The following is a 43,210-nucleotide window of genomic DNA, read 5'->3' as shown; positions in this document are numbered from 1 at the left end:
CAGGATCATCCGCAGCGGCAGGGCATCCACCGCCCGCGCCTCCTCCCCCGCCGCCAGCGACGCCGCGAACGCGTCGAGCCCGGCGGGATACGCCTCGAGCATCGACCGCTCCAACAGCACCCGGTAGCGGACCCCGCGCGCCACCAACTCATCCTCGATGTCGTTCTGATCAGCCGCGGTGACCGCCACCGGGTACTGCACGAACGCGCACACCTCACGCACCGCGCCCGCCTGCACCCGGGCGAACCACTCGGCGACCGTGTCGGCGCCGCGCACCACCTGCACGATGTCGTCGGCACCACCCTCCATCGACACCGTGCGGTACATCTCCTCGAGCCGGTCGAGTTCGGCGCGTGCGCGGGCGACGACGTCCTCTTGTTCGGCCACCGCGGTCCCGAGGGCGATCGAGGGCGGCACGGCGGTGTACCGCTGACGGCCACCGTCGTCGGCCAGCGCGGAGGCGAAACCCTGAGTGACCAGCTCTTCCAACAGCTCTGCGGCGGCCTCGACGGTGACGTCGACAGCGGCCGCCAGCGTGGCGTCATCCGTCGATGACGTCGCGACCACGGCACGATAGGCGCGCAGCGCCTCAGGGCTCAGCGACGCGGCGAGCACACCCGCGAACGGTTCATCTGTCGGGCTGGCCGATGCCCCGTCCATCACGGCCCCTCTCGTCGTGCGGATACGCGCCATGTCGTCTACCCGCCAGTGGATTCCATTGTCCCGCGCTCGCCGCCCTTGAAAGAGTGACTCGTCACGCTCCGCACCCCAGGAAGAGGAATCAGCATGCATCCACCGGCACGCTCCGGGCTCGCCGCCATCGCGGCCGGCCTCGTGCTCGCGACGGGGGCGATCAGTCCTGCTGTCGCCCAGACCGCCCCGGCCGATCCGTCGGAGAGCGCCGTGCCCGCCGCTGCGGGTTCAGCCGATCTCACGGTCACGCTCGTCACCGGCGACGTCGTGCACGTCACCTCCCCCGGCACGGACCACGAGACGATCACCGTCGATGCCGTCTCGGGCACCCCCGACTCGATCCAGACCATGCAGATCGGCGACGACACGTATGTGCTCCCCGACGTCGCCACCCCCTACGTGACGTCAGGAGCGCTCGACGAGGAGCTCTTCAACGTCAGCGACCTCATCGACTACGGCTACGACGACCAGAGCTCCGGTGGTATCCCCGTCATCGCGCAGTACGACAGCGGGCTGCGCGCACAGCCGAAGGCGCTTCCGGGCAGTGCGAAGGTGCGGACCCTCGCGTCGGTCGGGGGCGCTGCCCTGAAGACCGACCACCAGAAGTCCTCGGCATTCTGGACAGCCCTCACCGCCGCAGGCAGGACCCGCACGACACCGGGCGATCTCGGCGGCGGCATCGACAGGCTGTGGCTGGACGGGCGCGTCACCCCGACGCTGGACGTCAGCGTTCCGCTCGTCGGCGCGCCGGATGCCTGGGCCGCCGGCTTCGACGGCACTGGCGCGACCGTCGCCGTCCTTGACACCGGCATCGATGCACAGCACCCGGACGTCGACGACGCCCTGCGCACCAGCGTGTCCTTCGTGCCGGGCGAGGAGGTCACCGATCGTGACGGGCACGGCACGCATGTGGCCTCCACGATCGTCGGCAGCGGCGAGGCCAGCGACGGCACTCATGTCGGGGTCGCGCCCGGCGCCGACCTGGTTGTCGGCAAGGTGCTCGCCGACGAAGGCTATGGCCAGGACTCCTGGATCATCGCCGGCATGGAATGGGCGGCGACCGAGGCGGATGCCGACGTCGTGAACATGAGTCTGGGAGACGACGAACGCACGGATGCCGAGAACATCCTCTCCATCTCACTCGACGCGCTGAGCAAGAAGCACGACACCCTGTTCGTCGTCGCGGCAGGAAACTCCGGCGGCGTAGGCACGATCGGAGCGCCCGGCACCGCGGAGTCGGCGCTGACCGTCGCCGCCACCGACGACGCCGACGGGCTGGCGCCGTTCTCGTCGCGCGGCCCGCGCGGCCTGGACGACGGTCTCAAGCCCGATCTCGCCGCCCCCGGCGTGGGCATCACCGCCGCCCGCTCGCAGTACTCCTCGGGTTCCGGTGCGCTGCGCACCCTCAGCGGCACATCCATGGCCACACCGCACGTCGCCGGAGCTGCGGCGATCCTTGCCGCGCAGCATCCGGATTGGAGCGCGGTGCACCTCAAGGATGCCCTGATGTCCTCCACGGTCGAACTGGACTACTCCCCCTACGAGGTCGGCTCTGGTCGCCTCGACATTCCCGCCGCGATGGATGCGATCGACGCGACCGGTTCGGTCTACTTCGGCAAGGCGCTGTGGGGAGAAGCCGATCCGAAGCCGGCCACCCGCAACATCGTCTACCGCAACACCTCGGATGCCGCTGTGGAGCTCACCCTCACGGGGAGCACGACCGGCCCCGACGGCGCTGTCGACCTCGTGCAGCTGTCGGCTCAGACGGTCACGGTGCCGGCCGACGGCGAGGTCAGCGTCGAGGCGACGGCCTCGTTCGCCGACGCCCGCATGGTGGGTCACTACCTCGGTCAGGTCGTCGCGACGACCGCGGACGGAACCGTCGTCGCCAGGACGACGACCGGGCTCACCCGTGAAGACGAGCGCTACGACCTCGATGTGACCGTGCTCGGCACGAAGGGCCAGCCGATCGAGGCTCAGGTCACGAAGTACCGCTACGGCTCCACCGCCTTCACCGGCGGGCTGAGCGACCCCGAGACAGGCGCGGTCAAGACCGAGCGGGTTGCGCCTGGCGTGTACGCCGCGTGGGTCAAGATTCGCCTCGGATCCACCGACGGCACCGACCGCACCTACTGGATCAACCAGCCGCACATCGTGGTCGACAAGAACACCGAGGTCGTGCTCGACCTGCGCGAGGCCACCCCGGTGCGCCTGGAGACCCCGCGCCCGAGCGACCCGTTCTACCAGCGCGTGGAGTGGTGGCACGACGCGGGCCTCGACATCGGCCTCGACACGTTCTACTCCGCGCTGCCGGCAGGTCCCGCGACCGAGGTCTGGGTCAACCCGCTGCAGAAGGTCGCCGGTGATGGGTTCAACGTCACCGCCAGGTGGGCGCGCACGCAGCCGCTGCTGGACCTCTCCGTGCGCCGTGCGGATGACACGGTGGATGCCGTTCCGCTCGCGCCGCTGTACCAGTCGGGCAGTCGGCGTCTGGACGGCAAGGTCGACCTGCCGGTCGTGGTGGCCGGCACCGGTACCCCGGAGGAGATCGCGGTGGTCGATGCCGAAGGCAAGGCGCTGATCGTGACCCAGGATGCGTCAGTGAGCCAGATCGAGCGTTCCGCCGCGGCCGCGGAGGCCGGTGCGGCGCTGCTCGTCGTGATCAACGACGGGGCGGGAACGCTCTACGACATCGCCGCCGGGACGGTGCCGGTGATCGCGGTCAGCGCGGAGGAGGGCGAGCACCTTCTCGCCGATCCCGCCGCCACGCGGATCACCGGCAAGGCGATCGCGCTGCCGGCATACGAGTACGACTATGCGCACACCTGGCAGGGCTCCGTTCCGGCTGACCTCACGCTCAAGCCGGGCAAGGGCGATGTCGTCGCGGTGACCGATCGCTTCGCCGACCCGACTCCGCGGACCGTGCAGGTCACCCGCTACGACTGCCCGTCGTACCTCACCCGGTGCCTCGGGTCCACGCGCCTGTGGGAGAGCGGAACCGACCACGTCACCTACCTGAGCCCCGGCCAGGAGGGTATCGCGGCGCCCTGGGTGGCGGATGTCTCCGTGCCCTCGGTCGGTCTGGATCTGCGCGACGTGAAGCGCAGCCATGCCGCCGGAAGTGAGATCGTGCTCGACTGGTTCGGCGTGCAGGCCCCACGCCAGGGAGACGGGTTCTGGCGCTCGGAGCACCGCAAGGAGCGCATCCGCGTGAATATGCCGCTCGCGAGCACCACCGACGGCATCACCGCCACGTGGGGACGCACCGCCACCGTCTCCAGCAAGCTCTATCAGGGCGACACGCTCCTGGCCTCAAGCTCTTCGCAGTCGGTCACGGGCACCGCGACCGGCGCGGGTCATCAGCAGTACCGGCTCGAGACGAGCGTGACGGTGCCGCAGGAGACCTGGTCGACGTCGAACCGCACGACCTCAACGTGGGTCTTCGGGATGGATGCTGCAGAGACCGGCAACCTGCCGCTGATCGGCCTGACCTATGACGTCCCCGTCGACGGTGATCGGGCGGTGTCGGCGAACGGCTGGACGGAGCTGTCGGTGATCGCCGCGCACGACCCCGGCGCGCTGCGGGCGGGCGAGGTCACGGAGCTCTCGCTGGAACTCTCCTACGACGAGGGGAAGACCTGGCAGGCGGTCGAGGTGACGCACGACGGTGACCGCTGGGATGCGCGGGTGAAGCTCCCGAAGGGCACCGACGCGGTGTCGCTGCGCACCTCGGCGAAGGATGATGCGGGCAATTCCGTCACCCAGGAGGTGAACCGCGCCTTCGACGTCCGGTGACCCGGCATACGACTCCGCGCCGTCCCTCGGGGCGGCGCGGAGTCGTGCACGGGGATCCCGCCGTCGTCACGCGCGGAGTTGTGCGCTTCGCGCGGATGCATCCGCCGTATCCGTCCGCGCGAAGCGCACAATCCCGCGCGAAGCGCACGGGCTCACGCCGGCATGGATGCCCCGCTCACACCCGCTCGCGCACCCGCAACCACCAGAACCCATGCGCGGGGATCTTCAGCCCTGCTTCCAGTGAGCCGGTCTCACCGCTCATCAGGTCGACGGCATCCGGCATCCACCCCGACAGGGTCAGCGCATCGATCCACACGGGGTCGTCGCCGACATTCGCGAGCACGAGCACGTGCGTGCCGCCCGTGCCAGGACGCGTGAAGCCGACGACCGAGTCCACATGCGCGTGGAACGCCCACAGCTCGTTGCCGGCGAACTCGGGTGTCGCCTGCCGCACCGCGATGAGTTCGGTCAGCCGCGCGAACACGCGGCCCGCGGGGGTGTCCGCAGAGAACCGCGCAGCGTAGTTCGCCTCGGGACGCCGCGGGCGGTGCACCCAGCGACTGTCGCCGGCCTCATCGGGATTGTCGGCATACGAGTAGTCATTCAGCTGCGCGACCTCGTCGCCGAGATACAGCAGAGGGATACCGCCGGTCGACATCGCCAGCGCGTGCGCGAGCACGACCCGATCCTCTCCCCCGGCATCCCCGGCCTCGATGCCCGCGAGCGATGCCGTCGTGCCGGTCACGCGGGCATCCCCCGTCTTGGGGTTCTCCTGGAAGGGCACCCCGCGCGCGAATGTTCCCTCGGCGCGGCCCACATAGAACGCGTTGAGGAACCGGCGGCGCCCGAACGCGTCGATGCCGAGCTCGGCGGCATCCTCGTCGGCGAAAGTCCACCCGATGTCATCATGGCTGCGCACATAGTTCACCCACGCCGTGTGCGGCGGCAGCGCGTGCCGTCGCTCGAGGGCCTGCTGCAGCAGCCGACCGTCGCGCGTGGCGAGGGCCTCCCAGGTCAACGCCATCTGCAGCGGGTTGTACGAGAGCTCACATTCCTCAGGCGATATATATTCGATGACCTCGTCGGGATGCACGATCGCCTCCGACTTGAACAGCAGGCTCGGCGCCGCCATCCGCAGCACCGCATTGAACGCCTGAAGCAGCAGGTGCGCTTCGGGCAGCGACTCGCAGGTCGTGCCCAGGCGCTTCCAGATGAACGCCACGGCATCCATCCGCAGAATCTCCACACCCTGGTTCGCGAGGAACAGCATCTCGCCCGCCATCGCCTGGAATACCGCCGGATTGGCATAGTTCAGATCCCACTGGAAGTGGTAGAACGTCGCCCACACCCAGCGCCCGTCGTCGAGCTGCACGAACGAGCCGGGGTGGTCGTCGGGGAAGATCTCGCGGGTCGTCTGCTCATAGGCATCCGGCATCTCACGGTCGGGGAAGATCAGGTAGTAGTCGCTGAACTCCGGCTCCCCCGCGATGGCCTTCTGCGCCCACTCGTGCTCGTTGCTGGTGTGGTTGAAGATGAAGTCGACCACCAGCGAGATACCCGCTTCGCGCAGTTCGGCACCGAGCTCCTTGAGCTCGTCCATCGTGCCGAGCGCCGGGTTCACGCGCCGGTAGCTCGACACCGCGTATCCGCCGTCGCTGTTGCCCTCCGGTGCTTCGAACAGCGGCATGAGGTGCAGGTACGTCAGCCCCAGCTCGCGGAAGTACGGAATCTGACGACGGATGCCGTCGAGCCCGCCCCCGAACCGGTCGACGTAACAGACACCCCCCAGCATCCGCTCGGACTCGAACCACGTCGGATCCGCCTCACGGCGCGCGTCGAGCGCCTTCAGGTCGGCGGGGCGGGCGGCCGATGCGGATGCCGCAAGCAGCACGACATCTTCTAGGCGGTCGACCCAGTCGGCGCGCTCGCCGTAGAGGTGCTGGAAGAGGGCGCGCAGCCGCGGCAGGTGCTGCGCGACGCGGTCCTGGAAGGCGATGTCGACGCCGGGAACCCGGCGGACGGCTTCCAGGATGCGTGCGAGGGAGTCGTCAATCACACGCATACTCTGTCGCAGCGGCGCAATCGGGGCAAGAAAATCTCCGCGGCGTGACGGCGGGCGTGTCGGAGAGCGCCCGAGGGGGGGGGATCGTGGCGTGATGCGCCGGTACGGAGCGGGTCTCCGTACCGGAACGGGGCGGGTACTCCCTCGCAACACGACCGGCGACGCCTCCCTGTGGTGCGACGACGAGGAAGCGTCACTGATGAGACGCCGAAACAGCCCGTTCATTATGCGAACCGGAGCAGATTCTTTCGACCAAGAGTGGTCGGGAGCGACCGCCGGTGGCGCCCGTGCCCCTGGGCGCCGAGTCGCCACCGCTCCGAGTGCACGGGTCCTACAAGAATCGCCAGGGGCACCGGGGATGCAGCAAGATCAACGAATCGACACCCCGTGCCCCCAAACGGCGTCGACGGTTGCTGTCGCTCGCATCCGCGGCAGTCGCTCCCTGCGTCCATCCTGCGCGCCATCTGCGGGAGTCACCATACGCAGATCGACCCATCCGCGGGATCGGATGCCGACTATCCCCGGCGGGTTCGGGCAGTCGACGTCCACAGGGCGGCCGCCTCAGCGCGATTACCCGCACCGAGGGTCTGCAGAATCGTCTCCATGTGCTTGCGCACGGTGCCTTCGGCAATGCCGAGTTCGAAAGCGATCCGTGCGTTCGTGTGACCCCGGGCGACGAGCGCCAACACGTCATGCTGCCTGTCGGTCAGGATCAGCACCCGACCCGTGGCGGGATGGCCTGCGGCATCGGGCACGACCTCGCCCGACGCCGGTTCGATCGACACGACGATGCGTGGTCCGCCATCCGGTGTGGGCAGCGCGGCCGCCCGCACCACCACCCATGCGCCGCTCGGGAGCCGGGTGTGCGCGAAGGTGGGCACCGCATGCCCTGCCGCCGCCTGGCGAGCCGCGGTCATGGGCCAGTAGATGGGGGTCGGAAGGTGACCCCGGCCATCCCACCCGAGGTCGGTGAGGCGCGCCGTGCCGGCCGCGGTTGCCTGCACGATCCGCCCGGATTCGTCGACCAACAGTACGGCGGGGCCTGCCGTAGTGAGCGACCCCGGATTGTCGGGCGGGCACAGCAGCGTCGAGTGCACCCCGAACGAGACGGCCTCTTCGAGGGCGGCGAGGGTGGCGGCCTCATCGGCGGTGAATCCTCGCCGGCCCTGGCCTCGGTACAGGGCGACGGTGGCCCACATCTGTCCGCGCACGCGCACCACGCCGCGCATCTCGTGCGCGAGATCGTAGTGCGGCAGGAGGTCACGAACGCGCGCGTTGCGCCGCGGATCGCCGGTGAGATGGTCAGCGAGGATGCCGACGCCGTCGTGCGTGCGGGCGAGCGTGGTGAGGGTGATCGGATCGGGCTGGGTGAGCTCGATGTGTATGAACAGGTCGTCGTGGGCGTCGTCGATGCCGGTACGGGTGAGGTTCGTCATCAGGCCGCTGTGCGGATCGATGCTGCTGATGACGATCGCGTCGACGGGAATCAGTGCGGTGTAGATCTCCAGCAAAGCGGCAGCGAAGTCGCGCCAGCCCAGCCCATCGGACGCATGACCGACGATCTGCCGTCTGGCTTCGTGGACGGCCCACCCCGAAGTGACCCCCATGCCGAAAATTTTACGCGCCGGTGCGCCGGGGCGGGAGGGATTCGGGGCGGGTGAGCGACCCTCCCCTCAGGGCTTGTTGCCGCTCACGGCCAGCCCCACGCCGAGCCCCACGATGAGGGCGCCGCCCGACGCGCGGATGCCGGCCATCCGCCGCGGGGAGCGGGCGAACCACTGCCGTGCCGTGCCGGAAAGCAGTGCCCAGATCGCGTCGCAGAGGAAACCGATCGTGACGGCGAGAAGGCCGAGCAGCATCATCTGCACGGGGATGTTCCCCGCGGAGAAGTTCACGAACTGCGGCAGCACGGCCACGAAGAAGACGATCGTCTTCGGGTTGGTGATGCCGACGATGAAGCCTTGGCGCAGCATCACGCTGGTTCGCAGGCTGCGGTGGGCCGATGCTCCGGCATCCGTCACGTTCCCGTCGCCCCGGTGCCGGATCGCCTGGATGCCGAGATAGACGAGATATGCCGCGCCGAGCATCTTGATGACGGTGAACAGCACCGCCGACTGCGCCACGATCGTTCCTACCCCGAGCGCGACGGCCGCGACCAGTGGCAGCGTGCCGAGCCCGTTGCCGAGCACACTCAGCAGTCCGCCGCGCCGGCCGTAGGCCAGGGATCGGCCGATCACGAACAACACGCTCGGGCCGGGGATCACGATGAGGATGATCGCCGCGAGAGCGAAAGCGGCGAGGGCATCCGGCGTCGGCATGCCGTCATGCTATCGGCGCGGGCCGAATCGCGCGATGATCGCCGTCCTGGCACGGGTGAGGAGTACCCTCTGCCTCATGACGACACCCATCGACAAGCCCGCCATCCGTCGCCGACTCCTGGCCGTGTTGCAGGGAGGCGTGGGCGCCGCCGCCGACCAGGCCCGCACCGAGCAGACGGGGGCCGAGATCGACCCGGGCACCGCGTACAACATCGACGACCTCGGGCAGTCCGATCAGGATGGCGAGTTCCGCGCCGAGATGCAGGGCGTCGCCGCCGGTGCCCGTGAGGCGATCAACCGACTGAAGAAGATCGATGTCACCCCGGCCGACACCGTGCGTCCCGGCGCCGTCGTCTCCTTCGGCGGCGACAACTATTTCATCGGAGTGGCCGCCTCCGAGTTCACGGCAGACGGCCGCACTTTCACCGGCGTCGCGACCGATGCGCCGATCTACGAAACGATCGCCGGGCTGCGCCGCGGTGATCGGTTCACGTTCCGCGACACCGAATACCTCATCGACGACGTCGTCTGAGCGCTCGGCGGGCCTGGATCGCGTCGGTCACGCCCAGGGGCGACGCCGCAGCGCATCGAGGTCGCCGTCGAGCAGTTCCCGCACCATACCGAGCAGGTCATCACGCGAGGGAGTGCGGATGCTGCCGACGACACTCCCGCCCGGTTCCACGTTCTCGAACGACACCACGTCGGGGTAGATCTCGAGGTTCCATCCGTCTTCATCGCTCGCGGACAGGCTGCCGTGCTCGGGGTCACTTCCGTCGAACGAATCGAGCAGCGTCGCGAACCGTTCGATCGTCACATCGTCGGTGATGCTGGCGCCGTTGGTGTCGACGAACCACACGGCGCGATCGTCAGTGGTGGGCATGGTTCCTCCCGCGAGTCGAGGGCGATCGTGTCTTCATCCTCGTCGTCGGTGCTCTCGACCGCCACCCCGAGTGTGCCGCCTCAGGAACCCGACGCGGACTTCACGAACTCGACCACGCCGTGCAGGGTGAGCTCGACGCCGATCGCGAGGATGAGGAATCCCATGATCCGGGTCAGCGCACCGATGCCGGTGGGGCCGAGCTTGTCTACCAGGGGCGTTCCGTACCGCAGCAGCAGCGCGACGGCGGCCGCGATCACGATGCAGGCAAGCACGACACCGAGACTGCTCTGCCACGACGCATGCCGTGCCGACATCGCGATGACCACACCGATCGCCCCAGGGCCGGCCACCAGCGGCAGTGCCATCGGCGAGAAGCTCACGTCGGTCTGTGTCACCGCACCGGCCTTCTCGGGCTCGGACAGCTGCGGCTTCGCCGAGATCATGCCAAAACCGGAATGCATCACGACCAGACCTCCGGCAACCTGCAACGCGGGCAGGCCGATGCCGAGGAACGACAGCAAAACCGTGCCGACCACGGCGAACACCACAAGGATGCCGCCGACGTACATGCCCGTCTTCCACGCCTGTGCGTGCGCCGCCTTCGGATCCATCGACGAGGTCAGTCCGGCGAAAGCCGCCACCGCGCCGAACGGGTTCGTGATCGGGATGAGCGCAGCGATCGCCGCGAGAAAGACCGGGATCACGCAGACTGCCCCGCCCGCATGAAGTCCTGCGCCGCACTCACCTGATCGTCGGAGGGCCGGATGCCGGTGTACAGCACGAACTGCTCCAGCGCCTGCAGCGTCGCCACCTCGGCGCCGGTGATCACGGTCTTGCCGGCGACCCGTCCTGCCGAGATCAGTGGTGTCTCGGCCGGCAGCGCGACCACGTCGAAGACCACTCGTGCGGCGGCGATCGCTTCCTCAGAGAACGACAGCGCGTGCTCCTCGATCCCTCCGGCCATGCCGATCGGGGTCACGTTCACCAGCACGTCGGCGGTGCTATCCCCCGGCTCGGCGATCCAGGCGAAGTCGTACAGATCGGCGAGAGCGCGGCCGCGTTCCTGGCTGCGGGCGATGATCGTCACATCACGGAATCCGGCATCGCGGAAGGCCGCCGCGGTCGCCTTCGCCATGCCGCCTGACCCGCGGAGCAGCACGCTCGCGGCCGGATCGATGCCGTGCGAGGCGATCAGCTGGGCGATCGCGGCGTAGTCGGTGTTGTACGCGGTGAGCACGCCGTCATCGTTGACGATCGTGTTGACCGAGTCGATGGCGGATGCTGAGGCATCCATGCGATCGACGAGGGCGATGACCTCTTCCTTGTACGGCATCGAGATGGCGCATCCACGAATCCCGAGGCCGCGGACGCCCGCGATCGCCTGGGCCAGGTCGGTCGGCGCGAACGCTTTGTACACCCAGTTCAGCCCCAACTCCTCGTAGAGGAAGTTGTGAAAGCGCGTGCCGTTGTTGCTCGGCCGCGCCGACAGCGAGATGCACAGAGTCGTGTCCTTATTGAGCATTGCCACGGCATCAGGCTACCGAGCGGGTCGCCCGAGCGGGCGTCGGAGTCGGCGGATAGGGCTCCGCTGGCGTGGGAGCCTCCGATCCGTGATCCAGGCAGCCACCGCGACGACCGCGAAGACGCCGGCGACCAGCAGCGACCCGTCGATGAGGGCATCCTCGACCCCCGCGAGCGGATTCGACATCCAGCCCATCCGGTCGATGATCCAGCATCCGGCTGCGATGAGTGCCACTGTGGCGAGGCCGACCCGCACCGACCGCTCCCACCGCGTGCGGGAGAGCAGGTAAAGGCTCGGGAAGATGAGGGTGATCGTGAGCAGCTGCGCAAGCTCGACCCCCACATTGAAGGCCAGCAGTGTCAGCAGCGACAGCCCGCCATCGAACCCCAGATCGGACAGGATGCCGGCGAAGGCCAGTCCATGCACGAGGCCGAACGCCCCGGCGATGATCACCTCTCCGCGAAGAGCCAACGGGCGGATGGCGTGCACGGCGGCGACGGCGACCGATCCGGCGACCAAGACCTCCACGAACGCCGTCGGCAGGGAGATCCACCCCAGTGCCGTGGCGATGAGGGTGAGTGAGTGCCCGACGGCAAAGGCCGTCGCGACGATGACCACGCTGCGAAGCGCCGGGGCGAAGCCTCGACCCGGCGCCCAGCGGCGCGCGGCGTTGACGACGAGCGGGGCGACGAGCAGCAGGGTGATGAGGAACAGCAGGTGGTCGGCGCCCTCCAGCACGTGGTGGAAGCCGTAGCCGATCATGTCGAGCAGTCCGGGTTGCACGGCTTCGCCGATGGTGAGCGTCGGGTCGGAGGCAGTGATGACGCCGGCCGTCGAGATGTCCCCTGCCGCATCGGTGAGCACGACGACCGCTTCGTGCGCGCTGTCGGACGCGGTGACGGCGTCGTAGTCGATGGAGAAGTTCGCGGGGTCGGCGCCGGCGGTGTCGAACGCGACATCCACGCTGAACGACTGGATGCCTTCGACCGACTCCACCGCCGCGTTCGTGTAGCTCTCCGCCCAGGCCGCGCCGTCAGAACCCGTCACGCTGAGGTGCTCGTCGATGTAGGCGACGATGGCCTGAAGGTCGCTCTCCGACAACGTCTCCGCGGTCGCGTAGGACGTGCCGAGCACCCGGTCGACGGTCTCGAGCGCCACCGAGACCGTGGCCTCGGCGGTGTCTTAAGTGAGCCGCATCGCGATCGTGCTGCTGTCGAGACTGTGCGCGGAGGCGGTGGTCACAGGCAGCAGGATCAGCACTGTCGCGAGTGCGGCAGAGGCGGCCATTCCCCATCGGCGAAAGATTTCCATGACGGCAGAATCCTGGGGTTTTCTATGTATGACCTATGCCCCGCTGCGGGGTTCACCGAGAGAGCCGCACTCCCCGCCGAAGTCATTGGTCACGCATAGGAAACAAATAGACATGACCCGCAGAGTGCTTCTCATCATCACTCACACCGGCACCTCGAAGGGGTCCATCATGAACATCAAGCACACGGTCGTCGCACTCGGTCTCGCTGGCATCCTGGGTCTCGCGGGCTGCACGGCGGTCGCCGACACCACTTCCACGGACTCGTCGTCGAGCAGCACCTCCGACACCTCCACCACGGACTCGACGACGGACTCGTCGACGAACACCGATCGCGGGCCCGGCAGCAACGGCGGCGGTCCTGGCGGCGTGGACGTCTCGAGCGTCAGCACCGAAGAGCAGCTCGTCGAGCTGATCCAGGAGGCCTACGGCGATGCCTCCCTCGACCTGCACCGCGGGCACCAGCCGGTGCAGGACGTACTCGACGAGGTACTGGGCATCTCGCACGACGAACTTCACGTGCGCATGGAGGCGGGCCAGAACCTCTCGGAGGTCGCAGAGGATCTCGGTGTCGGTACCGACGCGCTGGTTGCCGCCCTGGTCGAGTCGTGGAGCCCCGCAGTCGACAACCTGCTCGAGGCGGGCACCATCACCCAGTCCGAAGCGGATGCCTACCTCGCGGCGCTCGAAGAGGCCTTCACGTTCCGCGTGACGTGGGACGGCTCGGCCGAGACTCCCACCTTCAGCGGCCTGGATGCTTGAGCGGCGAGGCCTCAGCGAGGCGGTTCAGCGCGTGGCGATCCACGCCTGCCATGCCGCCTCGCTGAAGCGTTCGTCCCCGACGATCCCGACCAGGTCCGGCTCACTGGCGTCGATGCCGTCGATGGCCAACTGCCACGGGTCTCCCCAGGTGTCGGCGAGGAAGGCGAAGTAGGAGCCCGCCGCGACATAGCCGATCCAGGCATCCTCGTCGCGCAGGTTCTCGTCTGAGAAGGTGGCGATGCCCTCGCGGGCGATCGCGTCTGTGACCTCGGGGTAGCCGAACATCTCGCGAGGAGCCACGCCCGAGGCGACCTCGGCGTACACCGCGAAACCCTCGAAGACGGCGGTCGGCGGTTGAGCGTGACTCGGCAGCGGTGCGGCGGCGAAGTGCAACCCGTGGGCGAACTCGTGCAGGAAGGTCTCCAGGCGCTGGTCCGCGCTCAAGGGCCCCAGCATCATCAGCACCGCCGAGGTTTCATCGCCGGTCGCGATGTCGTCCTCGAGGAAGTCCGAACGCGCAGGCGGACGCAGCGCCGGCTGCGCGTAGCCCGCCACCTCCATCTCCCACTCCGCACCGCCATCACCATATTCCCAACGGTGCATACGTTCTGCGTCGTCGGTGATACCCGAGACGAAACCGACCATCGGGGTCTCGCCGCCGACGTCGGTGATCGTCGCGAGGGCGAGTCGGGCCGCCTCCTCTGCGACGTCGACGTTCGCCTCGACGACGTCGCGCTCATCGGCCATGCCGTAGAGCACCACATGCTCCCGCCGGGCGACATGGATCTCCCCCTCGTCCCACGGCATCGGCGCTTGCGGCTCGATGCTCGTGATGCGCATGTCCTCGCCGTCACCCGAGGTGGTTATGTCGTAGCCGAAGCCATGCGTGAGGCGGTAGCCGGCATCCGCATTGCCGCCGCCGCGCACCGGGCGCTGCTCGAAGCCCAGCCCCGCACCGAGCAGGGCCGCCTCCTCTCCATCCGGCCCCGTCGCCGGCAGGATGTACGCGGTCGCCCAGCCGATCTTCGTCGTGTTGTCCCACCACAGCGCAAGCTGCTCACGCGCGTCACCCTCGGCATAAGACAGGAACGTCTCGCGATCCTTCGCGCGCAGCGCCTCGTTCATCGACCCCCATGCGGCCGGGTACTGGGCGGCATCCGAGACGACCTCGGGCAGCCAGGGGGCGCCATCGGGTGGGGTCTCGAAGTCGGCCGCGGGCCCGGGCGGTGGCGAAGCGGGCCACGCGACCAGGGCTGTCACGGCGCTCCCCGCCACCACGGCTGCGGTCGCCGCGAGAGCGATGATGCGAGTGCGGAGGGCGCTCACTCGGCCTTCTCCCCTGCTCCGCCGACCGGATGGATGCCGACGATCCGGACGGCCTGTTCACCCTCGTCGGTGTTCGCTGTGGCGATCGTGACGGTGAAGGCGTTGTCACCCGCGCCGATCAGGTACTGCGTGAAGGGAGCACGCAGGCCGTGGTAGGTGTCTTCGTCGAGTCGCAGCAGCTCAGGCGGAATGCTCAGCGGGTCGGTCTCGTCGATCGCGGGGAAGGCGGCCGACAGTTCTGCCGGGACGACGCCGGCCCCCACCACATCGGCTCCGTCGTCGGAGCCCGCGAAGCAGCGAGAGGCGATGACGCCGTCGATGCGAGCCTCATCGCCGAGCTGCACAAGGGCGGAGAGCGGCGAGAAGCAATGCACCCCGTCCGCGGAGCGCGGGTCGCTGGTGAGTGAGATCGTCGAGGTGGGAGTCTCGTTCCCGGGCATGTCGTCGGCCGACGGGCGCGAGATGCCCGCCACCGCCCAGGGCCCGACCGCGGTCGCCGAGCGGGTGCGATCGGCTTGCTGCGGGGTCTCATCGCCGTAGTAGAAAGGCCGGGTCAGCCAGATGTTCTGCGGCATGGTCGCGGTGTACTCCTCGCCGAGCAGCTGGTACGAGTAGCTGATCTCGACGACCGCCTGGGCGGTGTCGGCATACTCCGGAGTGCTCGCGTCGAGCCGCAACGAGAGCACGGTGTAGTCGGCGTGCAGATCGAGGGCCTCAGCTGCCGTCTTCTCGCCCGCGATCGGCGCGCCCACCGGCACGGCGGCGGTCAGCAACGGGCTCGCGGAGGCGCGCCAGGCGTCATCCGAGGTGATTGCCGCATCGAGGAACGCGCGCAGCGTGGCATCCGCCTCGTTCTTGATCTCGGCACGCGCCCACTGGGGCAGCACGATCGACGCACCGACGGCTAGAGCCGACACGATCACACACGCCGTGACGATCGCTGCCGTACCCCCGGGTCGGCGCCGCGGTGCGGGCGGCGCCGACCCTGTAGGTGCAGCAGATTCCGCAGAAGGCGGGACGGGATCGACAGCGCTCATCGGTCTCCTCGGTGATGACTGTTCACAGTATGAACCAGACATCACTCCGGAAGGCCGAGCGCGGTTCCGGGGAAGTAGGGGGAGCGAGCAGCCGCTCTCCCTCTATCCCCCGGAACCTGCGATCCCCCTTCTCGGTTCTTCAGTCTCTGCGGCGCCCCGCCTAGTCTGAAGTTGCATGCAGTGAGCTTTCGCCGTCGCGGTTCCCCAACCAACGAAACGGCCTCCCCAGCGCCTTCGGCGATCCCTGCATGCATCCGACCCCCGAGTGATCCGCTCCCCAGCGGGTCATCTTGGGGCCTTGAGAACATCATGGCACTTTTTTCTCGATTTGTCCCCCATATGGAGGACAAATTCTTGAGAAGTGTGTGTAAGCTATTCCTGACGCACCCTCCGGTCGTCTTCGGCCCTCATCGCTCCCCCCGCGATGAGGGCCACCTCTTTCTTCGGCGATGATTCGCTCTCGCCCGTCCGAACCCTCGCGCGGACTCGTGCAACATTTGGGTCACCATCCCTCTTGGCATGGTGCGCCGGGGGCACTCTGGGCTACCGTTGGCACCAGCCGAGGCATCCAGCGTCGGCGTAGCAATCAGCAGAACGGCAGTAAATGAGCACCCAGGGCACGGTCAAGTGGTTCAACTCGGAGAAGGGCTTCGGCTTCATCTCCCCCGATGACGGCGGCGACGACGTGTTCGCGCACTACTCCGCCATCCAGTCCTCCGGCTACCGCTCCCTCGACGAGAACCAGCGCGTCGAGTTCGATGTGGCGCAGGGCCCCAAGGGCCTGCAGGCCGAGAACATCCGCCCCATCTGAGCGGCGGACCTCTCACGGGATCCCCGTCGGAGCACCAGAGATGGTGACTCCGGCGGGGATCTCTGCATTCAGACGGGCGAGTGCTCCAACAGGAGGGGCAGCAGCTCGTCCGGGGTGGAGACGTGGTGTGCGGCATCCGCACCTTCGGCGGCGTCGCCGAAGCCCCAGCCGACGAAGATGACGGGGATGCCGTATTCCGCGGCGCCCTCGAGGTCGTGGTGACGGTCGCCGACCAGCACCGGGCGTGAGACGTCGGCGCCCGCGGCCGCCAGGCGCTCGAGCGCCCAGCCGATCACGGCGCCCTTGCCGTCGCTGCGCCCTTCGGGCCCGGGGCGGGCGCCCGAGATCGCGGTGAACGCATCGATCAGGCCGTAGTGCTCGAGAATGGCCCGCACCTGGTTCTCGGGCTTGGTGCTCGCCGTCGACTGGGGGATGCCGGCATCCTGCACGGCGCGCACCACCTCGGGCACGCCGGGGTAGAGACTGACACTGGCGGCATATCCCTCGCCCGCCGCGAGCTCACGGTACCGACGCACGGCCTCTTCGGCCTGGTCCGGGTCGAGCCCGGCCAGCTGCTGGAACGACTCGTACATCGGCGGGCCGATCCAGTGCTTGAGCGTCTCGGGATCGGGGTCGTCGAGTCCGAACGAGGCGTATACCTGACGCAGTCGCGGGAAGATGCCGGCCGAGGCGTCGGCGATCGTGCCGTCGACGTCCCACAGGACGCACGTGAAGGAAGCCATGCCTTCCACCCTATTCGCCGCCCCGCCCCACCCCGCCCCGCCCCAACCCACCCACCTTCGCCGAGACCCCGTCTTGTCGTCGACACCCCGTGCTGTAGACGCCCACAGCACGGGGTGTGGGCGGTAGGTAGGGGTCTCGGCGGAGGGGTGGGTGGGGGCGTGAGGCGGGGGGCGGGGGGGAGAGAGAAGAGGGGGGGTTAGAAGAGGCGGGGGATGCCGGACTCGACGCCCTTCATGTCCTCGTAGTCGAGCACGAGGCAGCGGATGCCGCGGTCTTCGGCGAGCACGCGGGCCTGCGGCTTGATCTCCTGCGCGGCGAACACACCCTGCACGGGGGAGAGGTGCGGATCACGGCCCAGCAACTCGAGGTAGCGGGTGAGCTGCTCGACGCCGTCGATGTCTCCGCGGCGCTTCACCTCGACCGCGATCGCAGCTCCCGCGGCATCCCGCACCATGAGGTCGACCGGGCCGATGGCCGTCGGGTACTCGCGACGTACGAGCGTCGCTCCCTCGGCGATGAGGTCGACCTGTTCGGCGAGCAGGCGCTGCAGGTCGGCCTCGACGCCGTCCTTCTGCAGCCCGGGGTCGACGCCGAGATCGTGACTGGTGTCGCTGAGGATCTCGTAGATCTGCACGCGCAGGGCGTCGCCGGTCTTCTTGTGCGTGACGCGCCACACCTCGGTGACCCCGGCACTGGATTCCTCGTCGCCGGGCTCCTCGGTGGTGAGGGAGCACGGCGGGCTCATCCAGTTCAGGGGCTTGTAGCTGCCGCCGTCGGAGTGCACGAGCAGGCTGCCGTCGCCCTTGTGCACCAGCAGGCGCGTGGCCAGGGGCAGGTGGGCGTTGAGGCGACCGGTGTAGTCGACGGAGCAGCGGGCGATGACGAGACGCACCCGACGAGCCTACTTCGTCGCCGGCGTCTTCTCGTCCTCGCGGAGTGGCCGGGCCGCGCCCGAGAACAGTCCGGATGCCACGACCAGTGCGACCAGGATGAACAGCGTGTTCAGCAGGCCGATGTGCTCGCTGATGATGCCGAGCACGGGCGGCCCGCCGAGGAAGGCGACGTATCCGATGGTCGCCGCCGCGCTCACGCGGGCGGCCGCCTTGGCGGGGTCATCGGCCGCCGCCGACATGCCCAGCGGGAAGCCCAGCGATGCGCCGATGCCCCACAGGGCCGCGCCCACGAACACCAACGGCAGCGTGGGGGCGAGGATGAAGAGCAGGATGCCGGCGGCCGCTGTCACCGCGAGCACGCGCAGCACCGTGACCCGGCCGAAACGGTCGACCAACGGGCCGCCGAACAGACGCACGACGGTCATGCCGATGGAGAAGATCGCCAGCGAGACGGCACCGGTGCCGGCGGCGAAGCCGTGGCCCTGCTCCGTGCCCAGAGCGATCCAGTCATTGGCGCCGCCCTCGGCGAACGACATGCCGAGCATGACGATGCCCAGCAGGTAGGTGCGCGGCTCGCGCCAGGCCTCGAGGGCGGTGTGCATCCGCTCGCGCCAGTGCGGCTTCTCCTGCGGTTCGGGATCGAGCGCGGCCTCACGGTCGGGCACCTGAGCGAAGCAGAGCACGGCCAGGACGGCGATGAGGATGCCCATCGCGCCGGCGTGCATGGCGACGTTGAGGCCGAGCCCTGCGGCGAGGGCGCCGATGCCTGCGCCGATGACGGTGCCGAAGCTGAAGAAGGCGTGGAAGACCGGCAGGATCGTCTTGCCCATCTGCTGCTCGATGGCTGTCGCCTCGACGTTCATCATCACGTCGACGGCACCGTTGCCGAGCCCGAACAGGGCCATGCCCAACAGCACCACGGCGGGTGAGCCGAGCAGGTCGGCACCGATGCCGACGAGGGCGATGCCGGTGGCGAACGTGAGCATCGACAGCAGCATGCCGCGGCGGGCGCCGATGCGCGCCATGATCGCGGGGCCGGCCGAGATGCCGACGATCGAGGAGATGCCCATGCCGAGCAGCAGCAGGCCGACCTGGGCGTTGTCGAAGCCCAGCGCCTCTTTGATCCCGGGGACGCGCGATGCCCAGGTCGCGATCGACAGACCGCTGGCGAGGAAGATCGCGAAGATCGCGATGCGCCAGCGCGCGAACTGGGATCGGGTGAGGGTGCTGTCCATGCGACCAGCGTATCGAATCGATTCGATATCCGGCAATCCGCCGCGTTATCCTCAGAGCATGAGCAACCGCGAACGCCGGGCGACGATCTCCGACGTCGCCAAGGCGGCAGGTGTGTCGACCTCGACCGCCTCCGTCGTCTTCAGCGGCAAGGTGAACGTCGCCGAGGCGACCCGTGAGCGCGTGCTGGCGGCAGCATCCGAGCTGGGCTACACCGGGCCCGACCCGCGCGCGGCCTCACTGCGCCGGGGGAGGAGCGGCATCGTCGGTGTGGTGCTCGCCGGCCACCTGCGGCATGCCTTCCTCGACCCGGTCACCACCGCGATGATGGACGGTCTCACCGACGCGCTCGCCGACGTCAGCACCGGCATCCTCCTCCTGCGCGACGACCCTTTCGGCGGCGAGGCGCCACCGATCGCCGAGGCGCCGATGGATGCCGTCGTGCTGATCGGCTGCTCCGACCGCATCCGCGAGGCCGTCGAGATCGTGCGCCGCCGCGGCATGCCCGCCGTCGTCATCGAGGGCGACGGCGACGATGACCTCACCGAGATCTCCCTGGACAACCGCGAGGCCAGCGCCATGCTCGCCCGCCACCTCGCCGACCTCGGGCACACGCGCGTCGCCTCGGTCGCGCTGCCGCTCGGGCCCCAGCGACTGCGCGGACTGATCACCCCCGATCGGCTCGACGACGCCACGGTCGGCGTCACCCTCGACCGCCTCGCCGGGTTCCGCGATGTGTATCCGGATGCCCCGGTGATCAGCACCGCCGGCAGTCTCATCGACGAGGGGCTGGCCGCCGGGCGCACGTTGCTGGGTGACCCCGAGACGCGCCCCACGGCGATCGTCGCGCAGAGCGACCTGCTGGCGGTCGGCGTCATTCGGGCCGCGGAGGAGATCGGCCTGCGAGTGCCCGAGGACCTCAGTGTGGTCGGCTTCGACGGCATCGCGGTCGATGGACTCGGTTCGCACGAGCTCACCACAGTCGTCCAGCCCGCACTGGAGAAGGGCCGGGCGGCCGGCGAGCAGATCGCCCGGATGCTGGCCGGTGAGCCGGGGGAGTCGGTGCACTTCACCGTGCAGTTCCGGCCGGGCGAGACGACGGCGCCGCCGGCCCGCCCGTTTCGCTGACGTCGTCCCGATTCGCGGGTCCTTCGCCCGGATTCGTCAGCAGATCGGGACACGGTCAGTGAATCGGGACCGATGGCCTCACGAGACGGGCTCACCCACGGGCAACGGATGCGAGCCGAAGTCGACGATGCGGTAGCGCCCGCACTCGATGACGGCATCGGGCACGGCTCCCGGTGGCACCTGGAACGCCCCCGACTGGGCATCCTCGAGCAGGAAGGTCACCTCGCGGGTCTGGAAGTCGTGCCGGTTCACGAGCCATGCATACCCGTCGAGCGTCGCGTGCAGCTGCAGCAGCTGTGACGGGTCGTCGGCGTGCAGCTTGGGCAGCCGGACGGTCCAGAACTGACCGCCGCCGGTGCGGTCGGATGCCGCCACCCAGTCGGTCACGCAGGCGAGATCGGCATCCGGATGCTGCGCAGCCGCCACCAGCCGCGGCACGCTCCCCACACCGGCGACGAGCAGTGCCGCGGCGACGGCGGCGATGAGCACCCGGGGCCGCGGCAGCCGCACCGCCCGCGGCGTGACGAGCAGGGCGAGCAGCGGGGCGAACGCGGCCGGGGCGAGGTAGCGGGTGGCATGGGTGCCGAGTGCGATGCCGCCCACGACGACGGCGAGCGGAATGAGCCAGGCGGATGCCGCGACCAGCCGTGCTCCCGGTTCGCGCACGCGCAGCGTCTGCACGACGGCGACGGCGATCAGAGCGAGCAGGACGGCGCCGGCCAGGATGCCGAGGGGCGTGCGCAACCGCTCCAGGGCGAAGTCGCCGTAGTACTGCACCGACGCGAGCCACTCGCCGGGTTGCACGTAGCCGGCACCGCTGCGCATGATCCACGGCTCCAGCGGCATCCGCAGCGCCATGCCGAGCACGCTGCCGACGCCGAGCGCGGCGATGAGCAGGATGCTGGCGCGCCGGAGCGTCTGGCGCCACGCGCCGATGGCCAGCAGCAGCGCCAGGGGAGCGGTGGCCCAGACCGCATAGAGCGGGTTGGACAGCACGGACACCGCGGCGATCACGGCAAGGGCGAGCGGGGCACCCCACCCCAGGTGCGGGCGCTCCAGCGCTCGCCGCACGATGCCGATCGACGCGATCATGGCGATCACCGTCGCGGAATAGTACGTCGTCGTCAGCAGCAGGGAGGCGACCTCGAAACTCGTACGCGACGCGCTCGTCTCGGTCACCGCGATCAGTCCGAAGACGCCCAGGGCGATCACCGACCAGGCCACGGGTGCGCGTCCGGGGGAGCGGCGCCCGGCCGCCAGACGCAGCGCACCGTAGAGGCCGAGCACGTTCACCACGGCGTTCACGGCGAGCAGCCCGTTCACGTTCAGCGGCAGTGCGCTCAGCAGCGCGAACACCGCCGACTCGGGGATGAACAGCACGCTCGACATCGCCCAGTCCAGCGGTTCTCCGCTGAACAGTGAGCGCACGAACATCGCCACGATGAGCGAGTCGCCGTCGCGGAACAGCATCTCCGATCGTGCCGTCGAGGCGACCTGTCCGGCGACGATCAGCGCCAGCGCCGTCGCCGCCAGCCAGCCGGCACCCTCGCGTACCCACACTCCCCGCATGCGACCACTCTGCCGCACGCCGTGTGGTCGGTCGCTCAGGGGCGGTCTTCGTCGGCGAGCTGTGTCGTCAGGCGCCAGACCTGTTCGAGGGGCACCGTACCGGACGGTTCGCCATCGGCATCCCGGAACACCTCGACGAAACGGCCGATGTCGGCCTGCCAGGCGGCGTCGACGGGATCGTCGCGCAGACCCTCGAGCACGGCATCCCAGTCGTCGCAGTCGACGAGATGGAACAGGCGATGTCCCGAGCGCCAGATGGTCCAGTCGTGGATGCCGAGCTCGGTGAACCGCGCCGCCAGCGCATCCGGGATGCGCACGTGGTGGCTGCGGTAGTCGTCGATCGCACCGTCGCGGATCTCGGAATGCAGGGCAAGACGCATGGGACTCCTTGGGGTCTGATCTGATGACCATTCTGGGACCGGGAGGTGAGGTTCGTCACGACCCAAAAGACGCAGCCTGAGGAAGGCGGGCGCGCACAGGGCACCCTCTAGACTGGGTGTCGACACCTCCCATCGCGCCGGAAGGCCCCGACGACCCTGAGGAGCCGCGCATGCTTTTGCTCCTCGTCGTGTTCCTCGCGGGATCCCTGCTGCTTCCCGCGCTGGTGCGCTGGCTGGGGGCGCAGGCCTTCGCCATCGGCGCCCTGGTGCCCGCCGCCGCCTTCGTTCATGCGCTCATGCGCACACCGGACGTGCTCGATCCCGCTCATGTGCCGTTCGAGACATATGCGTGGATTCCGCAGCTCGGCTTGAACATCTCCATGCGGATGGACGTGCTCAGCTGGGTGATGACGCTCATCGTCACCGGCGTCGGGGCACTGGTGCTGCTCTACTGCCGTTGGTACTTCCACGACAATGCGTCCAGCGTGGTGCAGTTCTCGGGCGTGCTGCTCGGTTTCGCCGGCGCCATGTATGGGCTCGTGCTCACCGACGACCTGGTCATGCTCGTCATGTTCTGGGAGCTGACCAGCATCCTCTCGTACCTGCTCATCGGCCACTATCGCCGCCGCGCGACCAGTCGTCGATCGGCGCTGCAGGCCCTCATGGTCACGACGCTCGGCGGCCTGGTGATGTTCGTCGGCGTCATCCTGCTGGTCGTGCACACCGGCACCAGCAGCATCCACGAGATCCTCGTTCTGCGCCCGACGGGGCCGGTGGTGGATGCCGCGATCGTCATGCTTCTCGTCGGGGCGATCACCAAGTCGGCGCTGTTCCCGTTCCACTTCTGGCTGCCGGGCGCGATGGCGGCGCCCACGCCAGTCAGCGCCTACCTGCACGCCGCGGCCATGGTGAAGGCCGGTATCTATCTCATCGCGCGCTTCGCGCCGGTCTTCGCGTTCTCCCCCACCTGGCGGCCGATCGTGATCACCCTCGGTGTGATCACGATGCTGCTCGGCGGGGTGCAGGCCCTGCGCGAGACCGACCTCAAGCGCATCCTTGCGTTCGGCACCGTCAGCCAGCTGGGCTTCTTCTCGGTCGTGATCGGCTACGGCACGCAGGCGGCGGCGCTTGCCGGCCTGGCGCTGGTGATCGGTCACGCGCTGTTCAAGTCGGCCCTGTTTCTCATCGTCGGCATCATCGACCGCCAGCTCTCCACCCGCGACATCACCGAGCTCTCGGGCCTGGGCCGCCAGGCACCGGTGATGGCGACAGCGGCGTTCATCTCGATCGGCTCGATGGTGGGCATCATCCCCACGCTCGGCTTCGTCGCCAAGGAGTCGACGCTGACCGCGTTGCTCGACGAGGCGATGGGCGGCGCGCCCTGGGGCATCGTCGCCTTCATCGGCGTCGTCCTCGGTGCCGTGCTCACCACCGCCTACGGCGCGCGCTTCCTCTGGGGCGCGTTCTGGCGCAAGCGGGATGCCGACGGCGCATATATGCCCGATACGGAATGGCCGGACCCGCCGGTCGGATTCCTTGCTGCGCCGATCCTTCTCGCCGGCGCCACCATCGCGCTCGGGCTGGGAGCCTCGTCACTCGATGTGCCGCTGCAGCACTACGCCGACACGGCCGCGCCGGGCATCGACGGGCAGGGGGCCGGACACCTCGCCCTCTGGCACGGGCTTGAACCCGCCCTGTTCCTCTCGATCGGGGCGATCGCCTTCGGCATCCTGCTCTTCGTCGGCACCGTCGGCACCGGCTGGGACCGCCGCCCCCGCTTGCTGCCGTTCACCGCGACCGACGTCTACTACGGCGTCATGCGCGGCATCGACCGGCTCTCGGTGCTCACCACGACCTTCACCCAGCGCGGTTCGCTGCCGCTGTATGTCGGCACGATCTTCGTCGTCCTCGTCGCCTCGGAGGCCACGGCGCTCGTCGCCGCCGTGCCCGATCGTCTTGAACTGTCGGCCTGGCACACACCCACGCAGCTCGTCGTCGCGCCGATCATGGCGGCCGCAGCGGTGATCGCGGTGCGCGCCAAGAAGCGCTACACCGGCGTGGTGCTGGTCTCCGTCACCGGGCTCGGCATGGTCGTGCTGTTCGCGACGAGTGGCGCCCCGGATCTCGCGCTCACGCAGATCCTCATCGAGACGGTCACCCTGGTCACCTTCGCCCTCGTCCTGCGCCGCCTGCCCTCGCGCCTGGGTGAGCGCAACGCCTCGGTGGGACGAGTACCGCGCGCCATTCTCGCGATCGCGGTCGGCGTGATCATGGCGTGCGTCACGATCGTCGCCACGCAGGCGCGCATCACGCGGCCGATCTCGGAGCGTTTCACCGAGCTCGCGTACGAGATCGGCCACGGCATGAACGTCGTCAACGTCGCCCTCGTCGACCTGCGCGGCTGGGACACCATGGGCGAGCTCAGCGTGCTCGTGCTGGCTGCGACGGGTGTGGCATCCCTGGTCTTCGTCACCCACCGCGACGACCGCCTGTCCTCGGCGAAGGGCCTGCCCGCCGGCGCACGCAACCTGCCGGCCAGCGCCCGCCGTGCGGCCGCCCGCCGCCCACTCGTCGAGACCACCGAGGGCGTGCGCTTCCAGACCGCAGAGAACCGGGATGCCCCCCGCGCCTGGCTCGTCGGTGGACAGCAGGTCAAGGCGGAGAACCGCTCGATCCTGCTCGAGGTGATCGTGCGCATCCTGTTCCACACGATCATCGTCGTGTCGATCTACCTGCTCTTCGCCGGCCACAACGGCCCCGGTGGTGGCTTCGCCGGCGGCCTGGTCGCCGGCATGGCCCTGGTCATGCGGTACATCGCCGGTGGGCGCTGGGAGCTCGGCGCGGCCGCCCCCGCCGATGCCGGGCGCCTGCTCGGGGCCGGGCTCTTCCTCGCCGTCGGTACGGCGGTGATGCCGCTGTTCTTCCAGATGGCGCCGTTGGAGAGCACGGTCTGGGAGGCCGACGTGCCCGTCCTCGGACACCTTGAGTTCGTGTCGTCGACGTTCTTCGACATCGGCGTCTACCTCGTCGTGATCGGGCTCGTGCTCGATGTGCTGCGCAGCCTCGGCGCCGAGGTCGACCGTCAGACGCAGGAGATGCGCGCGCGGGGGGTGAACGTCTGATGGATGTCTCGCTCACCCTGATCATCATCATGGCGGTACTCTTCGCCTGCGGCGTCTACGCGATGCTCGAGCGCAGCCTCACCCGCGTGCTCATCGGCTTCCTGCTGCTGGGCAACGCCACCAACCTGCTGCTGCTGATCGTGATGGGCGTGCCAGGCAGCGCGCCCTTTTACGGTACCGAGGGCGAGGTCAGCGATCCGCTGCCGCAGGCGTTGACCCTGACGGCCATCGTCATCACCTTCGCCGTCTCGGCCTTCCTGCTCGCCCTCATCTACCGTTCCTGGCAGCTCGGTCAGGCCGACACGGTGGCCGATGACGAAGCCGACATCGCGCTGCGCGCCCGCACGGATGCCGAAGAAGACGTCTTCGACGACGAGGCGCTCATCGAAGACGAGGACGCCACGACCGACTTCGTCGGCGTCAACACCTCACCGATCACCGTGCTGCACATGCGCGATCACCCCGCCATCCACGACGACGCGCCCGTCGACCGGCCCTGGCTGCCGGATGGCCCGGGTGACGCGGCATCCGACGCCGCCTCCGGCAGTGATGCCACACGCCGCGACGACCACGACGAGAAGGACGACCACGACGAGAAGGGAGAGGGCCGATGAGCGCACTCGTTCCCCTTCTCGTCGCCCTGCCGCTGCTCGGCGCGGCCGTCACGCTCATCTTCGGGCGCCGTCCGCGGCTGCAGATGATCGTCACCGCGGGCACGCTCGCCGCCGTGTCGGTGATCGCCGCTGTGCTGCTCGTCGCCGTCGACCAGGGCACGCCGCTGGCGGTTTCGGTCGGTGGCTGGCCGCTGCCGTTCGGCATCGTGCTCTATGTCGACCGCTTCGCCGCGCTGCTCGTGCTGGTCTCGAGCATCGTGCTGCTCGCGGTGCTGCTGTTCTCGATCGGTCAGGGTGCCGCCGACGGGGTGGAAGACACCCCGATCTCGATCTTCAACCCGACGTACCTCATCCTCGCCGCCGGCATCTTCGACGCCTTCATCGCGGGCGACCTGTTCAACCTCTACGTCGGCTTCGAGATCCTGCTCGTCGCCTCGTATGTGCTCATCACCCTGGGCAGCACCGAATCCCGCATCCGCACCGGCGCCGTCTACATCGTCGTCTCGCTGGTGTCGTCGATCCTCTTCCTCGCCGCGATCGCGATGATCTATGGTGCGGTCGGGACCGTGAACATGGCGCAGATCGCCGAGCGGGTGGCGGAACTGCCGCAGGAGACGCAGCTCGTGTTGCACCTCATGCTGCTCGTCGCGTTCGGTATCAAGGCCGCCATCTTCCCGGTCTCGTTCTGGCTGCCCGACTCGTACCCCACTGCCCCCGCGCCGGTCACCGCCGTGTTCGCCGGCCTGCTGACCAAGGTCGGCGTGTACGCGCTGATCCGCACCGAGACGCAGCTGTTCGGTGAGAACTCGATCGACACGCTGCTGCTCGTCGTGGCGCTGGCGACCATGATCGTCGGCGTACTCGGTGCTGTGGCGCAGGCCGAGCTGAAACGCATCCTGTCGTTCACGCTCGTCAGCCACGTCGGGTACATGATCTTCGGTCTGGCGATCGCGACGCCAGCGGCGATCGGCGCGACGGTGTACTACATCGTGCACCACATCGTCGTGCAGACGACCCTGTTCCTCGCTGTCGGGCTCATCGAACGCAAGGCCGGCAGCACGTCGATCCTGCGGGTCAGCGGGCTGATGAAGGCCGCGCCGTTGCTGGCGCTGCTCTACTTCGTGCCGGCGATCAACCTGGGTGGCCTGCCGCCCTTCTCGGGGTTCATCGGCAAGGTCGGGCTGTTCGAGGCCGCGGCATCCGTCGGCACCCCGCTGATGATCGTGCTCATCTTCGGCGGCATCATCACCTCGCTGCTCACCCTGTACGCCCTCATGCGCGCCTGGAACCTCGCGTTCTGGCGCGAAGAGGACGACGGCGCCGAGCTCGATGGGCGCGTTACCTATCTCGGCAACGCGCCGGCGGCCGACATGCAGAAGGAGGCCCGCCGCATCCCCGCGATCATGTACATCGCGACCGGCGGCATGGTCGCCGTCACCCTCGCTCTCACGGTGTTCGCCGGGCCGCTGTATGCGCTGTGCGACCGCATCGGCGACGCCCTGCTCAAGCCCGTCACCCTCGTGCAGCTCGACGAGGAGGTGGCCGGATGAGAACCGAGACGCGTCGCCGCATCCGCCGCGACATCGCGCTGCAGCTGCCGTTCCTGCTGTGGCTGGTGGTGTTGTGGATGCTGCTGTGGCACCAGTTCACCCCGCTGTCGCTGGTCACGGGCATCATCGTCGCGGTGTTCGTCACGCGGGTGTTCCGCCTGCCGACGGTCGAGCTCGTCGGGCGGGTGAACCTCTGGTACGCGTTCCTTGCCGTGGTGCAGTTCCTCTGGGCGGTGCTGCTGGGTGCGCTGAGCGTGGCGGCGCAGGTGTTCGACTTCCGGCGGCAGCCGGGTGCCGCGATCGTCGGGGTGCCGCTGCGCTACGCCGACGACATCCTGATGACCCACGTCGCGGTCATCTCCTCTCTCGTGCCCGGGTCGCTCGTCGTCGAGGCCGACCGTGACCGGCGCATCCTGTACGTGCACGTGATCGGTGTGCGCGACCGCGCCGAGGTCGAGAAGGTGCGCGAGGACGTGCTGCGCTGGGAGAAGCGGGTCGTGCGTGCGCTCGGCACGCCGGCACAGTACCGTGCGCTGCGCGAAGACGAAGCGGGAGGTCGCCGATGAATGTCGTGCTCGCGATCATCATGGTGGCGTTCGGTCTCGCCGCGATCCTCACGGTGGTGCGGATCGTGATCGGACCGTCGATCCTCGATCGCACGGTCGCCAGTGACGTGCTGCTGACCGAGGTGATGTGTGTGCTCGGTGCGGAGATGGCGATCAACGGGCACACCCGCAACATCCCTGTGCTGCTCATCATCGCCGCGGTGGGCGTGTTCGGGTCGATCTCGGTCGCCCGCTACGTCGCGCGAAGGGACAACACGACATCATGACCGTCTTCGACTTCGTGATTCCCGACGCCGTGATCGACGGCGTGGTGCTGGGGTTGGTGTTGGCGGGGGCGCTGCTGTGCCTGTCGGCGGCGATCGGGCTGCTGCGCTTTCGCGATGTGCCCACCCGCCTGCACGCGGCCACCAAGCCGCAGGTGCTGGGGTTGGCGCTGATCTGCCTGGCGATCGCGCTGTCGCAGCGTGATGTCGGCGGGGTGCTGATGGGGCTGCTGCTGGTGGCGCCCGTCGTGCTGATGCAGTTCGCGACCGCTCCGCTCTCGGCGCACATGGTGGGTCGTCAGGCGTACCGCAACGGCACGATCGACCAGCGCCACCTCGTCGCCGACGAGTACGCCGAGTCCAAGGAAACCCCTCCCGCCGCCGGCTGACCCCCACGGGCCCCTTTGCCTGCTTCCTCGTTGCCTTGCCGGGCTTTCCCTGCCGGGTTTCCCTGCCGGGTTTCCCTGCCGGGTTTGGGGCGCATTCTCGCGTTTGGGGCGCGCCAGTGCCGCCCCGAACGCACGGATCCGCCCCAAACCGGGCAGACCGACCGCCCTGCGCTTCGGCCGACCCTTCTCACAGGTTTGGGGCGCATTCTCGCGTTTGGGGCGCGCCAGTGCCGCCCCAAACGCACAGATCCGCCCCAAACCCGGCAGAACCGGGGACTCGGGGACTCGGGGGGAGGAGGGATAGGTGAGGGGGTCAGAGGGTGGTGATGAAGCTGCGGATGAGCGTGGCGGCCTCGCTCGAGTCGCTGATCAGCGTGCCGTGGCCGTGGCCGGGGATCTCGGCGAGCTCGGCCCCGGGGATCGACGAGACGATCTCGTGGCACCACGACGGGGGAGCGAGCGGATCATCCTCTCCGCGAAGCACGAGCGCCGGCACGCGCACCCGGCGATAGGCCTGCTCGGGTCGGTGCACGATCGTCGCACGCATCTTGCGGATGAGGTTCGGGCCACCGCGCAGGTACTCGCGCGCACCGCGCCAGATCACCTCGGGCCGCTCGCCGATGAGATCCTTCAACAGGTAGCCCGCCTGCGCACGGATGCTGCGCGCAGCGCTGTTCACGGTGGGACCGGCGAGCACCACGGCGGAGACGACGTCGGGATGCCGCGCGGCGACCTCGGCCGCGATCTGGCTGCCCATAGAATGCCCGAGCACGACGGCATCCGTGATGCCACGCTCGCGCAGGAACGCCGCAACGAGATCCGCGTGCCGCTCCATCGTGAGGGTGCGGGCGGGCTCGGGCGCCTCGCCGAAACCGGGCAGGTCGACGCCGATCACCCGCCCCTCGAGCCGGGAGACGAGGTCGACGTACACGCTGCGCCCCATCCCGATGCCGTGCAGCAGCACGACCGGGTGCGTGCCCGCACCGAAATCCTCGGTGATGAGGATCGCCCCCGCATGCGCGAACTCCGTGAGGACGGCGGGCGTTCCCTCAGGGGCGAGCAGGCGTTCCGGCATCCTGCCACGCTACCGGGCGTCGGCTGACAGGAATCCGCGAACGGCCGCGAACCAGCGCGCGGTTCAGCCGCCTGGCGTGAGCACCAGAGTGTCGACCGTGGCAGCCTTCACGGCCTGGGGCGAGAACGCCCAGGGGGTCTGGATGCCGACGGCCCAGTCTTCGGTCTGATCCGTGTAGTGCGGATGGAACGCGTGCCCGCTCGCGCCCGTGAGGTGGTTCCACGTCGAATCGTCGAAGTCAGCCAGGTCGATCACCATGCGCATGGAGGGCACGGTGACCGTCTGGTAGGACTCACCCAGCACCCATCCGGTGGCGTTCACCACCGAAGAGCCGCCACCGACCCGATAGGGCCCCCGGTTGAACAGCATCTCGATCGGGGCGATCCCCGACGACCCGAGAGTGTCGCTGACCAGGTCGATCTGGTGCAGCGATCCCCAGTTCCAGTGCCGCACGTCTGTGCCCTGCAGGTCTGTCAGCTCTTCGTAGGCCTGCTCGGCCGAGAACGCGAGCATCTCGTCCCTGCTGTCGACGTCAATCCGCTCGTTCACCCAGAGCGGGTGTGCGGGGTCGTCGAGCATGGCGCCGAAGACGGTGAACAGACGCCCCTGATCGTCGATCGGCATCGGCACCTCGCGGTCGGCGAAGATGTTCTGCGCGAGGTTCGACCACAGCACGTTGGCGTACGCCGCCGCTGCCGAGTCCGCGCCGTTCTGGGCGTCCCAGGTGCGCAGCAGGTCAACAGCCTCCCGCGGCCCCTCACCCGAGACATCCACATCGGGCATCGCAACAGCGAGTCGCTTGCCGATCCACATCTCCTCGTCCAACTGGATGTCGCGCATGTCTTGCGCGGTCAGCGGCCCCGCCGCTGCGCGCCGCTCGATCAGGTGCTCGATGCGCGCCGCGCGGTAGCCATAGTCCCAGTCGCGCGAAAGGAAGTGCTCGTAGGAGTCGTCGACGATGGCGTTGTTGGCCGTGACGATGTATCCGGATGCCGGGTTGTACGACACCGGCAGTTCGTCGAACGGGATGAACCCCTCCCAGTCGTACGCGCTGTCCCATCCCGGTTGCGGCAGCCAGCCGTCACCGGCACCGCGGATCGGCAGGCGACCCGGCGTCTGATAACCGATGTTGCCCTCCACGTCGGCATAGATGAGGTTCTGCGCCGGCACGTCGAAGAGGGATGCCGCGTGCCGGAACTCACTGAAGTTCTGCGCGGTGGAGAGCGCGAAGATCGCGGTCGCCGTGGTACCGGCATCCAGCGCCGTCCAGCGCAAGCTCACCGCATACTCGCCCTCTGGCACATCCGCGTCCGCGCCGAGCGGGCGCACCTCGTCGCCCTCACCGACCACCGGCGCCTCGGTGATGGCGGTGGCCGATCCCGTGAGTCCGGAGATGATCGGGCCGTGCGCGGTCGAGCGGATCGTGAGCTCGACGTCGTCGCCGCCGGCGACTTTGATCGTCTCGGTGCGCACCTCAAGCGGCACGAGCTTGTCGTCGCGCCAGTACTGGTCACCGTCGAGGCGCTCGATGTACAGGTCGGTGACATCGGTGGTGAGGTTGGTGAATCCCCAGGCGATCTGCGCGTTGTGGCCGATGACGATGCCGGGCAGCCCCGAGAACGAGAAGCCACCGACGTCGAACGGGCACTCGGCAGACACTGTCTCGCATTTGAGCTGCACCTGGTACCAGACCGAGGGCAGCGAGGCACCCAGATGAGGATCATTGGCGAGCAGCGGCATCCCGCTCTCGGTGAGGGCGCCCGAGACCACCCACGCGTTCGAGCCGATCCCCTCACCCACGCTGTCGATGAGCATGTCGGCCGCTGCGATGACGTCCGTCGTCTCGTGCCAGGTGACGCTCGCCAAGACGTCGCCGGCCTCGTCGTCGTCGAAGTAGGCGGCCGGTTCTGCATCGGTGGATTCGGATGCCTCGGGAGCCGACGTGCTGATCTGCGGCACGATCACGGGGTGCTGCTCGAACGGGTAGGCCGGGTAGAGCGTGTCGAGGATGCCGGTGACGTCGGCATCCGGGACTGCTGCGGCGAGGTCGGCGGCAAGCTGCGCGCGTGTCGACTCGTCTTCCAGGTTCGTGCGGAGGTCCCAGGCCATCGCCTTCAACCACGCGACGGAGTCGGCCGGCTCCCAGGGCTCCGGCTCATAGTCGGGGTTCTGCATGCCGATCACGGCATATTCGAGGGACAGCTCGGCACCCGAGCGCGAGGAGAGGTAGGCGTTCACGCCCGCCGCGTACGCCTCGTAGTAGCTGCGCGTCGTCTCGTCGAGCGCTTCGACCTCTTGTTCGGCGATCTTGCGCCAGCCGAGGGTGCGCAGGAAGGCATCCGTCCCTGCCTGGGACTCGCCGAACATCTCGGCCACCCGCCCCGCGGTCACGTGGCGACGGAAGTCCATCTCGAAGAAGCGGTCCTGCGCGTGCGTGAAGCCCTGGGCGAAGAAGAGGTCATCGGTCGACGAGGCGGTGATGGTGGGGATGCCGAGCTCGTCACGCTGCACGGTGGCCGTCGCGTGCAGACCATCGAGGGTGATCTCTCCCGACGTCTGCGGGAACGAGCGTTGAATCGTCCAGGTGACGAACAGGGCGACCGACACCGCCACGACCGCGAGGATCGCCAGCACGATGTACGCGACGCGGGCGATGCGGGCGCCCAGCGGGCGCGGCGGGGTCGCCAGGGTGGGGTCTTCTGACGTCGTCATCAGCGGCTCTCGCGGGTAAGTGTCAGCGGTGACACGGGGTTTCGCCCGATGCGGGTGCGCGTCTCGGGAAGGCGCGTGTTGGCATCCTATCCGCCCGCCGCCGTCGGGGGCGAGAGTTGTCCACACCCCGCACGCGCGTTACCCGATCAGGCTCGGCTGCAGATCGCGCAGCGTGCGCCGGTGCGTCATGCGGGTGACACCGATCGCGGCGAGGATGAGCGCCCCGAGCAGCCAGAGCGCGAGCACCGCGAGGTCCCACAGCGCACGGCTCAGATCGCCGCCATACATCAACTGGCGCATGGCGTCGACGACGTATCCCATCGGCAGCACGTGGTGCAGCGTGGCCAATGGCTCGGGCAGCGTCTGCCACGGGAACGTTCCGCCCGCCGTGACGAGCTGCAGCACCATGAGCACAAGCCCCATGAACTGCCCGACCGAGCCGAGCCAGACGTTCAGCGCGAGGATGATCGCCGCGTACGTCGCCGACGCCATCACCATCACGCCCAGCGAACCCCACGGATGCTGGAAGTCGAACCCGAGCGTCAACCCGAGCACGGCCAGCAGCCCCACCATCTGCACGGCACCCAGCGCGGCAGGGGTCAGCCAGCCGGCCAGGGTGATGCGGATGGGGGAGTGCAGCGCGGTCACCGCACGCCGCGAGATGGGTTTGACGATGAGGAAGAGGGCGTAGATGCCGATCCAGCCGGCCAGCGCCGCGAAGAAGGGGGCGAGACCCTGGCCGTAGTCTTTGGCGGCGGCGACCTTGTCGCTCGAGACGGTGACGGGATCGGCGATCGTGTCGGCCTGTTCGGCGCGCAGCTCGGCGGTCGAAGCGGGGATCGCGTCGGCGCCCTTGGCCAGTCCGTCGCGCAGCTCGGCGGTGCCGGCGGCGAGGGTGGCGAGTCCGTCACGGAGCTTCGCGGCGCCGGCATCCGCTGCCGCCGCACCGTCGGCCGCAGTGTCTGCACCGGTCGCCAGGGTGGATGCGCCGCCGGCGAGCTGGTCGGCGCTGGATGCCAGGGTCTGCGCCCCGGCGGCGAGCTGGTCGATCTTGCCGACCGTCGCCTGCACCGTGGCGTTGCCCTCTTGCAGGCGCGCCCCCACCGGGTCGAGCTGTGCGAGCACGTCGTCGATCTGCTCCTGCGCGAGGCCCTGCTCGGCGAGCAGGGCGGCGATGTCGCTGCGCGCCTGAGGCAGCGCGTCGGCGGCCTGCTGCACGCTGGCGCCGATGCGGTCGGCGGCGTCGGCGAGCTGCCGGTTGCCGTCACTGACCTGGTGGGCGCCGTCGGCCAGGCGGTGCGCGCCGTCGCTGAGCGTGCCGGCACCGGTGGCGAGCTGGGCCGTGCCATCGGCGAGCTTCGAGGTGCCGTCGGCGAGGGTCGCGCTGCCCGAGGATGCCGAGTCGGCACCGTCGGTCAGCTTGGTGGCGCCGTCCGTGGCGCTGATGAGGTTGTCTCGCACGGTGCTGAGGCCCGTGAGCAGCGTCTCGGCCGCCTCACTGCCGACCATCTGGGCAACGCTGCTGCGCACCTTCTCGACCGTCTGCGCGCCGATCGACGAGGCCAGGTAGTTGTTGGCGTCGTTGGTCTCGAGCTCGATCCGCGCCTGCTGTGGCTTCTCGCCAGCGACCGACGTCAGCGCGGCCGAGAAGTTCGCCGGAATGGTCACGGTGAAGTCGACCTCGCCGGTGCGCAGCGCCTCCTCGGCCTGGGCTGCCGACATCTCGCGCCAGTCGAAGTCGCCGCGCTCGATGAGGTTGTCGGCGACTTCCGTGCCGTAGTTGACGTCGTCTCCCGACCCGGATGCCGGCGGCGCACCCTCATCGTCGACGACGAGGGCGACGGGCACCTCGGGGAAGCGGCCGTAGGGATCCTGGTTCGCCCAGAGGTACAGCCCGCCGTACAGGATCGGCACGGCGATGAGCGCGACGAGGGCGAGGATGCCCATGCGCGTGGCGGTCAGGCGCCGCAACTCGGCGGCGATCATCGCGGGGACCTTCATCGGGCGTCTCCGTCCTCGAGCTGCAGCGGTTCGATCGGTCCGCTGGCGTTGATCGCGCCCAGCACGGGGAGGCGTTCGAGGGCCACGGCTGCCGATCCGCCGACGATGACGAGCATGGCGTAGCCGCGGTCGGCGAACTCGGTGGCGATGCGCCACCAGCCGTCGGGGCTGCCGCCATGGCGGTCGGGGGAGACGAGCACAATGCCCTCGGTGCCCTGGCGCAGCACGGCGAGCTCACACAGGATGCGCACGCGCGCGGCGGGGTCGATGTTGCCGATCGGCACCCCGGCGAGCTCGAGGTACCCCAGCCCGGCGAGCCACCTGCGCGCGTGCAGCGGGGTGGCCGGCAGACCCGCGAACATGAGCTCTTCGCCGACGACGCCGAGCAGCGTGATGTCGGGGTGCGGGTCGCTGACGTCGGGGGCATCCACGAGCGCGATCTTCACCCGCAGTTGCTGGGGGTCGACCTCGCCGTCGAGCAGCACGGTGCCGGTCTCGGGACGCATGCGGCCGCTGGCGATGAGGCCGAGCACGGTCGGGCGCTGTTCGGTCTCGGCAATCGCGAAGCGCACGGCGCCGGAATGGAACTCCAGGCTCATGGTCGGCAGCGCCTGGCCGCCCCTGCCCTTGCTGATGTCGCTGAGGCTGATCCTCATGCGGAGACCTCCGTGGTGATGTCGGGATGAGCGGCGAGCAGGGTGTCGGCCTCGCGCCAGGAGAGCCCGGCGATGCTCAGCACGGTACGGACGGCGACGCCTGCGGCATCCGGTGCGCTGGCGTCGGTGCGCGAGACGACCGTGCGCGAAACCTCTTCGATGAGGCGGGCGAGCATGGCGTCGGGCATGTCGGTGCGGAAGCTGCCGTCGAGCTGCCCGCGGCGCACGAGTGCGGCGACTGCCTGGCGCAGCGGCGCGAGGGCCTCGGCGGTCTGTTCGACGTGCGCCTCGTCGAGCGCGAGGGCAGCCGCGAGCTGTACGTGGGCCGCTTCATGCCAGAGCAGCGCGGCGAGGCGCGCCAGCGCGAGCCGCGCGTCATCGTCGGTCACCGCGTCGGCGAGGGCGTTGAAGCGCTGCGCACCGGTGACGATCAGCTCCCGCAGCAGGGCCTCGCGGTCGGCGAAGTGACCGTACAGGGTGCGGCGGGAGAGGCCGGCGCTGCGCGCGATCACATCGATCGAGGCGTGCGGGTCGGCCGACAGGGCGGTGCGGGCGGCGGCGAGGATGCCGGCGCGGTTCGCCTGGGCGTCACTGCGGGGTGCGCGGGAGGTCATGCCCCCAGGCTAGTTATGTTGCACATTACTGTGCAAGTTAGTTCGGGGGATTCACAGCATCCGCCTGTCCCGTTTCGCTGAGCCCGTCCCGATTCGCTGACGGATGCCGCAGATCGACCGGCACAACGGGACGGCGTCAGCGAATCGGGACAGGAAGGGACGGACGCGGAACGTGAGCGGGCACAAAAAGGGGCGGATGCTGCAGCATCCGCCCCTGACAGCAGCAGGTCAGTCGGTGCCGAAGTCGAAGGCGGCACCCTCGGATGCCGTGTCGACGGCATCCGCCAGCTTCTCGTCGACCTCGGAGACCGAACCCTCCACCGAACCGGTGATCTCGCCCGCCTCGCCGGCCGTGACGCGGCCGACGAGCTCGCCCGTCGCGCCGCCGACGAGGCCGAGACCCGCGTACTGCTCCAGGCGCGAGCGCGAGTCGGCGATGTCGAGGTTGCGCATGGTGAGCTGGCCGATGCGGTCGACCGGGCCGAAGGCGGCGTCGCCGACGCGCTCCATCGACAGCTTCTCGGGGCCGTAGGACAGGTTCGGCGAAGTGGTGTCGAGCAGGGTCCAGTCATCACCGCGGCGCAGGCGGATCGTCACCGAACCGGTGATCGTCAGACCGACCCAGCGCTGGATCGACTCGCGCAGCATGAGCGACTGGGGCTCGAGCCAGCGGCCCTCGTACATCAGACGGCCGAGGCGACGACCCTGCTCGTGGTACGTGGCAAGGGTGTCTTCGTTGAGGATGCCGTTGACCAGACGCTCGTAGGCGATGAACAGCAGCGCCATGCCGGGAGCCTCGTAGATGCCGCGCGACTTCGCCTCGATGATGCGGTTCTCGATCTGGTCACTCATGCCCAGGCCGTGACGGCCGCCGATGGTGTTCGCCTCGTGCACGAGGGCGACCGGGTCGGAGTACTCGACGCCGTTGATCGCCACAGGGCGGCCGGCGTCGAAGGTCACGGTGACGTCTTCGGTCTCGATCTCGACCGAGGGATCCCAGAAGCGCACACCCATGATCGGGTCGACGGTCTCAAGCGAGACGTCGAGGTGCTCGAGGGTCTTCGCCTCGTGCGTGGCGCCCCAGATGTTGGCATCCGTCGAGTAGGCCTTCTCGGCCGAGTCGCGGTACGGGAAGCCGTGCGCGACGAGCCACTCGCTCATCTCCTGGCGGCCGCCCAGCTCGGTGACGAAGTCGGCGTCGAGCCAGGGCTTGTAGATGCGCAGACGCGGGTTGGCGAGCAGACCGTAGCGGTAGAACCGCTCGATGTCGTTGCCCTTGTAGGTGGAGCCGTCGCCCCAGATGTCGACGCCGTCCTCCTTCATGGCGCGCACCAGCAGGGTGCCGGTGACCGCGCGGCCGAGGGGAGTGGTGTTGAAGTAGGTCTTGCCGCCGGAGCGGATGTGGAAGGCGCCGCAGCTGAGGGCGACGAAGCCCTCTTCGACCAGGGCGGTCTTGCAGTCGATCAGACGCGAGGCCTCGGCGCCGTACTCCAGGGCGCGGCCGGGGATCGACGCGATGTCGTCCTCGTCGTACTGCCCGAGGTCGCCGGTGTAGGTGTAGGGCACTGCGCCCTTGTCGCGCATCCACGCGACGGCGACGGAGGTGTCAAGACCCCCGGAGAAGGCGATGCCGACGCGCTCGCCGACGGGGAGGGACTGGAGGACCTTGGACATGCGTCCAGTCTATCGGCGGGCGGCGTGTCGCCTTGCCGTGGGTCAGTGCCTGTGCGGGCGTACGGTGTGCTCATGGATCAGGCTCTGCTGTGGGGCGTCGTCACCGCGGCGCCGCTGCTCGTCGGCGCGCTGCTGGCTCTCGTGCGGCCCTGGCCTGCCAAGCTGCTCGGACTCGTGCTGGGCTTCGGCGCCGGTGCGCTGATGGCCTCGATCGCCTTCGAGCTCGTCGAGGAGGGTCTGCTGGTGGCCGGCCCGCTCGCGCTCGTCGCGGGGGTCGTGCTCGGCGCGCTGGCCTACTACATCGGCGACCGCGTCGTGCGCGCACGCAGTCGTTCCGGTGCCGCCGGGGCGCCCCTGGCGGTGGGCGCACTGCTCGACGGCATCCCGGAGCAGTTCGTGCTCGGCATCGGCATCGCGTCCGGCGAGGGCGTCGGAGTCGCGCTGGCGATCGCGATCGTCGTGTCGAACCTGCCGGAGTCAATCGGCTCGGCATCCGATCTGCTGACCGGTGGGGTGCGCCGGGCGAAGGTGCTCGGCCTGTGGGCGCTCGTCGCGGTGCTTTGTGCCCTGGCGACCGTGGCCGGGTTCGCGCTGGCGGATGCTGTTGCGCCCCCGCTGCGCGCCGCGAGCATGGGCTTCGCCGCGGGGGCGCTGCTGGTCATGCTCGTCGACTCGATGGTGCCGGAGGCCCGCGAAAAGGGTGGCGAAGCCACCGGGCTGTGCACGGTGCTGGGGTTCGCGCTCGCCGCAGGTCTTGCCATCGTCGTGTGACGCGCGCTCAGAAGTCGGGGTACTCCTCGAGCCGCTGCTCGAACTCGGCGCGGTCGTCTTCGCTGAGCAGCTGCCGGGCGTAGATCATCAGCTGCAGACCCTCCAGTGGTTCACCGGTCTGCGCATGCTCGGCTTCGCGCTGCACCCGGAACTCCCCGGTGGGATCCTTCGACAGGTCGTACACGTTGGCGTAGAAGCGCAGCGGCTCGGGGTACGTATCGCTGTACCACTCCCAGGTGTGCTGCTTCTCGACGTCGGCCGAGCCGTAGAGCTTGGCGACCATATCGGCCGAGATGCCCGAATCGGCGGTGTTGAGCACGGCGAACCCGAACAATCCGTGCTCGAGCAGCACCTCTTCTGCCACCGCCAGCACCTCGCGCTTGCGGGCGTTGTCCTGGATCGGCTCCGCCGTCGTCCAGGTGGGGGAGGTGTACTTCGAGAGCATCGACTCGCCGCCATAGCCGTTGCGCTCTGGGCTGATATCCGCCTCGCCCGCCTTCACCCAGGTGTAGCCGAACCGGTCGCTGAGCCGGGTGCGGATGTCGGCCATCAGCGCGTCCCCCTGCGCCTGGGTCTCCTCGAGGGAGGGCTGGGAGAGGATGTCGTAGTTGGCCACGCCGCGGATGCCCGGGTAGGCCTCCTCGTGCTTCTGCGCCTCGGACTTCGTGCCGTCGTAGTCGTGGGTCGCCGCCGCCTGCACGGTGCCGATCGCGCCCACGGTTGCGACGTTGAACAGCAGGGCCACGACCAGGCCGATCGTCCCCAGCCTCCGTCCCTTCGGGCTGATCAGCGCGGCGATCACGACGCCGGCGACGATCAGCTGCACGACCAGCAGGCTCACGCCGTACATCGCATCGGTACCGCGGCCGATCAGCAGGATCAGCAGGGTGACGGCGAACAGCGCCGCGGCCAGCAGCGCGATGAGGCCGAGGGTGCTGACGGGCTCCTTGGTCTTCTCGACCGTGTGCGTGACGGATGCCGCCGCCGTCGGCAGCCCCGCCGCGGCATCCAGCGCGGTGCCGGCGCGCCGCGCACCCTGATACCCGCCGGGCGGGGGGAGGGGAGGCGCGCCCTCGGAACCGCCGACGTATCTGCTGCGCTGCTCGTCTACCACGGCTTGTCCGTTCCGCCGCCGCCCGAACCGCCCCCGTCGAGCTGGTCCTCGCGATCCTGCTGGCCCTGATTGAGGCGCTCCTCGATGTCGTCGAGCTGCTCCTGCGACGGCTGTTCCTGCTGCTGCTGTTCGCCATCCTCGCCCTGCTGCGGCGGCTGCTGGCTCTGCTGCTGTTTCTGCTGCTGCCGCTCCTGGTTCTGCTCGAGGGTGTCGCTCATGTCGCGGTTCGGGTCGGGCGACTGCTGCTGGGCATCGTCGCTGTGGCATTCCTCGGGCGTCTCGACAGTGATCTGCAGCGCCTCGCCGTAGAACTCCGCCGCCGCGGCCGCATCACCCTCCGCGATCGCCGCGTCGCCCTGCCGTTCGATCACCAGGGACAGGTTGATCCGGACGTAGCAGACGTCGAGTCCGCTCGCCTGGGGCAGCGCCTCTTCGAGCTCGGCGCGCGCGGCATCCAACTCTTCGGCGCCGGCCAGCGCCGTGCCGATGTTGTACGGCGCCTTGAACGACTCGAACCAGTTCGCCCAGTCCTGGCCTCGGGCCGCGGCCTCCGACTGGGCGTATCCACCGGTCACGTATGCGGTGATCGACTGGTGCGCGAATGCGTACATGCTCAGCAGCTTGCCGACGAACAGCAGGGCGGCCAGTGTCAGGGGAAGGGTGCCGATCGCGATCCAGCGACGGATGCTGCGCCGGCGGCGGTTCGCCGCGAGCAGCGCGGCCGCGGCGTCTTGCGGGGTGGGGGCGGTCATCGGTCACCTCCCGCCGCGGGAGCGGATGCCGGGGCGCGCAGTCCCCGCAACCGGACGACGAGCATCGTGGCGCGGGCGAGCTCGATGCCGATGAGCACCACCAGCACGAGCGCGGCGATCCAATACAGCTCGATCACATTGCCGACCTCGCCGGCCGAGGCGTAGTCGGTGGTGGTGGTCGGCGCCTCGGGTAGCGCAGGCGCGGCCTCCGCCTCGCGGTGCGTGTAGTCGACGCCGAGCTGTTCGGCGATGGTCTCGAGATTCGCCTCGTCGATCACCGAGCGGGCTGGGGCACCCTGGTACTGGATGTACTCGCCTTCGGCCGCGGTGCCCGTCGTCTTGCGCATCGGGCCGCCGTCCGCGGTGCCGTAGCCGAACACGCCCCCGCCGTCGATGAAGCTGCGGCTGCTGGCGAACGATTCGGGATCGGAGGCTGCCGTCTGTTCGCCATCACCCAGGTAGAACACCATGCGGGAGCGCTCGGGAGCGGCCTTCGCGGCGGCGGAGAGGGTGTCGGCCAGCATCCGGTTCGCGATGCCGATCGACGATCCCTGCGACTGGTCGGTGACCTCGGGTCGCAGCACGTCGACGGCCGAGATGAGGGCGGTCGCGTCGGTGGTCAGCGGCAGCCGCAGCTGCGGAGACGCGTCGAAGGTGATCAGCGCGAAGCGCGCGCCCGGGTACTCGTCGACGATCGCCTGCACGTCGGAGCGGATGCCGTCGAGCCGGGGTTCCTCGCCGTTCCAGTCTTCGGCGACGGTGCTCGCGGTCGTGTCGACCATGAGCACGATGTCGGTGTCGGTCGCGAGGGTCTGCGAGGTGCCGCCGGGGATGCCGGGGCGCAGCAGCATGACAAAGACCACGAGCACCGTGAGCAGCCGTAGCGCCCACACCCAGCGCGGGGTGCTCGCCTGGGTCCCTGACCCACCCCTCTGGGTCCCTGAGCTTGTCGAAGGGCGCACGAGCTCCCAGACGACGAAACCCGCCACCGGCGCGCACAGCAGCACGAGCAGCAGGGGATGGAGGACGGGCTGGAAGATCACAGGCGCACCCTCCACACCAGCACGAGGAAGCCGAGCACCACGACCAGCAGCGCGGCCATCCACAGGTTCGGGGTGTCGACCCAGACGACCTGCGCCTGGCCCTTCAGCGCCGTGGCCTCCTGCTTCTCGATCTCGGTGATGATGTCGCCGACCGTGGTCGTGTCGCGCAGGGCGTACGACTGGCCCCCGGTGATCTGGGTGGCGCGCACGAGCTGCTCGCTCACCTCGGCATCCTTCCCCTGCACGGGATTGAGGGCATACACGCGCACGCCGTTCGCCGCCGAGTACGCGGCTGCCTCTTCGAGGGTGAGGATCGACGCCCCGGCGAGTTCGTTGTCGGTGGCGAGGATGACCGAGCGCGAGCGCTCCTCGTCGAGGTGGTCGAAGCGCATCGCGCACGCGGCAAGGCCGTCGCCGATGAGCGAGGCGCCGGGGCCATTCAGGGTGCCTACCCAGTGCTCCGGGGTCTCGGACGTGTAGTCGAAGCTCTGCTGCACACGTTCGAGCTGCTCGCGGATGAACACGTAGTCATCGGTGAGGGGAAACACCTGCACCGGCGAGCTGTTGAAGATGGTCAGGCCGATCCGCTCGCCGTCGAAACCATCCAGCAGCTCACGGAACACCTCGAGCACTTCGACGTCGACCTCGGACATCGACCCCGACACGTCGAGGCAGAGCATGATGTCGCGGCTCGTGTTCACCGGCTGCACGGTCTGGGCCGACATGGGCCGTGCGGCGACGACTCCGCCGAGCAGCACCGCGATCGCCCCCAGGGCGAGGATGCCCGAGAGCAGCCCCATGCGGCGGCGCACGGCCGCGCGGAAGGCGGGCAGGGTGCGCAGGCGCTCTGCCCGCGAGACGAGGGCGCTCGGTGCGCGAGTGTCGCTGCCGCGTCGTCGCCACCCGAGGAGGATGCCGACGCCGATCGAGACGATCAGCACGCCGACGGCGACGAGCACGAGCCACCAGGTGTTCAATGCCACGAGGTCACCACCGTCCGCGCGGCGGCGGCGCCCTGCACGGGATCGATCGCAGGTCCGCGCTGGAAGATGCTCGGGTAGTAGTGCCGGCGGATCGCCTCGACCAACGCCGGGTCGACCCCGCGGGCGATCAGGTCGTCGAGGGCGAGCACCGGCGCCTCGAGTCCGGAGTACTCGTTCACGAACGCGCGCACGGCTCTGCTGAGCTCGAGGTTGGCGCGCTTGGCGTCTATATTCCCTGCGCGGTATGCATCCTCGATGCGCTGCACCTCATCGAGGTACTCCGTGCGCAGGCGCGCGAGCACCTCGGCGGTGAGCACGGGGCCGCCCGGGGCTCCGGCGATCGTGATGCTGCGGCGCGGGCGGGTGAGGAAGACCACCAGCCAGGCGAGCCCCGCGAGCAGGGCGAGGATGCCGAAGGCGAGGAGGATCCAGCCCCAGCCATACTGCACGGGCGGGTAGAGCTCGTCAGGTGCGGGCATGAGACCTCCGCCCCAGCATCGCGAGCAGCGCCGTCACGGTCTGCTCCTGGCCTCCGAGCTCGACGTGGGTGATCTCCAGCCGTCGCAGCAGTTCGTCGCGGCGCGAGGTGTCTGCGGCCTCCTGCGCCGCGAGCTCGGCGATCACATCCTCATCACCGTGCACGAAGTCGGGCACGACCCAGTCGGTGTCGGCGTCGCGGCGGGCGCGTGTGCCGCGACCGATCACCGGCTCGGCGTCGCGCAGGGTCAGCCAGAGTACGTCGTGCTGCACGGTGAGGCGGCGCAGCATCCGTTCGGTGGTCGCCGTGGTGGGGGTCTCATCGGTGACGATGACAACGATCATGCGGCGGGAGATGTGCTTGGCGACGTA

The 43,210-nt window shown here is 69.1% G+C and carries 39 protein-coding genes and 1 pseudogene (1 of these 40 running past the window's edge); 12 read left to right on the top strand and 28 right to left on the bottom strand.

Annotated elements, in window-relative coordinates; genetic code table 11:
* Positions 1–693: pseudogene (locus WDU93_RS12355) on the bottom strand (hypothetical protein); the annotation flags it as partial.
* Between the two features lie 93 nt (positions 694–786).
* Here WDU93_RS12355 and WDU93_RS12350 point away from each other — a divergent pair.
* On the top strand, positions 787–4,488 hold the full coding sequence (locus WDU93_RS12350) for a S8 family serine peptidase (RefSeq protein WP_337321060.1): 3,702 nt from the start codon (positions 787–789) through the stop codon (positions 4,486–4,488).
* A gap of 175 nt (positions 4,489–4,663) precedes the next feature.
* Here WDU93_RS12350 and WDU93_RS12345 read toward each other — a convergent pair whose 3' ends face one another.
* The 3 genes from WDU93_RS12345 to WDU93_RS12335 form a co-directional block, all read right to left on the bottom strand.
* Complete coding sequence (locus WDU93_RS12345) at positions 4,664–6,550, bottom strand: alpha-amylase family protein (protein ID WP_337321058.1); 1,887 nt, start codon at positions 6,548–6,550, stop codon at positions 4,664–4,666.
* Between the two features lie 515 nt (positions 6,551–7,065).
* Complete coding sequence (locus WDU93_RS12340) at positions 7,066–8,157, bottom strand: helix-turn-helix transcriptional regulator (RefSeq protein WP_337321056.1); 1,092 nt, start codon at positions 8,155–8,157, stop codon at positions 7,066–7,068.
* 66 nt (positions 8,158–8,223) lie between these two features.
* Positions 8,224–8,868: a LysE family translocator gene (locus WDU93_RS12335; RefSeq protein ID WP_337321055.1), complete on the bottom strand. Its 645-nt coding sequence runs from the start codon at positions 8,866–8,868 to the stop codon at positions 8,224–8,226.
* A gap of 76 nt (positions 8,869–8,944) precedes the next feature.
* Here WDU93_RS12335 and WDU93_RS12330 point away from each other — a divergent pair, with 76 nt between their 5' ends.
* Complete coding sequence (locus tag WDU93_RS12330; protein ID WP_337321053.1) at positions 8,945–9,400, top strand: hypothetical protein; 456 nt, start codon at positions 8,945–8,947, stop codon at positions 9,398–9,400.
* Between the two features lie 27 nt (positions 9,401–9,427).
* Here WDU93_RS12330 and WDU93_RS12325 read toward each other — a convergent pair whose 3' ends face one another.
* From WDU93_RS12325 to WDU93_RS12305, 5 genes are all read right to left on the bottom strand, one after another.
* A complete protein-coding gene (locus tag WDU93_RS12325) occupies positions 9,428–9,748 on the bottom strand; it encodes a hypothetical protein (protein ID WP_337321051.1) in 321 nt (106 codons plus the stop codon).
* A gap of 80 nt (positions 9,749–9,828) precedes the next feature.
* Positions 9,829–10,452, bottom strand: coding sequence for a MarC family protein (locus WDU93_RS12320; RefSeq protein ID WP_337321049.1), 624 nt, complete (start codon positions 10,450–10,452; stop codon positions 9,829–9,831).
* Complete coding sequence (locus WDU93_RS12315) at positions 10,449–11,276, bottom strand: shikimate 5-dehydrogenase (protein WP_337321047.1); 828 nt, start codon at positions 11,274–11,276, stop codon at positions 10,449–10,451. The genes WDU93_RS12320 and WDU93_RS12315 overlap by 4 nt, the downstream gene beginning before the upstream one ends.
* Positions 11,277–11,285: 9 nt before the next feature.
* Positions 11,286–12,428: a HupE/UreJ family protein gene (locus WDU93_RS12310; RefSeq protein ID WP_337321045.1), complete on the bottom strand. Its 1,143-nt coding sequence runs from the start codon at positions 12,426–12,428 to the stop codon at positions 11,286–11,288.
* 24 nt (positions 12,429–12,452) lie between these two features.
* Positions 12,453–12,581, bottom strand: a complete 129-nt coding sequence (locus WDU93_RS12305; RefSeq protein ID WP_337321043.1) for a hypothetical protein — start codon at positions 12,579–12,581, stop codon at positions 12,453–12,455.
* A 169-nt stretch (positions 12,582–12,750) separates the two neighbouring features.
* Here WDU93_RS12305 and WDU93_RS12300 point away from each other — a divergent pair, with 169 nt between their 5' ends.
* A complete protein-coding gene (locus tag WDU93_RS12300) occupies positions 12,751–13,341 on the top strand; it encodes a hypothetical protein (RefSeq protein WP_337321041.1) in 591 nt (196 codons plus the stop codon).
* A 24-nt stretch (positions 13,342–13,365) separates the two neighbouring features.
* On the opposite strand, the gene WDU93_RS12295 is transcribed toward WDU93_RS12300, so the two are convergent.
* Positions 13,366–14,667: a hypothetical protein gene (locus WDU93_RS12295; RefSeq protein WP_337321039.1), complete on the bottom strand. Its 1,302-nt coding sequence runs from the start codon at positions 14,665–14,667 to the stop codon at positions 13,366–13,368.
* The gene (locus WDU93_RS12290; protein WP_337321037.1) at positions 14,664–15,584 is read right to left on the bottom strand and encodes a hypothetical protein; all 921 of its coding nucleotides are present in this window, start codon (positions 15,582–15,584) and stop codon (positions 14,664–14,666) included. Before WDU93_RS12290 ends, WDU93_RS12295 begins: the two co-directional genes overlap by 4 nt.
* Positions 15,585–16,308: 724 nt before the next feature.
* On the opposite strand from WDU93_RS12290, the gene WDU93_RS12285 reads away from it, so the two are divergent.
* Positions 16,309–16,515, top strand: coding sequence for a cold-shock protein (locus tag WDU93_RS12285; RefSeq protein WP_337321035.1), 207 nt, complete (start codon positions 16,309–16,311; stop codon positions 16,513–16,515).
* A gap of 68 nt (positions 16,516–16,583) precedes the next feature.
* On the opposite strand, the gene WDU93_RS12280 is transcribed toward WDU93_RS12285, so the two are convergent.
* From WDU93_RS12280 to WDU93_RS12270, 3 genes are all read right to left on the bottom strand, one after another.
* Positions 16,584–17,258, bottom strand: a complete 675-nt coding sequence (locus WDU93_RS12280; RefSeq protein WP_337321033.1) for an HAD hydrolase-like protein — start codon at positions 17,256–17,258, stop codon at positions 16,584–16,586.
* 197 nt (positions 17,259–17,455) lie between these two features.
* Entirely contained in the window at positions 17,456–18,151 is a 696-nt protein-coding gene (gene nucS, locus WDU93_RS12275; RefSeq protein WP_337321031.1) for an endonuclease NucS, read from the bottom strand.
* 9 nt (positions 18,152–18,160) lie between these two features.
* Complete coding sequence (locus WDU93_RS12270; RefSeq protein WP_337321029.1) at positions 18,161–19,387, bottom strand: MFS transporter; 1,227 nt, start codon at positions 19,385–19,387, stop codon at positions 18,161–18,163.
* A 58-nt stretch (positions 19,388–19,445) separates the two neighbouring features.
* Here WDU93_RS12270 and WDU93_RS12265 point away from each other — a divergent pair, with 58 nt between their 5' ends.
* Complete coding sequence (locus tag WDU93_RS12265; RefSeq protein WP_337321027.1) at positions 19,446–20,513, top strand: substrate-binding domain-containing protein; 1,068 nt, start codon at positions 19,446–19,448, stop codon at positions 20,511–20,513.
* Between the two features lie 78 nt (positions 20,514–20,591).
* On the opposite strand, the gene WDU93_RS12260 is transcribed toward WDU93_RS12265, so the two are convergent.
* Complete coding sequence (locus WDU93_RS12260) at positions 20,592–22,082, bottom strand: hypothetical protein (RefSeq protein WP_337321025.1); 1,491 nt, start codon at positions 22,080–22,082, stop codon at positions 20,592–20,594.
* Between the two features lie 35 nt (positions 22,083–22,117).
* Complete coding sequence (locus tag WDU93_RS12255; protein ID WP_337321023.1) at positions 22,118–22,462, bottom strand: L-rhamnose mutarotase; 345 nt, start codon at positions 22,460–22,462, stop codon at positions 22,118–22,120.
* Between the two features lie 170 nt (positions 22,463–22,632).
* Between WDU93_RS12255 and WDU93_RS12250 the strand changes: the two genes are divergently transcribed.
* From WDU93_RS12250 to mnhG, 6 genes are read left to right on the top strand one after another with little or no spacing between them, the layout of a single operon-like run.
* Positions 22,633–25,584, top strand: coding sequence for a Na+/H+ antiporter subunit A (locus WDU93_RS12250; protein WP_337321021.1), 2,952 nt, complete (start codon positions 22,633–22,635; stop codon positions 25,582–25,584).
* The gene (locus tag WDU93_RS12245; RefSeq protein WP_337321019.1) at positions 25,584–26,198 is read left to right on the top strand and encodes a Na(+)/H(+) antiporter subunit C; all 615 of its coding nucleotides are present in this window, start codon (positions 25,584–25,586) and stop codon (positions 26,196–26,198) included. Before WDU93_RS12250 ends, WDU93_RS12245 begins: the two co-directional genes overlap by 1 nt.
* A complete protein-coding gene (locus WDU93_RS12240) occupies positions 26,195–27,748 on the top strand; it encodes a Na+/H+ antiporter subunit D (protein WP_337321017.1) in 1,554 nt (517 codons plus the stop codon). Before WDU93_RS12245 ends, WDU93_RS12240 begins: the two co-directional genes overlap by 4 nt.
* Entirely contained in the window at positions 27,745–28,314 is a 570-nt protein-coding gene (locus tag WDU93_RS12235) for a Na+/H+ antiporter subunit E (protein ID WP_337321015.1), read from the top strand. The genes WDU93_RS12240 and WDU93_RS12235 overlap by 4 nt, the downstream gene beginning before the upstream one ends.
* On the top strand, positions 28,311–28,580 hold the full coding sequence (locus WDU93_RS12230; protein ID WP_337321013.1) for an MrpF/PhaF family protein: 270 nt from the start codon (positions 28,311–28,313) through the stop codon (positions 28,578–28,580). Before WDU93_RS12235 ends, WDU93_RS12230 begins: the two co-directional genes overlap by 4 nt.
* Entirely contained in the window at positions 28,577–28,966 is a 390-nt protein-coding gene (gene mnhG, locus WDU93_RS12225) for a monovalent cation/H(+) antiporter subunit G (RefSeq protein ID WP_337321011.1), read from the top strand. Before WDU93_RS12230 ends, mnhG begins: the two co-directional genes overlap by 4 nt.
* A 313-nt stretch (positions 28,967–29,279) precedes the next feature.
* Here the strand turns inward: mnhG and WDU93_RS12220 are convergent, their stop codons facing one another.
* From WDU93_RS12220 to argG, 6 genes are all read right to left on the bottom strand, one after another.
* Entirely contained in the window at positions 29,280–30,041 is a 762-nt protein-coding gene (locus WDU93_RS12220) for an alpha/beta fold hydrolase (RefSeq protein ID WP_337321009.1), read from the bottom strand.
* A 63-nt stretch (positions 30,042–30,104) separates the two neighbouring features.
* The gene (locus tag WDU93_RS12215) at positions 30,105–32,753 is read right to left on the bottom strand and encodes a penicillin acylase family protein (RefSeq protein ID WP_337321007.1); all 2,649 of its coding nucleotides are present in this window, start codon (positions 32,751–32,753) and stop codon (positions 30,105–30,107) included.
* Positions 32,754–32,891: 138 nt separating this feature from the next.
* On the bottom strand, positions 32,892–34,754 hold the full coding sequence (locus WDU93_RS12210) for a YhgE/Pip domain-containing protein (protein ID WP_337321005.1): 1,863 nt from the start codon (positions 34,752–34,754) through the stop codon (positions 32,892–32,894).
* The gene (locus WDU93_RS12205; RefSeq protein WP_337321003.1) at positions 34,751–35,410 is read right to left on the bottom strand and encodes a hypothetical protein; all 660 of its coding nucleotides are present in this window, start codon (positions 35,408–35,410) and stop codon (positions 34,751–34,753) included. Before WDU93_RS12205 ends, WDU93_RS12210 begins: the two co-directional genes overlap by 4 nt.
* Positions 35,407–36,024 (bottom strand): TetR/AcrR family transcriptional regulator, encoded by a 618-nt coding sequence (locus WDU93_RS12200; protein WP_337321001.1) that lies wholly within the window; start codon positions 36,022–36,024, stop codon positions 35,407–35,409. The genes WDU93_RS12205 and WDU93_RS12200 overlap by 4 nt, the downstream gene beginning before the upstream one ends.
* Before the next feature lie 228 nt (positions 36,025–36,252).
* On the bottom strand, positions 36,253–37,698 hold the full coding sequence (argG, locus tag WDU93_RS12195) for an argininosuccinate synthase (RefSeq protein WP_337320999.1): 1,446 nt from the start codon (positions 37,696–37,698) through the stop codon (positions 36,253–36,255).
* 72 nt (positions 37,699–37,770) lie between these two features.
* On the opposite strand from argG, the gene WDU93_RS12190 reads away from it, so the two are divergent.
* Positions 37,771–38,469, top strand: coding sequence for a ZIP family metal transporter (locus WDU93_RS12190; RefSeq protein WP_337320997.1), 699 nt, complete (start codon positions 37,771–37,773; stop codon positions 38,467–38,469).
* A 7-nt stretch (positions 38,470–38,476) separates the two neighbouring features.
* Here WDU93_RS12190 and WDU93_RS12185 read toward each other — a convergent pair whose 3' ends face one another.
* The 6 genes in view from WDU93_RS12185 to WDU93_RS12160 are tightly spaced (each overlapping or abutting the next) and all read right to left on the bottom strand, a layout consistent with a single transcriptional unit that may run on beyond the window.
* Positions 38,477–39,583: a hypothetical protein gene (locus tag WDU93_RS12185; protein ID WP_337320995.1), complete on the bottom strand. Its 1,107-nt coding sequence runs from the start codon at positions 39,581–39,583 to the stop codon at positions 38,477–38,479.
* Positions 39,577–40,335: a hypothetical protein gene (locus WDU93_RS12180; protein WP_337320993.1), complete on the bottom strand. Its 759-nt coding sequence runs from the start codon at positions 40,333–40,335 to the stop codon at positions 39,577–39,579. Before WDU93_RS12180 ends, WDU93_RS12185 begins: the two co-directional genes overlap by 7 nt.
* Positions 40,332–41,378, bottom strand: a complete 1,047-nt coding sequence (locus WDU93_RS12175; RefSeq protein ID WP_337320992.1) for a vWA domain-containing protein — start codon at positions 41,376–41,378, stop codon at positions 40,332–40,334. The genes WDU93_RS12180 and WDU93_RS12175 overlap by 4 nt, the downstream gene beginning before the upstream one ends.
* Entirely contained in the window at positions 41,375–42,361 is a 987-nt protein-coding gene (locus tag WDU93_RS12170; RefSeq protein WP_337320990.1) for a VWA domain-containing protein, read from the bottom strand. Before WDU93_RS12170 ends, WDU93_RS12175 begins: the two co-directional genes overlap by 4 nt.
* Positions 42,352–42,840 carry a hypothetical protein gene (locus WDU93_RS12165; protein WP_337320987.1) on the bottom strand — a complete coding sequence of 163 codons (489 nt, stop codon included), beginning with the start codon at positions 42,838–42,840 and terminating at the stop codon, positions 42,352–42,354. Before WDU93_RS12165 ends, WDU93_RS12170 begins: the two co-directional genes overlap by 10 nt.
* Positions 42,827–43,210 carry the final stretch of a DUF58 domain-containing protein gene (locus WDU93_RS12160; RefSeq protein WP_337320985.1) on the bottom strand. The gene runs 501 nt beyond the window's last position, so only the last 384 of its 885 coding nucleotides appear in the window; its start codon lies beyond the right edge, outside the window — the gene reads right to left on this strand; the stop codon is at positions 42,827–42,829. The genes WDU93_RS12165 and WDU93_RS12160 overlap by 14 nt, the downstream gene beginning before the upstream one ends.

Source organism: Microbacterium istanbulense (genome assembly GCF_037204145.1).
In the GTDB taxonomy this organism is placed as follows: Bacteria; Actinomycetota; Actinomycetes; order Actinomycetales; family Microbacteriaceae; genus Microbacterium; species Microbacterium istanbulense.
The sequence above is the reverse complement of the archived record's forward strand: the minus strand, read 5'-3'. Positions and strand labels throughout refer to the sequence as shown.

Bases quoted from the DNA above. Each gene is read 5' to 3' on its own strand.
- WDU93_RS12350 (WP_337321060.1), top strand. From the start codon at position 787: ATGCATCCACCGGCACGCTCCGGGCTCGCCGCCATCGCGGCCGGCCTC.
- WDU93_RS12345 (WP_337321058.1), bottom strand. From the start codon at position 6,550: ATGCGTGTGATTGACGACTCCCTCGCACGCATCCTGGAAGCCGTCCGC.
- WDU93_RS12340 (WP_337321056.1), bottom strand. From the start codon at position 8,157: ATGGGGGTCACTTCGGGGTGGGCCGTCCACGAAGCCAGACGGCAGATC.
- WDU93_RS12335 (WP_337321055.1), bottom strand. From the start codon at position 8,868: ATGCCGACGCCGGATGCCCTCGCCGCTTTCGCTCTCGCGGCGATCATC.
- WDU93_RS12330 (WP_337321053.1), top strand. From the start codon at position 8,945: ATGACGACACCCATCGACAAGCCCGCCATCCGTCGCCGACTCCTGGCC.
- WDU93_RS12325 (WP_337321051.1), bottom strand. From the start codon at position 9,748: ATGCCCACCACTGACGATCGCGCCGTGTGGTTCGTCGACACCAACGGC.
- WDU93_RS12305 (WP_337321043.1), bottom strand. From the start codon at position 12,581: ATGGAAATCTTTCGCCGATGGGGAATGGCCGCCTCTGCCGCACTCGCG.
- WDU93_RS12300 (WP_337321041.1), top strand. From the start codon at position 12,751: ATGAACATCAAGCACACGGTCGTCGCACTCGGTCTCGCTGGCATCCTG.
- WDU93_RS12285 (WP_337321035.1), top strand. From the start codon at position 16,309: ATGAGCACCCAGGGCACGGTCAAGTGGTTCAACTCGGAGAAGGGCTTC.
- WDU93_RS12280 (WP_337321033.1), bottom strand. From the start codon at position 17,258: ATGGCTTCCTTCACGTGCGTCCTGTGGGACGTCGACGGCACGATCGCC.
- WDU93_RS12270 (WP_337321029.1), bottom strand. From the start codon at position 19,387: ATGGACAGCACCCTCACCCGATCCCAGTTCGCGCGCTGGCGCATCGCG.
- WDU93_RS12265 (WP_337321027.1), top strand. From the start codon at position 19,446: ATGAGCAACCGCGAACGCCGGGCGACGATCTCCGACGTCGCCAAGGCG.
- WDU93_RS12260 (WP_337321025.1), bottom strand. From the start codon at position 22,082: ATGCGGGGAGTGTGGGTACGCGAGGGTGCCGGCTGGCTGGCGGCGACG.
- WDU93_RS12255 (WP_337321023.1), bottom strand. From the start codon at position 22,462: ATGCGTCTTGCCCTGCATTCCGAGATCCGCGACGGTGCGATCGACGAC.
- WDU93_RS12250 (WP_337321021.1), top strand. From the start codon at position 22,633: ATGCTTTTGCTCCTCGTCGTGTTCCTCGCGGGATCCCTGCTGCTTCCC.
- WDU93_RS12245 (WP_337321019.1), top strand. From the start codon at position 25,584: ATGGATGTCTCGCTCACCCTGATCATCATCATGGCGGTACTCTTCGCC.
- WDU93_RS12240 (WP_337321017.1), top strand. From the start codon at position 26,195: ATGAGCGCACTCGTTCCCCTTCTCGTCGCCCTGCCGCTGCTCGGCGCG.
- WDU93_RS12235 (WP_337321015.1), top strand. From the start codon at position 27,745: ATGAGAACCGAGACGCGTCGCCGCATCCGCCGCGACATCGCGCTGCAG.
- WDU93_RS12230 (WP_337321013.1), top strand. From the start codon at position 28,311: ATGAATGTCGTGCTCGCGATCATCATGGTGGCGTTCGGTCTCGCCGCG.
- mnhG (WP_337321011.1), top strand. From the start codon at position 28,577: ATGACCGTCTTCGACTTCGTGATTCCCGACGCCGTGATCGACGGCGTG.
- WDU93_RS12220 (WP_337321009.1), bottom strand. From the start codon at position 30,041: ATGCCGGAACGCCTGCTCGCCCCTGAGGGAACGCCCGCCGTCCTCACG.
- WDU93_RS12215 (WP_337321007.1), bottom strand. From the start codon at position 32,753: ATGACGACGTCAGAAGACCCCACCCTGGCGACCCCGCCGCGCCCGCTG.
- WDU93_RS12210 (WP_337321005.1), bottom strand. From the start codon at position 34,754: ATGAAGGTCCCCGCGATGATCGCCGCCGAGTTGCGGCGCCTGACCGCC.
- WDU93_RS12205 (WP_337321003.1), bottom strand. From the start codon at position 35,410: ATGAGGATCAGCCTCAGCGACATCAGCAAGGGCAGGGGCGGCCAGGCG.
- WDU93_RS12200 (WP_337321001.1), bottom strand. From the start codon at position 36,024: ATGACCTCCCGCGCACCCCGCAGTGACGCCCAGGCGAACCGCGCCGGC.
- argG (WP_337320999.1), bottom strand. From the start codon at position 37,698: ATGTCCAAGGTCCTCCAGTCCCTCCCCGTCGGCGAGCGCGTCGGCATC.
- WDU93_RS12190 (WP_337320997.1), top strand. From the start codon at position 37,771: ATGGATCAGGCTCTGCTGTGGGGCGTCGTCACCGCGGCGCCGCTGCTC.
- WDU93_RS12180 (WP_337320993.1), bottom strand. From the start codon at position 40,335: ATGACCGCCCCCACCCCGCAAGACGCCGCGGCCGCGCTGCTCGCGGCG.
- WDU93_RS12165 (WP_337320987.1), bottom strand. From the start codon at position 42,840: ATGCCCGCACCTGACGAGCTCTACCCGCCCGTGCAGTATGGCTGGGGC.